At 39.2% G+C, this 57,671-nt stretch carries 43 protein-coding genes (2 of these 43 running past the window's edge); 22 read left to right on the top strand and 21 right to left on the bottom strand.

The window, feature by feature from the left end:
* On the bottom strand, window positions 1-377 hold part of the coding region annotated (locus JYB62_RS18510) for a class II aldolase (RefSeq protein WP_205646885.1) (this coding region is incomplete at its 3' end). The annotated region extends 768 nt beyond the left edge of the window; 377 of 1,145 annotated nt are visible.
* Window positions 378-871: 494 nt separating this feature from the next.
* Here JYB62_RS18510 and JYB62_RS18505 point away from each other — a divergent pair.
* The 15 genes from JYB62_RS18505 to JYB62_RS18435 all read left to right on the top strand — a co-directional run bounded on the left by JYB62_RS18505 (window position 872) and on the right by JYB62_RS18435 (window position 22,435).
* Complete coding sequence (locus tag JYB62_RS18505) at window positions 872-3,964, top strand: SusC/RagA family TonB-linked outer membrane protein (RefSeq protein WP_205646884.1); 3,093 nt, start codon at window positions 872-874, stop codon at window positions 3,962-3,964.
* Between the two features lie 40 nt (window positions 3,965-4,004).
* Window positions 4,005-5,516, top strand: a complete 1,512-nt coding sequence (locus JYB62_RS18500; RefSeq protein ID WP_205646883.1) for a RagB/SusD family nutrient uptake outer membrane protein — start codon at window positions 4,005-4,007, stop codon at window positions 5,514-5,516.
* 171 nt (window positions 5,517-5,687) lie between these two features.
* Window positions 5,688-8,363, top strand: coding sequence for a c-type cytochrome (locus JYB62_RS18495; RefSeq protein WP_205646882.1), 2,676 nt, complete (start codon window positions 5,688-5,690; stop codon window positions 8,361-8,363).
* A 2-nt stretch (window positions 8,364-8,365) separates the two neighbouring features.
* Window positions 8,366-9,148, top strand: coding sequence for a 3-keto-disaccharide hydrolase (locus JYB62_RS18490; protein ID WP_205646881.1), 783 nt, complete (start codon window positions 8,366-8,368; stop codon window positions 9,146-9,148).
* A 205-nt stretch (window positions 9,149-9,353) separates the two neighbouring features.
* Window positions 9,354-10,418, top strand: a complete 1,065-nt coding sequence (locus JYB62_RS18485; RefSeq protein WP_205646880.1) for an aldose 1-epimerase family protein — start codon at window positions 9,354-9,356, stop codon at window positions 10,416-10,418.
* 71 nt (window positions 10,419-10,489) lie between these two features.
* Window positions 10,490-11,701, top strand: a complete 1,212-nt coding sequence (locus JYB62_RS18480) for a cupin domain-containing protein (RefSeq protein WP_205646879.1) — start codon at window positions 10,490-10,492, stop codon at window positions 11,699-11,701.
* A 60-nt stretch (window positions 11,702-11,761) separates the two neighbouring features.
* The gene (locus JYB62_RS18475) at window positions 11,762-12,784 is read left to right on the top strand and encodes a sugar phosphate isomerase/epimerase family protein (protein ID WP_205646878.1); all 1,023 of its coding nucleotides are present in this window, start codon (window positions 11,762-11,764) and stop codon (window positions 12,782-12,784) included.
* 70 nt (window positions 12,785-12,854) lie between these two features.
* Window positions 12,855-14,018, top strand: coding sequence for a Gfo/Idh/MocA family protein (locus JYB62_RS18470; RefSeq protein ID WP_205646877.1), 1,164 nt, complete (start codon window positions 12,855-12,857; stop codon window positions 14,016-14,018).
* Between the two features lie 84 nt (window positions 14,019-14,102).
* Window positions 14,103-15,596 (top strand): arylsulfatase, encoded by a 1,494-nt coding sequence (locus JYB62_RS18465; protein ID WP_205646876.1) that lies wholly within the window; start codon window positions 14,103-14,105, stop codon window positions 15,594-15,596.
* 220 nt (window positions 15,597-15,816) lie between these two features.
* Entirely contained in the window at window positions 15,817-16,713 is an 897-nt protein-coding gene (locus JYB62_RS18460) for an EboA domain-containing protein (protein WP_205646875.1), read from the top strand.
* 50 nt (window positions 16,714-16,763) lie between these two features.
* On the top strand, window positions 16,764-17,675 hold the full coding sequence (locus JYB62_RS18455; protein WP_205646874.1) for a TatD family hydrolase: 912 nt from the start codon (window positions 16,764-16,766) through the stop codon (window positions 17,673-17,675).
* A gap of 3 nt (window positions 17,676-17,678) precedes the next feature.
* Window positions 17,679-18,587, top strand: a complete 909-nt coding sequence (eboC, locus tag JYB62_RS18450) for a UbiA-like protein EboC (protein WP_205646873.1) — start codon at window positions 17,679-17,681, stop codon at window positions 18,585-18,587.
* A gap of 74 nt (window positions 18,588-18,661) precedes the next feature.
* Window positions 18,662-19,813, top strand: coding sequence for a 3-dehydroquinate synthase (locus tag JYB62_RS18445; protein ID WP_205646872.1), 1,152 nt, complete (start codon window positions 18,662-18,664; stop codon window positions 19,811-19,813).
* A 34-nt stretch (window positions 19,814-19,847) separates the two neighbouring features.
* The gene (gene eboE, locus JYB62_RS18440) at window positions 19,848-21,065 is read left to right on the top strand and encodes a metabolite traffic protein EboE (protein ID WP_205646871.1); all 1,218 of its coding nucleotides are present in this window, start codon (window positions 19,848-19,850) and stop codon (window positions 21,063-21,065) included.
* A complete protein-coding gene (locus tag JYB62_RS18435; protein ID WP_205646870.1) occupies window positions 21,062-22,435 on the top strand; it encodes an alkaline phosphatase family protein in 1,374 nt (457 codons plus the stop codon). Before eboE ends, JYB62_RS18435 begins: the two co-directional genes overlap by 4 nt.
* Before the next feature lie 105 nt (window positions 22,436-22,540).
* On the opposite strand, the gene JYB62_RS18430 is transcribed toward JYB62_RS18435, so the two are convergent.
* The 7 genes from JYB62_RS18430 to JYB62_RS18400 form a co-directional block, all read right to left on the bottom strand.
* Window positions 22,541-25,987, bottom strand: a complete 3,447-nt coding sequence (locus tag JYB62_RS18430; protein WP_205646869.1) for a ThuA domain-containing protein — start codon at window positions 25,985-25,987, stop codon at window positions 22,541-22,543.
* Between the two features lie 138 nt (window positions 25,988-26,125).
* Window positions 26,126-27,274 carry a galactokinase gene (galK, locus tag JYB62_RS18425; RefSeq protein ID WP_205646868.1) on the bottom strand — a complete coding sequence of 383 codons (1,149 nt, stop codon included), beginning with the start codon at window positions 27,272-27,274 and terminating at the stop codon, window positions 26,126-26,128.
* Window positions 27,275-28,300: a LacI family DNA-binding transcriptional regulator gene (locus JYB62_RS18420; protein ID WP_205646867.1), complete on the bottom strand. Its 1,026-nt coding sequence runs from the start codon at window positions 28,298-28,300 to the stop codon at window positions 27,275-27,277.
* A gap of 70 nt (window positions 28,301-28,370) precedes the next feature.
* Window positions 28,371-29,351 (bottom strand): M28 family peptidase, encoded by a 981-nt coding sequence (locus JYB62_RS18415; protein WP_205646866.1) that lies wholly within the window; start codon window positions 29,349-29,351, stop codon window positions 28,371-28,373.
* Complete coding sequence (gene cysS / locus JYB62_RS18410; protein WP_205646865.1) at window positions 29,341-30,834, bottom strand: cysteine--tRNA ligase; 1,494 nt, start codon at window positions 30,832-30,834, stop codon at window positions 29,341-29,343. The genes JYB62_RS18415 and cysS overlap by 11 nt, the downstream gene beginning before the upstream one ends.
* 258 nt (window positions 30,835-31,092) lie before the next feature.
* A complete protein-coding gene (gene purH / locus JYB62_RS18405) occupies window positions 31,093-32,619 on the bottom strand; it encodes a bifunctional phosphoribosylaminoimidazolecarboxamide formyltransferase/IMP cyclohydrolase (protein WP_205646864.1) in 1,527 nt (508 codons plus the stop codon).
* Window positions 32,620-33,009: 390 nt separating this feature from the next.
* Window positions 33,010-34,233 carry a glycoside hydrolase family 18 protein gene (locus JYB62_RS18400; RefSeq protein WP_243431638.1) on the bottom strand — a complete coding sequence of 408 codons (1,224 nt, stop codon included), beginning with the start codon at window positions 34,231-34,233 and terminating at the stop codon, window positions 33,010-33,012.
* Between the two features lie 343 nt (window positions 34,234-34,576).
* On the opposite strand from JYB62_RS18400, the gene ppsA reads away from it, so the two are divergent.
* A complete protein-coding gene (ppsA, locus tag JYB62_RS18395) occupies window positions 34,577-36,976 on the top strand; it encodes a phosphoenolpyruvate synthase (protein ID WP_205646863.1) in 2,400 nt (799 codons plus the stop codon).
* Window positions 36,957-37,715, top strand: a complete 759-nt coding sequence (locus JYB62_RS18390; RefSeq protein ID WP_205646862.1) for a glucose 1-dehydrogenase — start codon at window positions 36,957-36,959, stop codon at window positions 37,713-37,715. Before ppsA ends, JYB62_RS18390 begins: the two co-directional genes overlap by 20 nt.
* An 18-nt stretch (window positions 37,716-37,733) precedes the next feature.
* On the opposite strand, the gene JYB62_RS18385 is transcribed toward JYB62_RS18390, so the two are convergent.
* From JYB62_RS18385 to JYB62_RS18345, 9 genes are all read right to left on the bottom strand, one after another.
* Window positions 37,734-38,465, bottom strand: a complete 732-nt coding sequence (locus JYB62_RS18385) for a hypothetical protein (protein WP_205646861.1) — start codon at window positions 38,463-38,465, stop codon at window positions 37,734-37,736.
* A gap of 305 nt (window positions 38,466-38,770) precedes the next feature.
* Window positions 38,771-39,328: a phosphoribosylglycinamide formyltransferase gene (gene purN, locus JYB62_RS18380; RefSeq protein WP_205646860.1), complete on the bottom strand. Its 558-nt coding sequence runs from the start codon at window positions 39,326-39,328 to the stop codon at window positions 38,771-38,773.
* 251 nt (window positions 39,329-39,579) lie between these two features.
* Entirely contained in the window at window positions 39,580-40,821 is a 1,242-nt protein-coding gene (locus JYB62_RS18375; RefSeq protein WP_205646859.1) for a glutamate-5-semialdehyde dehydrogenase, read from the bottom strand.
* A complete protein-coding gene (proB, locus tag JYB62_RS18370; RefSeq protein WP_205646858.1) occupies window positions 40,814-41,896 on the bottom strand; it encodes a glutamate 5-kinase in 1,083 nt (360 codons plus the stop codon). Before proB ends, JYB62_RS18375 begins: the two co-directional genes overlap by 8 nt.
* Window positions 41,897-42,066: 170 nt before the next feature.
* Window positions 42,067-42,939, bottom strand: a complete 873-nt coding sequence (locus JYB62_RS18365) for a geranylgeranylglycerol-phosphate geranylgeranyltransferase (RefSeq protein ID WP_243431636.1) — start codon at window positions 42,937-42,939, stop codon at window positions 42,067-42,069.
* A gap of 173 nt (window positions 42,940-43,112) precedes the next feature.
* Window positions 43,113-44,066 (bottom strand): carbon-nitrogen hydrolase family protein, encoded by a 954-nt coding sequence (locus tag JYB62_RS18360; RefSeq protein ID WP_205646857.1) that lies wholly within the window; start codon window positions 44,064-44,066, stop codon window positions 43,113-43,115.
* A gap of 118 nt (window positions 44,067-44,184) precedes the next feature.
* Window positions 44,185-45,045, bottom strand: coding sequence for an ROK family protein (locus JYB62_RS18355; protein ID WP_205646856.1), 861 nt, complete (start codon window positions 45,043-45,045; stop codon window positions 44,185-44,187).
* Between the two features lie 99 nt (window positions 45,046-45,144).
* Window positions 45,145-47,472, bottom strand: coding sequence for a PIG-L family deacetylase (locus tag JYB62_RS18350; protein WP_205646855.1), 2,328 nt, complete (start codon window positions 47,470-47,472; stop codon window positions 45,145-45,147).
* A 236-nt stretch (window positions 47,473-47,708) separates the two neighbouring features.
* Complete coding sequence (locus JYB62_RS18345; RefSeq protein WP_205646854.1) at window positions 47,709-49,163, bottom strand: DUF294 nucleotidyltransferase-like domain-containing protein; 1,455 nt, start codon at window positions 49,161-49,163, stop codon at window positions 47,709-47,711.
* A gap of 52 nt (window positions 49,164-49,215) precedes the next feature.
* On the opposite strand from JYB62_RS18345, the gene JYB62_RS18340 reads away from it, so the two are divergent.
* From JYB62_RS18340 to JYB62_RS18320, 5 genes are all read left to right on the top strand, one after another.
* Entirely contained in the window at window positions 49,216-49,695 is a 480-nt protein-coding gene (locus JYB62_RS18340; RefSeq protein WP_205646853.1) for a gluconokinase, read from the top strand.
* 86 nt (window positions 49,696-49,781) lie between these two features.
* Window positions 49,782-51,146 carry an amidohydrolase family protein gene (locus JYB62_RS18335; RefSeq protein WP_205646852.1) on the top strand — a complete coding sequence of 455 codons (1,365 nt, stop codon included), beginning with the start codon at window positions 49,782-49,784 and terminating at the stop codon, window positions 51,144-51,146.
* A 39-nt stretch (window positions 51,147-51,185) separates the two neighbouring features.
* Window positions 51,186-52,346, top strand: coding sequence for an aldose epimerase family protein (locus JYB62_RS18330; protein WP_205646851.1), 1,161 nt, complete (start codon window positions 51,186-51,188; stop codon window positions 52,344-52,346).
* 150 nt (window positions 52,347-52,496) lie between these two features.
* On the top strand, window positions 52,497-52,715 hold the full coding sequence (locus JYB62_RS18325; protein ID WP_205646850.1) for a hypothetical protein: 219 nt from the start codon (window positions 52,497-52,499) through the stop codon (window positions 52,713-52,715).
* Between the two features lie 433 nt (window positions 52,716-53,148).
* Entirely contained in the window at window positions 53,149-53,724 is a 576-nt protein-coding gene (locus JYB62_RS18320; protein ID WP_205646849.1) for a DUF4142 domain-containing protein, read from the top strand.
* A gap of 78 nt (window positions 53,725-53,802) precedes the next feature.
* On the opposite strand, the gene JYB62_RS18315 is transcribed toward JYB62_RS18320, so the two are convergent.
* The 4 genes from JYB62_RS18315 to JYB62_RS18300 form a co-directional block, all read right to left on the bottom strand.
* Window positions 53,803-55,365: a glycoside hydrolase family 3 protein gene (locus JYB62_RS18315; protein WP_205646848.1), complete on the bottom strand. Its 1,563-nt coding sequence runs from the start codon at window positions 55,363-55,365 to the stop codon at window positions 53,803-53,805.
* 88 nt (window positions 55,366-55,453) lie between these two features.
* A complete protein-coding gene (locus JYB62_RS18310) occupies window positions 55,454-56,719 on the bottom strand; it encodes an MFS transporter (protein WP_205646847.1) in 1,266 nt (421 codons plus the stop codon).
* A complete protein-coding gene (locus JYB62_RS18305; RefSeq protein WP_205646846.1) occupies window positions 56,706-57,194 on the bottom strand; it encodes a GNAT family N-acetyltransferase in 489 nt (162 codons plus the stop codon). Before JYB62_RS18305 ends, JYB62_RS18310 begins: the two co-directional genes overlap by 14 nt.
* 11 nt (window positions 57,195-57,205) lie before the next feature.
* On the bottom strand, window positions 57,206-57,671 hold the 3' portion of the coding sequence (locus JYB62_RS18300) for a glycoside hydrolase family 10 protein (RefSeq protein WP_243431635.1). It continues 977 nt past the right edge of the window; 466 of the gene's 1,443 nt are visible here — the last part of the coding sequence; its start codon lies off the right edge, out of view; its stop codon occupies window positions 57,206-57,208.

The following is a 57,671-nucleotide window of genomic DNA, read 5'->3' as shown; positions in this document are numbered from 1 at the left end:
GCTTTGGAGTCCAGGTCGTAGATACAGTGGTTGAAAAGCCCCACCATTTCATCTTCAAACTCAATACCCCTGTAGATACCCTGCAATGCTCGGAGTTTATCGACATAAAGGCCTGCCAGTCCGGCCTTGGTGAGGGTTCCGATATCCCCACCGGATCCTTTGACCCACATGATTTCCACGGACTCCTTGGTCAGCGGATCTTTTTCAAAAGTTTTGCAGCTGGTATTGCCCCCGCCGTAGTTGGTGATACGGAGGTCTGCACCCAGGATATTGGATCTATAGATTAATAGGTCAACTTCGTTTCCTTCCAAAGCAGCAACCTTTTTATCATCCCATAAAAAGCTGACATACTTAAATGATTTTTTTTTTGTTGCCATGTATTTTGGGTTTTGTCAATAATGTAACATGCAAAACAATTTAATATGGTATATATCGTATGCTGTCCTGTTCTATACTGTATTTAGAGGGGTAAAAAAATATTATATAAGGTATTTTTATTTTATAAAAGGCTTAAACCTGTCTTATTTGGGTTTAGAAGTGGGATAATGTGTTTAAAATTAATTTATAAACTATCTAAAAATTTAAGAAATAAAATTTATGTGCTGAAAAACAGGAGGTTGTAAAGTTTTTAATTCCTTAAATTGAAGATTGTTTATAATATTTTTATTGAATAGTTTGGTTTATTATTAAATACAAAATGTTAAAAATTAATTAATAATAAAATTGTTTTTATTTCATTTCTGTCCTGTGCTGTCCTGTCTTTATTTTATTGTAATAAATTATTTTAATCAGGATGCGACAGGATAGGTTTGGGTGTTAATAGAAGTTAATTAGTAGAAATTACCGCTTGTTAACATAAAACCCAATATCTATGAAAAACAATTATTTATTAATAAAGAAGCGATTTTTACTGCTTCTTTTTATTATTCTTTCAACCAGCATTTCAGCCTATTCGCAGGCTACAAATGTGACCGGTACCGTGAAAGATGAAACAGGTGAAGTCGTGCCTGGAGCTACCGTTATGATCAAAGGTACTCAAGTCGGAACAGTCACGGACTTAAATGGAAATTTTAGTATTTCGGCAGCTACTGGGAATGTTTTAGTAATCAGCTTTATTGGTTATACACCAGAAGAAGTAACTGTTCAGTCCGGACGGACAAACTATGATATCACTATAAATACCTCCATGTCTGACCTTTCAGAAGTGGTGGTAGTGGGTTATGGTAGTCAGATCAAGAAAGAGGTGACTGGAGCTATTCAAACTATCAGTGAAGATGAATTGAAAGATATGCCGGTTACAACTACGGCACAGAAGTTACAAGGTAAATTAGCAGGGGTCCAAATCAACCAGACAACTGGTAAGCCTGGCCAAGGGATGAACGTAAGGATCCGTGGTCAGCTTTCTGTGTCAGGTGGTAGCGATCCATTATATGTAGTGGATGGATTTCCAATTACAGGTGATATTAACACCCTTAACCCTGATGAAATCCAGGATATTACCATCTTGAAAGATGCGGCTTCAACCTCGTTATATGGATCTAGAGCAGCAAATGGGGTGGTATTGATAACTACTAAAAGAGGAAAAATAGGGCAAACCAATGTAAACCTAAATGTTTATACAGGTTTCCAGAAAGTCCCTGAAAATGGCAGGCTTGAAATGTTAAATGCTGAAGAGTTTGCTCAGTTCAAAAAGGAATACTACGAAGATGCAGGTCAACCTGTACCGGCTATTTTCCAAAACCCATCTAATTTCAGAGGTAAAACTAATGATTGGTACGGAGCCATGTTGGAAACTGCTCCAATTACTAATTACAATTTAACTATTACCTCTAATAAAGAACGAGTGAATACTGCAATTGTAGCAGGGGTGTTCGATCAAAAAGGAGTAGTAAGAAATACAGATTACGAAAGATATTCCTTAAGAATGAATACGGATTATACTGTTTCTGATAAGGTTTCCATAGGGTTGAATGTGGCTCCAAGCTATATCGTAGATAATACGCCTCAAACAGATGGTTCCAGAGGTACTGGTATTTTGTTTAATGCCTTGCATACTTGGCCAGTGATGGATATTTATGATGAGAATGGAGATTTGACCTTCTTCAATAGATTCCCTTCCGAAACAGGAAATATCTTTGCTTATCCTAACTGGTTACGTTCTGCGGATGAGATTACCAATCAGACAAAGAGGGTAAATATCTTGGCAAATACTTATGCAGAATGGAGGCCGATTAAAGGACTTTCCTTGAAGTCTACTTTCAATACTGAAATTAGAAATTCAAATTATTTCTTCTTTAATCCTTCCACTGCGACGAATAGAATCAACGTTTCTATTCCAACTGTTGCAGTTTCTATCAGGGATAATTTCCGTGATTTTTCATGGTTGAATGAAAACATTGCGACCTATGCTAATAACATTGGAGATCATAATTTTGAGATTTTGGCTGGTTTTTCTAACCAACAGTTCAGAAGAGACAGAACAAGAATACAAGCAGATACCTATGCCGATGATCGACTTCCTACGATTCAAGGTGCCATCAATATCAACAGAGGTGGAACAATTTCTGATGTGGACGAATGGACGTTGACCTCTATTTTCTCAAGATTGACCTATAATTTTAAAGGTAAGTACCTGTTTACTGCAGCAGTAAGAGGTGATGGTTCTTCAAGATTCGGGGCTGATAATCGTTGGGGTATATTCCCATCCACTTCGGTTGGTTGGGTGATTTCTGACGAAGAGTTTTTAAACACAAGTTCATCCGTCTCTTTTCTGAAATTGAGAGCAAGTTATGGGGTAACAGGTAATAATAATATTGGTAATTATACCCAGTATGCCTTGGTGAATAATACCATTAATGCTGCTTTTGGTAGTAATGTAGTCCCTGGTGCGGCCGTTACATCGCTAAGCAATACCAATTTGGGATGGGAAACTACTTCTCAATTAGATATTGGATTTGATTTAGGTTTATGGGATGACCGAGTGACTTTTGGATATGATTATTATACCAAGAATACTACAAATCTATTGTATGCAGTTCAGGTGCCTCAAGAATCTGGCTTCAGAAACTTCAACGATAATATTGGAGAAATTAAATTCTGGGGACATGAATTTACAGTGAACGCAGTTATTGCCCCAGGAACATTCAGATGGAGTGTTAATGCGAACTTATCCGTTAATAGAAATGAGGTGTTGGAATTAGCTGATGGAATTGACCGAGTTTATGGTTTTGCACATATCACCCAAGTGGGACAGCCATTTGGACAGTTTTATGGATTAAATAAACTAGGTAATTATGCCAACGCAGAGGACTTAGCAAATTCACCAGTAATCCCAGGAAGATCAACGGTTGGTAGTATTAAACTGGAAGATATCAATGGGGATGGTGTAATTACGTTTGGAGGTGATAACGATGATCGAACTATTATCGGTAATCCTTTCCCTGATTTTGTGTATGGTTTCACCAACAATTTCAAGTGGAAAAATTGGGATGCTAGCATCGTAGCTTCGGGTTCTCAGGGTAATCAGTTGTACATGAGACACCTTTATTCTACAGCCAATTTGGATGGGGTATTTAATATGGTTGCTAAAGTTGCAGATCGTTTCAGATCTCCAGAAAATCCAGGTGAAGGAATTTTTGGAACTACTGTCGGTGGTGGTAACGTAACAGGAATCGAGAGAGACTGGCCAAACAGTAATTTCGTTTGGGATGCTTCTTACTTTACCATTAGAAACATCACAGTAGGATATAACTTCACAAATCTACCTAAGTCAATAAAGGCGGCACGTGTTTATGCTTCCGGGCAAAATATGTGGGTTTTTACCAAGTATTGGGGAGGGTCTAACCCAGAGGTTAGTATGCAGAACAATGGTCAAGGAGATGGTGGAAACCTAAGTCCAGGAGTAGACTTAGCAGGTTACCCTGTTCCACGTACAATCACATTTGGTGTAAACATCACCTTTTGATTGATCTCATCTCATTAGTAAAAATCAAACTGTAGAAAAAATGAAAAAACATATATTAGGCTTTGCAGTAGCATGTATTTTATTGACCGGCTGCGAAGATTTTCTAACGGTAGTGCCTGAAACAGAATTGAGTTCGGCTACCTTTTTTAAGAATCAAACTGATTTTGAGCAGGCTATTAATGCAGCTTATGTACCGCTAAGAACCATCACTAATGATCGAGCTTGGCTTTTAGGGGAGATGCACTCTGATAACACGTATTATGCAAGAAACATATTGTTTGGAGCAACGGATAATCAGGAGGATATTGCGGATTTCTCTATCCCTGAATCAAATGGGACTTCGGCAAATACCCATGTATTGAACCAATGGAGACAGGATTATCTGATCATTGCAAGAACAAACCAAATTCTTGCCTTAATAGATGAGGTCGAATTTAACCAAGCTGCCAAGGACAATGTGAAGGGACAAGCGCTGTTTCTAAGAGCATATGCTTATTTTGAATTGGCTAGGTATTTTGGAAGTGTTCCATTACACCTAACTCCAGTAGCTACTAGAGAGGAAGCAGCTTTGGATCTTTCCCCAGAAGCAGCTGTTTATGCACAGATAGAGCAAGATTTACAAGCTGCAGTTCCATTGTTACCTAAGAAATCTGCGCAAGAGCCAGGAAGAGCAACAGAAGGTGCTGCTAGAACTTTGTTGGCCAATGTATATATCAACCAAAAGAAATGGTCTGAGGCAGAGCAAATCCTGACTCCTGTGGTAACAAGTGGTGAATACACTTTAATGGCTGATTATGAGATGGCATTCCCTGGGAATTCATCAAATAAAAACAATTCGGAATCTGTATTTGAAGTCCAATTTATGGAAGGAGCTGCAGGTTTGAACGGTAACTTTATTTACCAGTTTATGCCTAGACCTATTAGTGCGGCAGAATTGCAGCCGATCATGGGAACAAGCAATCCTCAGAATATCGATGGTGAGGGAAACAATATTCCAACTCCAGATATCATTGCTGCCTATGAAGAGGGTGATTTGAGAGAAGATGCATCTATTGGTTATGTATTTTTATCTGGAAGTTTTAGAGATGACAAAACATATCCTTATATCAAAAAGCACGCTAAGCAGCATTCACAACATAATAATACTGGAACCAACTGGGTAGTGTATCGCTATGCGGAGGTCTTATTGTTTATGGCTGAAATTCTCAACGAACAAGGTAAGCCAGGAGAAGCTAAAATTTACCTTGATCAAATAAGAGATAGAGCAGGGTTAGATCCAAGCACGGCTTCTGGCCAAGCTGAAATGCGAGAAGCTATCTTCAAAGAAAGAAGAGTGGAATTGGCTTTTGAAAATAAAAGATGGTTTGATATCCAGCGGACAGACAGAATTGAAGAGATTATTAGACCATATGGACAGCGAATAATAAATAATCCATTGGATTATTATTACCCACCAATTGAAGGAGCTGTACCTAGATCCAATGCCTTTACTAATTTGAGTAAATTCTACGCTTATCCAGCTGCAGAATCTGACTTGAGTCCTTATTTCTAAAAAAAAAATATAATATTGAAATATTGCCCGCATGAAGCAGTTTATTTTGCTTTGTGCGGGCTATAATTAAAATCTAGCCGCTCTTGTATTTATTCGTGCAAAATACTTAGGAATTGTGTTCATTGTTTAGTTCAGTAAACATCAGTAATCAAAAATATTCCCTTATATCCTATGAATCACAAAAAACATGTATTTCGCATTTTGATCTTTTCCCTGATTGTTTTTGGGACAATATCTTGTGCGAAAAAAGAAGAAAAAAAGCCCGTTCACCCAAAGGTCGCAAAATTAAAGCTACCAGCAGGGTTTGTAGCGGAACATATTTATAGCCCTGGAGAAAATGATCAAGGATCTTGGGTAGCAATGACCTTTGATGATAAAGGTAGAATGATTACGGCGGATCAATATGGTGCACTTTATCGGCTTGAAATCCCAGCAATAGGCTCAGACTCTCTTGCACCCAAAATTGAAAAATTGGTAGTTGGAGATCAAACGGATCAAAAACTGGGAATGGGGTATGCTCAAGGTTTGCTATACGCCTTTAACTCTGTCTATGTGATGGTAAATCACCGAGGTAATGATGAGTTCGAAAGGACTACTGGTATGTATAGAATTCAGGACCTAGATGGAGATGACCGCTATGAAACAGTTTCCTTAATTAAGCTTATGGAAGGATCACCAGGAGAGCATGGTCCTCATAGTATGATATTGTCCCCTGATGGAAAGTCCATCTATATTTCAGCAGGTAACCATGTGGATGTTCCTGAAATGGACTCTTACCGCTTACCCAAAGCTTGGGATAGAGATAATTTATTTCCTGAAATCAAAGACCCAAGAGGACATGCCAATGATAGAATGGCTCCAGGAGGATGGATTGCCAAAACAGATCCAGAAGGTAAATCCTGGGAGTTGGTTGCAGCCGGATTCAGAAATGAGTTTGATATAGCTTTCAACGAAAATGGTGATTTGTTTACCTATGATTCAGACATGGAATGGGATTTTGGAATGCCTTGGTATAGACCTACCAGAATCTGTTATGTTCCTAGTGGATCAGAGTTTGGGTGGAGAACCGGAAACCAAAAATGGTCTCCAAACTATCCGGATAATTTACCAGCTGCTTTGAATATTGGACAAGGATCTCCAACCAATGTCATGTTTGGTACCAATTCCAATTTCCCTGATAAATACAAAAAAGCATTATATACTTTTGATTGGAGTTTTGGTATCATCTATGCGACTACTTTGACTCCTGAAGGGGCTTCTTATGCTGCAACAGGGGAAGAATTTATTTCTGGATCTCCACTTCCGCTTACTGATGGAGAATTTGGTCCAGATGGTGCGATGTATTTTTTGACAGGTGGTAGAAGGTTAGAGTCCGATCTGTACAGAGTGTATTATAATGGAGATGAAGCTCCAGGATCTTCAACCAAGCAGACCTTAACTGAAGAGCACGAGATTAGAAGAAAACTTGAAACCTATCATGCTGGTGGTCCTAAAGCTGGAGCTGTAGATGAGGCATGGCCTTATTTAGCTCATGAAGATCGGTTCATTCAATATGCAGCAAGAATCGCAGTGGAACATCAACCCGTTTCAGAATGGCAATCCATGGTATTTGCAGAAGAAAATCCAACTATCGCTACTCAGGCGGCGATCGCTTTGGCGAGGCACGGAAATCCAAGTGTGGCCACTCCATTATTGGATAAACTAACCAGTATCAATTACTCAGATTTGTCGGAAACTGGGAAACAGAATTTGTTAAGAGCCATTGAGCTTACACTTTTTAGATTTGAAAATTCTTCCAAAGCTTCTTTTCCTAAGGTGATTGCTTATTTAGATCCGCACTATCCATCAGGAAATAATAATTTGGACCGGGAGCTTGCCAAGCTTTTGACGTATACTGGGGCAGAGGATGCTGTAAGTAAGACCTTGGCGGTTTTAGAGACTGCTAAGGATGATGAAAATTTTCAGAAGACATTAACTTCTTCTTCTGATTTGATCATGAGAAACCCTCAATATGGTATGGATATCGCAAATATGCTTGCCAATGTACCACCTGCTCAACAAACGTATTTGGCGGTAGTACTTGGAGGAGCAGAGAAAGGCTGGACTCCTGAATTACGCGACAAATATTTTACCTGGATCAGAAATGCCTTTAACTACAAAGGTGGTAGAAGCTATGTTGGTTTCATCGATCGAGCTAGAAAAATGGCACTTTCCCATGTCGCTTCTTCCGAAAAAGCGAAATATGATGAAATGTCTGGAGCTGCTTTATTGACTGGAAGTGGAAATGATATTGTTCAGTCTGATGTTCAACCAGAAGGTCCAGGTAGAAGATGGACTTTGGAGGAAGCAGAACCTTTGGTAGAAAATTTATCCGGAAGAGATTATGTAAGAGGGAAAGCCATGTATGCTGCTACTCTATGTCAATCTTGTCATACCATGCAGGGAGAAGGAGGAATTATTGGTCCTGATCTTACCCAGCTTGGTACTCGATTCTCTCCTAAGGATATATTGAACTCAACCATTAATCCTAGTGATGTGATTTCCGATCAATATGCAGCAACTGTATTAGTTCTGAATGATGGAAACTCTGTAGTAGGAAGGGTGACAAATGAAGACGAGAACAATTACTATGTTTCTCAAAATCCATTTGCTCCTGAAAGCATTCGAACTGTACCTAAATCCACTGTGGTAGAGACCAAACTTTCTGAGGTATCTATTATGCTTCCAGGTATGATCAATAGATTAAATGAAGAGGAGTTGAAGGATCTGATGGCTTATTTGATCTCTGGAGGTAATCCTGATCATGAGGTCTTTAAAGGGTCTGAAACCGCGTCAAATACTGATTAATCATGAAAAAGAAACATTATCTAGTGATGGGAATATTACCAGCAGTGGCCTTAGGGCTACTGTTGAGTATGATTCCTGCAGATAAATTAGAACCAATCTCTTCTGAGTCTCAAAGTGAGTTTAAGTCAATTTTTGATGGAAAAACCTTAAATGGATGGGATGGTGACCCGACTTACTGGAAGGTGGAAGATGGGGCCATTACGGGGGTAATTACTCCCGAAACCTTACTTAAGGCTAATACATTTTTGATTTGGAAAGATGGTCAGCCGGGAGACTTTGAGTTGAAAGCTAAATTTAAAATTTCTGAAACAGGTAATTCGGGCATCAATTACAGAAGTGATATGGTTCCTGATGTTCCTTATGCTTTAAAAGGTTATCAAGCCGATATTGATGGAAAGATTAATTACACTGGTCAGAATTATGAAGAGAGAAAAAGAACCACTTTAGCTTATCGTGGACAAAAGACTAAAATTACTCCTCAAGAAAATCCAACAGGAAATCTTAGAGATTATGTGGAAAGAAATGCATGGAAAGGATTAAATGTGATAGAGGAAATTGGGGATAGAGATGAGTTAAAGACCAAAATCAAAGCGAATGACTGGAATGATATTCATATTGTTGCGAAAGGCAATGTGTTGAAGCATTATGTCAATGGTGTGCTGATGAGTGAGGTACATGATGAGGATCCTGCCAATTTTTCTGCGAAAGGATACTTGGGAGTACAAGTTCATGTAGGGCCACCGATGAAAGTCCAGTACAAAGATTTGATGATAAAAATGAATTAATAGGGTTGGGAATAGATTAATTGTTAATGTTAAAAGCACCGATTGGAAATACAGCGTCCGATCGGTGCCTTTTTTTTAACTAAGTATTTGACCATTAATCAATCCCTTCTTGGTATACCTGAAGGATACGATTAACTTTTAAAACCTGACACTACAGGATGGAAAACAGGCCTTTGAAATGGAAATTATGGTGTTAAATAATCCTATGAACTCACCCGAAATAGCTCAAATAGATAACTGGAAGCGGAAAATTTCTAATTCTCAGCAACTTGGAGGAATTGAAACTTCTGTGTTGGACAATGGTTCTGGAAGGGGAGTGAGAATTGCATGGATTAATACAGGTTCAGGACTCCGGTATAAGGTTGTCCTAGATCGAGGGTTGGATATTTTAGACTGCTTTTTTAATGAGAGTAGTTTGGCCTGGATAAGTCATTCAGGACATGTTTCGCCACAACCCTTTTCCAATAAGGGAATTGATTGGCTTCGGACTTTTGGTGGAGGATTATTGACGACATGTGGATTGTCTAATGCAGGGCCTCCCAACTCAGATGAAACTGGTGAAAGAGGCTTACATGGAAACTTCAGTAACATTCCTGCTGAGTTGATTTCCATTAAACAACCAGATTTGTATAGAAATGATCTTTCTTTTGAGATAGTCGGAAAAATTACAGAAACCAGCACTTTTGGTCCCAGTTTGGAATTGACCAGGACTATCTCAGGTGAGTTGGGCTCAGCCGCGATACGGATCAGCGATACAGTGCTAAATAAAGGAAATACTCCGGCCCCACATATGGTATTATATCATATTAATTGTGGATGGCCTTTGATCGATGATGGAACGAGGATTGTTTGGCAAGGAGAAATAATCCCAAAAGCCAGCGACGAAAATAATACTGACTTTAATAAAAAGTATCAATTTACTAGATGTGCCCCACCTTTAAAGGAACATGATGGCTTTGGAGAAGATGTAGCTTTTATTAATCCTTCCAATGGAGAATCAGATCAGGTAGTATGCGGATATGCAAATGATGCCCTTCAATTGGGGTTGAAAATATCGTTTTCAAAAAAGCAATTGCCTTGGTTAATCCATTGGCAACATTGGGGAGAAAATGAATATGTTACAGCTTTGGAACCTGCTACCAATCCCCCTATAGGTCAAGCTGAAGCAAAGAAAAATCAAACATTGATTATGTTGCAGCCTGGAGAATATAAGTCTTATGATTTGATCTTGGAGGCAATTACAGGAAAGGATGTAAACGATTTTAAATAGGAGATTAAAATAGGGGTAGTACCCTATTTTTAACATATAATTACTCAATAACCCGTTAACCAATTATAAAAATGAGTTTAGCAAAGAAAGCGCTCGAACAAGGAGAAGGAATATTAAGATTGACTCCCACTTGGGTTCCCAGATCATTTTGTGTGCCTGGTAGAAGAATCAAATTGCACCCAGATGATTATTATGCCTTAGGTGGAGCCAGAGGGGGTATAGACGAGCGTTGGTTTTCGTCTACTACTCCAGCAGAGAATGGACCGTTGACAAGCAAAAATGAAGGGTTGAGTCATATTGCTTTTGAAGAAAATGGAAAAACAGAATTGTTTTTGCTTAAAGATGCCATCAATGAATTAGGAGGTCAGATCATAGGAGAAAGACTTTGGGATAAGTACAAGTCTTGGCCTATGTATTCCAAGTTTTTTGATAATATGGGGCCTTTACCGCACCATATACACCCGAGTGATGAGTTTGGGAAATTGACTGGACAAAATGGTAAGCCAGAAGCTTATTATTTTCCTCCCCAAGTCAATAACCATGGGGGTGATTTTCCTTATACATTTTTCGGTATTGCTCCAGGAACTTCCAAAGAGACCATTTTAGAATGTCTGAAGAACTTCAATAAAGGAGATAATAAAATCACGAATTACTCTCAGGCTTTTAAGTTAGAGCCGGGAACTGGATGGAATGTTCCTCCTGGAATGCTTCATGCACCTGGAAGTTTATGTACCTACGAACCTCAAAAAGCTTCGGATATTTTTGCGATGTACCAATCACTGGTAAATGAAGCCATTATACCCGATGAGTTGTTATGGAATGCCACTCCAAAAGATAGATGGGGCGATTATGACCTCTTAGTGGAGATGATCGATTGGGATTTGAATGTCAATCCTAATTTGATGGATAACCATTACATGGAGCCTATACCTGTGAAGGACCGTGCCACTATGAATGCCGAAGGCTACGATGATAAATGGATTTGTTACCGCTCTCATGATTATTCAGCAAAAGAATTAACCATTTTCCCCGGACAAACTGTGACCATTAAAGACTCAGCGGCTTATGGAATGATCATGATGCAAGGATATGGTAAGATGAATAATTGGGATATTGAGACTCCGGCATTGATTCGATTTGGGCAGTTGACCCATGATGAGTATTTTGTTTCAGAAAAGGCAGCTCAAGAAGGAGTGAAAATTACGAACCATTCCAAGACTGATCCGATCGTCATGCTAAAACATTTTGGACCAGATAATCCTGACCTTAAAGTAGTGGAGTAATCCTAACTTATAGGTCGAGTTTAATAAACAAGTGCAATAACATAAAACCCACTTTTAACTATGAATAATTTCCCGAAATTACATAATGCAACGTGGCCTGGATTAGTAGGAAAGGGCCCAGACTCCGAACCTGTAATTCCTTTTGATTCGCTTTTGGAGATGACAGCTGCTGCTGAAGTCAATGGGGTGAAATTTGACGGAGTAGATATTGGTTTACTTGAGCCACATATCAATTTAGATGCTCCTGATGAGGCAAAGAAAGTTGCAGATAAAGTATCAAAATATAATTTGAATATAGGTTCGATGGTGGCGCCGATTTGGGCTGGAGCAGCTATGGGGACAGAAGAACAGCGAAAAACATTTTTAGAAATGGTTCGCAAATCCTGCGAATTCGGAAAAGAGCTCAATGACTTGGGGGTCAGAAAGTATGGGGTGATCCGAATAGATTCAGCTTCTTCTGTGGAGGCTTGGGCTAAAGACCCTGCAGGAAATACTAAGCAAATTGCAGATACTTTTAGAGAAGCATGTGATATTGCTGCTGGGTTTGGTGAGAAGCTTGCTGCAGAAGGAGAGATTTGTTGGGGAGCCATGCACAGCTGGAAACATATGGTAGAATTGATGGAAATGGTGGATAGACCAAATATTGGTTTCCAGGCTGATATGTCCCATACCTTCCTTTACACGTTGGGGTATAATGCTCCAGAACATAGGATTTTACCAAAGGATGTAGATTTGAAAGATAGAGGTGCTATTGAGACAGCTCTGAAAACAGTGACCGATGCGTTAAGACCTTGGACAATTGATTTCCATGTGGCTCAAAATGATGGAAGTGTTTTCGGTTCTGGATCACATGATAAAACAGGACGCCACTGCCAAGCTACAGATCCAAATGGTTTGTTGGATATTACCCATGATGCAGGATATTGGTTGAGAGATGAAAATGGAAATTTAACGAAAGCCTTTAAGCATATCTGTTGGGATGGCTGTATGTTCCCGAATTCAGTAATGGAAAATCAACAGACATGGAATGATATTTTGGCGGCGATGATCAAAGTGAGAGAGGCTCACGGATGGTCAGAATAAATTATTAAGCCAATAATCAAGAGGTGTAGTTCACCCTCTTTTTCAATTTTCAATAATAGATTTAAAAACAATGAGCGAAAAAAAATATATACGAATAGGATTAATCGGAACAGGTTTGATGGGTCGAATCCATACCAACGGCTATAAACGATTGGCAGACTTCTTCCCAGAATATGAGCATAGACCAGTTTTGCAGGCTGCTTGTTCCAGAAGAAAGGAAAAGGTGGAAGCATTTGCAGAACAGTGGGGCTATAAGTCGGTAGAAACCGATTGGAGAAAATTATTGGAAAGAGACGATATCGATGCAGTGGATATTTGTACTCCTAATGATATGCATGCCGAAATCGCCATTGCAGCTGCTAAAGCAGGAAAAATGATTCTTTGTGAAAAGCCGTTGGCAAGAACAGTGGAAGAAGCAAAGAAAATGGTAGATGCTATAGAAGAAGCTGGAGTTCAAAATACGGTTTGGTATAATTACAGAAGAATTCCTGCAGTTACCCTAGCAAAGCAGATTGTTGCTTCAGGGAAGCTTGGAAAAATTTTCCATTACAGAGCAAACTTTCTTCAGGATTGGACTATCAGCCCTGATTTACCACAGGGAGGAGATGCATTATGGAGACTAGATGCAGAAGCTGCAGGTTCGGGTGTGACCGGTGATCTATTGGCACACTGTGTTGATACAGCTATGTGGATCAATGGTGGAATCAAAGATGTCTCTGCCATGACAGAAACCTTTATCAAAGAGCGGGTACATCAAGGTACAGGTGAGAAGAAAGAAGTAACCATTGATGATGCTTGTATTTTCCACTGCCATTTTGATAATGGATCTTTGGGACTTTTTGAAGCTACTCGATATGCAAGAGGTCACAAGGCGCTTTATACTTTTGAAATCAATGGAGAGCATGCTTCCATCAGATGGGATCTTCATGATCTGACAAGATTGGAGTATTTTGATCACGATGATGAAGGACAAGTAAGAGGATGGAGGTCAATTCACGTGACGGATGGAGATCATCCTTACATGGATAGATGGTGGATTCCAGGAACTTCCATTGGGTACGAGCATTCGTTTATTCATCAAGTAGCTGACTTCTTTAAAAGCTTAGATGAGGGTACAGAATGCCACCCTACTTTTAAAGATGCTTTTGAGACTCAAAAAGTATGTGAGGCAGTGATAAACTCTGCGAATGAGAAAGCATGGAAAGACACAGGTGTTGAATGGACTGAAAAATAATTTTCTTAAATTCGATTCAAATCTATTGGCTCAATCAAGTTATCCTTGGTTGAGCTTTTTTATAGAAAATTAAATAACCCGTACATGACAAAGAAACTCTTTTTCACCACCAAATTTGCTTTTTTTTTACCGATTGCTTCCCTACTTTTTTTCGGATGCGAGTCTCCAACGAATAAGGATGAAGCAGTAGCTAAAAAAAAGACCAATATCATTTTTATCCTTGCTGATGATTTAGGTTATGGAGACTTGGGGTTCTTGGGGCAACAATACATTGAAACCCCTAATATTGACCGGCTGGCAAAAGAAGGAATGTTCTTTACTGATTTTTATTCAGGTTCCACAGTTTGTGCTCCTTCGAGATCTTCTTTTTTGACTGGTTTGCATACAGGACATACCCCCATTAGAGGTAATTCAGAGGTGCAGCCTGAAGGTCAGTTTCCAATGCCCGATTCTGTAATGACGGTTGGTAAAGCCATGCAACAAGCAGGTTATGTCACTGGTGCTTTTGGAAAATGGGGCTTAGGATTTATAGGATCGACAGGAGAGCCAGTGAACCAAGGGTTTGATGAGTTTTTTGGGTACAATTGCCAACGATATGCGCACCGTTATTACCCTGCTTATTTATGGCATAATGATCAAAAAATTGATTTGCCAGGTAATGATTGGACTACTACTGGGGATTACGCACCGGATATTATTCAGGAGAAGACTCTGGAGTTTATAGATCAAAATGCGGAGAAACCGTTTTTTCTTTTTATGCCTATTGTAACTCCTCATGCAGAACTCGCTGCCCCTGATGACGAGTTAATGGCTAAATACAAAAAGATGTTTCCAAATGAAGAACCTTATGTAGGGGGTAAAGGTGCTGATTATGGTCCTGATATGCGTATTCCAGGGTACCAGTCTCAACCTTATCCTCATGCAACTTTTGCAGCAATGGTAGAAAGGATTGATCGTTATGTGGGTGAGGTCATAGATAAGTTGGAAGAGAATGGTCTTTCAGATAATACGCTAATTATTTTCAGTTCAGATAATGGTGCGCATCGAGAGGGAGGAGCGGATCCTGAGTTTTTTGATAGTAATGGACAATTCAGAGGTTTTAAGAGAGATTTATATGAAGGGGGAGTTCGGGCTCCAATGATTGCCTGGTGGCCGAACAAGATCAAAGCAGGAACTACCACTGGCCATGTGGCTGCATTTTGGGATTTGCTTCCCACTTTTGCTGAGGTAGCGGGGGCGAAGATATCTTCGGTAATCGATGGGATTTCATTCTATCCTACCTTGGTGGGAGAAGGAGAGCAGCAAGAACATGAGTATTTGTACTGGGAATTTCATGAGCAGGGAGGAAAACAAGCAGTTAGACAAGGCAACTGGAAAGCTGTGAAACTAGAAGTATTTAAAAGTGATCAGCCTATTTTGGAATTATATGATTTAAGTAAGGATCCTGGAGAAACTAATAACATCGCAAATGAGTTTCCCGAAAAAGCTCAGGAGTTACAAAGCTTGATGAGTTCATCCCATATCCAAAACCCTATATTTTCTTTTTACAGAAGTGAGAAGGAGTCTTCTGAGGAATGATGAATTATTTTGTAAAGGATCTAGTTTTTATATCGTTGAAAAGTATATAAAAGAGGAGGTGATGCAATTGAAAAATGTGGCTTTAAGAAATATGATTTTTCTCATTTTCCCTTGAAAAACAGCCCTTTTTTGACCGCTGGTGTTATTCCTTCCTCAAAAAATTAGAATATTGCCTTACCTTTAATGACCTCGATTAACCGTTCGAAATATACCATTCGATATGTCTATCTCAAATCAAGTAAACCCAATTGCCACGATCATACTTTCGGCTCTAAGTGACCAAGTTGCTGAGAAATCGATTGTTTGGTTAGCTCAAAAAAGAGAGAAAATTCTATTGTCCGAAAAGGAAATGGATTTTTTTATGGCCTTTAGTCAGGCTTCTAGATATTTTAAAAGTATTCCTTTTAAACTTAGCGTGGATCAGTTTCACGAATCCCAAGCTTTATGTGCGGGCCTAAGGATGGATTTATGGAGCCAACTTCAGGCGTCAAGAGTTTATTTACTACTTCAATATCCAGCAGCTGATTCAGCTTCTTGGAAGAGTACCCTTCAAAAGCTATTTGAAACAGGAGATATGCTTGAAATTGAGGCCTTGTACTCGGCATTGCCGATTATGCCTTTTGCAGAAGAAATGATTGGTAGAGCCAGGGAAGGTTTGAGGACCAATATCACTTCCGTGTTTGATGCAGTGGCATTAAATAATCCTTATCCATCTACCTACTTCGATGAGAGCGCCTGGAATCAAATGGTTGTGAAAGCCATTTTTATGCAACGCCCTCTGTTCAAAATCCAGCATGCAGAAGCACGAGCTAACCAAGAGCTGGCTGATATTATCATCGATTTTGCTCATGAAAGATGGTCTGCAGGGAGAAATGTAATTCCTGAATTGTGGAGGTTTGTAGGTCCTTTTATTAATTCAAAAAATATTGAGGACCTTAAGAAAGTGGTAGAAGAAGGCAGCGAATTAGAAAAAAGGGCGGCTTTATTGGCATGTAGTATGTCGGATTTTCCTGAGGCTAAAAGCCTTTTGGAAAAGAATGGCGAAATTGAAAACGAAATAGAATCAGGAAAGCTTAATTGGGATTGGATAGGCGAAGAAGCAATGGCTTTAGCTTAAATCTTTTAAGAAGCATAAAAAATTAGTAGAGAACCCCAAATTTACCAGACATGGAAATGTTTATTGATCCACATATACACGTTACGTCCAGAACAACTGATGACTACGAAGCAATGCGAAAAGCAGGCATTGTGGCGATCATAGAGCCTGCCTTTTGGTTAGGTCAACCCCGCACCGAAGCTGCTAGTTTTAAAGATTATTTCAGCAGTTTAGTTGGGTGGGAACGTTTCAGAGCCAAGCAATTTGGAATTGTACATTACTGTACGATTGGTTTAAATTCAAAAGAGGCCAATAACGAGCCTTTGGCAGAACAGGTGATGGAACTACTTCCACTATATGCAGGCAAGCAAGGGGTAGTAGCAATTGGAGAGATCGGTTATGATGATCAAACTGCAGCAGAAGATAAGTTTTATAGACTGCAATTAGAACTAGCCAAAGAAATGGATCTTCCAGTGATGATTCATACTCCACACCGTGACAAGAAAAAAGGAACCACAAAAAGCATGGATGTCAGTGAGGAACATGGTTTGGCTCCAAATATGGTGATTGTGGATCATAATAATGAAGAGACCGTAAAAGAAGTATTAGATCGTGGCTATTGGGCTGCATTTACCATTTACCCACACACCAAAATGGGAAGCGAGCGAATGGTGGACATTGTAAAACAATATGGGCCAGAACGGATTATTGTAGATTCTGCCGCTGACTGGGGAATATCAGATCCATTGGCAGTTCCAAAAACTGCTGCATTGATGCGTAAAATGGGAGTACCGGAAGAACACATTCGATTGACCTGTTATCAAAATGCTTTGACAGCATATTCCCAGAGTGGTCAAATGGATGAATTGGATTGGTTGAATGCTGAACCAATAGACCAGACCAAGAAAATGTCAGGAAATTCAGTGTTGAGAGGAGGCCAAGTTCCCCGAGTAGATGGGCCTGCCGATCGTGTGGAGAATTAATTCATGAATACATCGAAGGTATTTGCTCATTTGCAGCTTACCAGGCCAGCCAATGTGGTCACTGCCATAGCAGATATTTTGGCGGGTTTTGCTATTGCTGGAATGGGCGTTTATTTAACTTCTTTTTCTAATGAAAGTGGTCATTTAATAGAATTAGCTTGGTTGGTGTTGTCTACCATTGGACTTTATGCAGGAGGGGTAGCTTTTAACGACGTTTTTGATGCCGATCTAGATGCAGTAGAAAGACCAGAGCGCCCCATCCCTAGTGGAAGAGCCTCTATAAGAAGTGCTGCTACCATGGCATTTTTGCTTCTTGTGATAGGAGTACTAGCCGCTGCAATGGTCAGTATGACTTCAGCAATCATTGCATTTGCTGTTGCCTTGTGTGCCGTGTTATATGATTATTGGGGTAAGCATCAGCATTTTTTTGGTCCTATCAATATGGGGCTGTGCCGAGCAGGAAACTTGTTATTAGGTATCAGCGTGATTCCAGAACTAGTTTCTGAATATGCCTTTATAGGATTGATTCCATTGATATTTGTATCGGCTATCACCATGATCAGTAGAGGAGAAGTTCATGGGAAAAATAAAAAAGCCTTATTTGGGGGCTTATTTATGTATATCGCGATAGTAGCGGGTATCCTTCTGTTGGCTCATAGCTTTGGAGGGAAGCTTATGGAAGTGATTCCTTTCGTGGTTCTATTTGTTTTTATGGTGTTTCCACCCTTGGTAAAGGCCATTCAAAAACAGGATCCAAAATTGATTGGGAAAGCAGTCAAAGCCGCGGTGATTTCATTGATAATAGTAAATGCGTCACTGTCTGCAGCATTTGCAGGATGGTTATATGGTTTAATGGTATTAATCTTATTGCCAATTTCTCTTTGGCTGGCCAGAAAATTTGCAGTGACCTAAGCTAAAAAATATGCTTAAAGCAATAAATTGCAGGCCGAAAGAACCTTTTGCCCCTGTTTTAGATTGAGTAATTGATGAAAAGAATAATAGAACAATCATTTGCGGTACCTTATACCTATCCGGTGATTTTCTCTCAAAACATATTTGATGAGGGAGATGATACCTTGGCTGGTTTGCTAGACAATGGCAAAGGAGGGAAAGCCTATTTTGTGGTTGATAGTGGAGTAGCTAAAGCTCATCCTAGCTTAGTGGATCAAATCAAGGAATATGCCGATGCACATACTGCTCAGTTTAAATTATGTGCCGAACCACTGATTGTTCCAGGGGGTGAAGCTTCCAAAAATGACCTTCAGTACTATGAAAAAATAGTAGAGGCTACCCATTTATATGGTATTGACCGACATTCTTACATCGTTGCGATAGGGGGAGGGGCAGTATTGGATATGGTTGGTTTTGCTGCGGCCATCTCTCATAGAGGCATTAGGTTAATCCGAATCCCTACTACCGTCCTTTCACAGAATGACTCTGCAGTGGGGGTTAAAAATGGAATTAATTCATTTGGTAAAAAGAATTACTTGGGCACTTTTGCACCTCCTTTTGCCGTGTTAAACGATTTCAATTTCTTAGAAACATTGGATGAAAGAGATTGGAGATCCGGAATTTCCGAAGCGATCAAAGTAGCATTGATTAAGGATTTGGATTTTTTTGAATGGATAGAGGATCACGCAATTTCTCTAGCGAATAGAGAAATAGAACCCATGCAAGAATTGATTGTGAGATGTGCCCAAATGCATTTAGATCATATTGCGGGAAAAGATCCTTTTGAAATGGGTTCTTCCAGACCATTGGATTTTGGCCACTGGGCCGCCCATAAAATGGAGCACCTTTCGGGTTATGAAATCCGACATGGAGAGGCTGTAGCGATGGGGATCGCATTGGATTCTACCTATTCCTTCTTAAAGGGGATGATTACTGAAGAAGAACTTCAAAGGATTGTCTCGGTACTTTCAAGATTAGGGTTCCATCTATACAATGAAGTACTTTCTGGTGATATGTTGTTGAAGGGATTGGAAGAGTTTAGAGAGCATTTAGGTGGAGAATTAACCATTATGTTATTGTCCAAGCTTGGTCGAGGAGAAGAGGTTCATGAAATGGATCAAACGCTAATTATTGCGGCTGTGGAAAAATTGAAAGCCTTTCAAGCGGACCGGTTGATTACTAATTGATTTTGCATTTTATTTCAGAAAACTCTTAAAAATAATGATTGTAAAAGAAGGAACTCACCTGACTTATTGTACCAATATTCACCCTGGAGAAAGCTGGAAAGAAACCTTCGAAAATCTTAAAAAATACATCCCCAATATTAAGGAAGAACTTTCTTCCGCTCAACCTTTTGGGATTGGATTAAGGCTCTCCAATGAAGCTAGTTTGGTTTTACAAAGACAAGAAGAACTACATCAGTTTAAATCTTGGTTGGAAGAAAATGACTGCTATGTTTTTACCATGAATGGGTTTCCCTACGGTGGCTTTCATGGACAAGTGGTAAAAGACAAGGTCCATTATCCGGATTGGACTACCAAAGAAAGAAGAGATTATACCATTCGACTTTTTGAAATACTCGCAGAATTACTTCCTGATCAAATGGAGGGAGGTATTTCTACTTCTCCTTTGTCTTATCGATTTTGGTTTAATACCCAACATGATTTAGATCGAGCGATTACAAAGTCCACCACCCATTTGGTTCAGGTAGTAACTAAATTGATTGAGATTAAGCAGAAGACCGGAAAAGTCTTTCATTTGGATATTGAGCCAGAACCGGATGGTATTTTAGAAAATACAGCAGAAATGCTCGCCTATTTTCAAGATTGGTTGATCCCAATGGGGACCAGAGATTTGATGGACTCCCTTCAAATGAGCAAACAAGATGCGGAATCGGCAATTAGAGAGCATATTAGATTATGTTATGATGTTTGTCATTTTGCCTTGGTTTATGAAAAGCCTGCTGATGTTTTCAAGGCAATGGAAGCAGCGGGAATTAAGATTGGAAAGATTCAAGTCTCAGCAGCATTGAAAATCAATATCCCGGATTCAGAATCTGGAAGATCCTTGATCAAAGAAACGCTGTCGCCATTTGCTGAGTCCACTTATTTACATCAGGTAATTGGAAGAGATCATAACGGACATATCGAATCCCATAGAGATTTAGATCAAGCGTTGAATTTACTTTCCGAAACCACTCAAAATGAATGGAGGATTCACTTCCATGTCCCTGTTTTTTTATCGGATTATGGACAGGTATCATCTACTCAATCTGATATTTTGGAAGTACTGGAATTGGTTCAGGAAAAAGATGTTTCAAAGCATCTCGAGGTGGAAACCTATACATGGGATGTATTACCTGAGGGGATAAACATAGATATTCAAAGTTCTATCATTCGAGAACTTCTCTGGGTGACTGAAAATATCAAGAAGAAATGAAAAAAACGGTTGTCATAGATGTGGTGGCCTTGTCCAAAAGGTTGATAGGTGAACATACCCCATTCTTAAAAAAGTGGACTTCAGATAAACTTCAAGCTTCTATTGATCCAGTTCTTCCGGCAGTTACCACCTCTGCTCAAACTACCTACTTAACCGGGAAGTGGCCTACCGAACATGGGATTGTAGGTAATGGATGGTATTTCCAAGACGAGTGTGAGATCAAATTTTGGAGACAATCCAATAAGCTGGTTCAAGCAAAAAACATATGGGATATTGCTAAGGGGAAAGATCCTAATTTCACCGTTTCCAATATGTTTTGGTGGTATAATATGTATTCTACCGCTGATTACCAGGTAACTCCAAGGCCATTGTACCCCTCTGATGGTAGAAAAATACCTGACTGCCATTCTCACCCTATGGATTTAAGAGATAGGCTTCAAGAAGAGTTGGGGCAATTTCCTTTATTTTCTTTTTGGGGTCCTAACGCCAATATAGAGTCTACCCAATGGATTGCGAATGCTTCCAAGAAAGTAGATGAATGGAAAAATCCTACCCTCACCTTAATCTACCTTCCACATTTGGATTATGGGCTTCAGAAATATGGAATAGATTTCTCCAAGATCTCTAAAGATTTAAGGGAGATAGATGCAGTTTGTGAAGACTTGATTACTTACTATGAAAATCAAGGAGCTGAAGTGATTTTACTTTCTGAATATGGAATCACCTCGGTTTCGAATCCTGTCCACCTCAACCGGGTTTTTAGAAAAGCGGGACTTATCCAGGTCAAAAATGAATTGGGTTTGGAAACATTAGATGCTGGTACAAGCCGTGCATTTGCCGTGGTGGATCACCAATTGGCGCATATTCATGTCAAAGATAAGGCTGACCTTCCTTTAGTTAAAAAGCTCTTGGAGGAGACTCCAGGTGTAGATCTGATTTTAGATGAAGAAGGAAAGAAGAAGTATCATTTAGATCATGAGCGTTCCGGAGATTTGGTAGTTGTCGCGGATAAAGACTCTTGGTTCACTTATTACTTCTGGTTGGATGATTCAAAAGCACCTGATTATGCCAGATGTGTAGCGATTCATCAAAAACCAGGGTACGACCCAGTGGAATTATTTATAAATCCTGAATTCTCCCTACCTATGGTCAAAGTGGGATTGAAAGTTTTGAAGAAGAAATTGGGCTTCCGGTATTTGATGGATGTGATTCCTTTGGATGCTACTTTGGTAAAGGGTGCACATGGTAGAATTCCAGAGGATAGTTTAGATCACCCAGTGTTTTTTACAACGGATGAATCCTTAATTGAGGATAACCATATTTCTCCTGTAGATATTCAGGGCTTGATTATGAAAAAGATTTTTGAGTAAACAAAATTAGCTATTTCACACATCTGATATGTAAATAATACATTCAAAGAAAAGAAAAAGCCATCCCCATTTGGGGATGGCTTTTTAGTTGATTATAAGGTTGGTTTATTTGGCATTGAAGGTCATTCCTGATACTACAAAAGTACCGGATCCTCCATCATTTTTAGGTTTGGTAACTACAAATAGCTTATGAAGCTGTCCATCTGCATTTCCTGTAATTGGGATAGTAAATGGACCAAAGTTTGGAGCTCCTTCAGGCCCGCTGGATGGTTTTTGAACAAATGTAGAAGACCCAACCAATTCGCCAGTTGGAGAATCTAATCTAAGTTCGAAATCAAACTCATCTCCAAGGCTTCCCATCGTTACAGCGATTGCAGTTACGGAACCCACCCCTGTCAAATCAATTCCATCCATAGAGAACGAAGCCTCAGTTTTTGGGACCATTAATAGGTTATTTCCATCATAGCTCATACTGCTATACCCACCAGCATAATCTCCTGTATTCCCCATGTCTACAGTGTTGCTTTTTAGCAATCGTGTGGTAGAGCCTGTTAAAGGTTTTACATTTTCCCCTCCTTGATCTGTATAGGATGCATTGAGCATTAATACACCATTAGGGCTCGGGGTTTTTCCAGCTGTCGCATCAACTGTTCCCGATGCTGGTAAAGATGGAGTGGTTACTTGATCCAAAGAAAGAATATAGGCTACTAAGGCATTTAGGTCAGAATCCTTTAAATCCGGGTTTGCAGGCATTGCTGTTTCTCCCCAGACTCCTCCGCCACCATTTTTAATTTTGTTTTTTAGGTAATCTATATCCCTTTGGCCATATTTCTTGGCTACATCCACATAAGATGGTCCTACTGAAGCTTCAGCTTCTTTGTGACAGGTTTTACAAGTCAAAGTGGTAAATAAGGATTTACCCATCATGGCTTCAGTCATCACTTTGTGTCCCATATCAGACTCTGCCTGATCCAGACCTTCGATATAGTCAGCAGAAACATAAAGGGTACTCATATCTGTGGCTGATTCAGGGTTATCTGGATCTTCTACAGATACGCTGTATGATACTTTCTTTCCAGGGAAGTAGAAAGACTGATTTCCATCTATTGAAATGGTTACAATAGGAGCGATATTTCCAGAGTAAACACTTTCTATTCCACTGGTTCCAGTTAACCCATCAGGATCCTTAGCAGTAACTTTTACCTCATATTCGCCTATGGTATTGAATGTATGGGTAAGGGTAGGGACATCAGTTGTTTTGGTTTCGCCGTTTCCTAGATCCCAAGTATAAGTCAAAGGATCATTTTCAGGATCAGAAGAAGCAGCAGTGAATGTAACGGTCAGTGGATTGGTGCCGGAAGTTTTATCTGCAGAAATATCGGTAACTACAGGCGCTCTATTGCCACCATTGAAATCTATTCTAGAAAGTCCTGAATCTGGGTTCTTGGAGAACCATCCATTTCCATATTCCAAAATATAAATTCTGCCATCAGGTCCCATTTCCATGTCTATCAAGGCATTGAATTTAGTGCTTGGCATAAACGGTTCCATCTTATCGAAGTCGCCGTTTTCTTTCATGGTTACCACTTTGACCCACCCTCTAATCCAATCGTAGATAAAGACCTTTCCATCGAAATAATCCGGGAATTTAGTGTCTGCGGTATACATATCGGAATAATACACAGGACCTGCCATGGCATTTCTGCCTCCTGATCCCACTTGAGGAAATTCTTTGGATTCACCATATGGATACCAAATGAATGCCGGGGCAAGTTCTGGTAATTCAGTGATTCCGGTATTGTTTACAGAAGTGTTTTTCGGTCCATTAGGATCAAATGCTGGTCCTGACTCTCCGGTTTCATAATTATATTCATGATAAGGATAATTGTTGCCTACTGCAAACGGCCATCCGAAGTTCCCCGCTTTTCTGGCTTGGTTTACTTCATCATATCCTCGAGGTCCTCGGGTCGCCATGCTGTCTGCATTGGAATCTGGTCCCACTTCTCCCCAATACAAGAAACCATTTTTCTGGTCTACTGAAATTCTATAAGGGTTTCTATTCCCTTGCACATAGATTTCAGGTCTAGTGCCCTCAGTTCCTACTGGGTATAGGTTCCCCTCAGGAATGTCATAAGACCCGTCTTCATTCACTTTAATTCTAAGGATTTTCCCTCTTAAATCATTGGCATTTCCAGAAGATCTTCTAGCGTCATATTGTTCATATCCAGGCCTTTGGTCTAATGGAGCGAAACCATTGTTTCTATATTTTGAATCAGCCTGATTGAATGGAGTAGAATTATCACCCAATGATAGGAATAGATTTCCGTCTTTGTCAAAAGCAATGGAACCTCCAGTATGGCAGCAAATGTCTCTATCAGAATGAATATCCAAAATCACTACTTCGGAGCTCATGTCCCAAGTATTATTCTTGAAAGTAAATCTGGAAAGCCTGTTGATCTCCTCATCACCTGCAGGAGAGTAGTAAACGAATACGTGTCCATTTTCAGCATAATTCGGATCTTTTTGGATTCCCATCAACCCTTCTTCTGCATTGACTCCTTTAACCTCAGTTTTCCAATAAACATCCAGTTTAGCTACCTCTTTCAGTTCTTCTGTTTCATTGTCGAAGAAGAGTATTTCACCTCTTCTTTGTGCTACAAGAATATCCAAATTTGGCAGGATGGTCATCTCTGTAGGCTCGGTAAAGACTCCATAAGCCAAAGGAGTTTTAGTAAACCTGTTTTCTTCTGGTACTCTCTTACTTGTTGTTTTGGAATAATCCAATTCAAGATTGTCTCCAATCGCATACTTAATTCCTTCTAAAAGGTGTTTTAAGTATAATTCTTCAGTGTAAGACTCATTGGTATGTCCGCCTCCAGTGTAGAAAGCTCTTCCTCCATCATAATTATGATACCAGGCAATGGGATGCTCTCCCATATCAAATCCACCTTTGTAGGAGTTTTCGTCTAATTCTAAAAGTACATTCACCTCGGGGTTCATGTTTTTATAGCTATACCATTCGTCTGTTCTTGCCCAAGGACTTGGTAAAAATGAAGTAGCAGGGTTATTAGCATCTACTACGGTGATTTCTCCAGGTTGAACGTTAGGATTAGGATCGTTTATTCCTGGGTGATCAGTAAAATATCCACCTACCAATCGACCGTACCAGCCCCAACCATATTCGGTGTCTGCAGCAGCGTGTACACCCACATATCCTCCGCCTGCCTGAATATATCTTTCAAAGTCAGCTTCCTGGTAACTATTTAATACATCACCAGTTGTGCTCAAAAATATGACAGCGGAATATTGAGCTAAATTTTCTTCGTTGAATTTTTCTGACTGAGTAGTAGTGTCTACTTCAAAGCCATTTTCGGAACCAAGCTTTTGTATGGCTGCAATTCCATTGGGAATAGATTCGTGATAATAACCTGCTGTCTTGCTGAATACGAGCACTTTTGGAGAACCGGAGCGTTTGTTTTTACAACTCCATGTACCCAAACTTACAAGCACCGCTAAGACTAGAATGGTACGTAGGTTTTTTGGGAAATTCATAATATCAATTTTTCTGTAATTAGAGGATTTGCAATAAATCGGGATTAAATAACCGAAAATCAAATGACAAATCGGGCTGAATTACAAATTATTTCTTTTTGAAACAATAGAATTCTTACCATTGGCAGAGATTTTTAATTATTTAACTATTCTAGCTCCATCTGAAGGTTTTACCTCAATAAACTCGGGTTCAATGTTGAAAGCATCAAAGTAACTTTTAGCGATAGATTCCTTGAATTCAGGGATGTATTCATTTTCCAGTAAGTTGATAGTACAACCTCCAAAACCTCCTCCCATCATTCTGGAACCCAGTACATAACTTTTTTTCCAGGATTCTTCTGCCAAGAAATCAAGCTCTTTGCAGCTCACCTCATAATCTTTGCTTAGACTTTCATGAGATGCTTTCATTAATTTTCCAAACTTTACCAATTCTCCCCTTCTTAAACTTTCACCTGCCTGATGAACTCGGACGTCTTCCAAAATCACATGCTTTGCTTTTGAGAAAAGCTCGATAGATAAGATGGATTTTACCTTTGGAAGATCTGTTTCAGAAATATCTCTTAAGGTTTTAATGTCAGGAAATGTATGAGATAAAATTTCAACACTTTCCTCACAAGCAGATCTTCTTTTGTTATAAGCAGAATCGGCTAGTTTATGTTTTACTTTTGTATTGACTAATAGCAAACAATATGGCCCAAGTGAAATTGGGACTTCTTCATGTGAATTGCTTCTACAGTCCAGCAGCAAGGCGTGATCTGCTTTACCGAATGCAGATGCATACGGGTCCATGATTCCACAATTCAACCCTTCGAATAGCTGCTCTGACTTTTGAGCGTATAAGGCTAGAGATTTTTTGGGGATGTTGAAATCGAATAAACCGGAAATTGCAGTTCCAACTCCAACAGAAAGAGCTGCTGAAGAGGATAAACCCGAGCCAACTGGAATATTTCCTCCAAAAACCATATCAAATCCTGCAACTTCATATCCTGCTTGTTTGAATTGGGAGACCATACCCATGATATAATTCGCCCAATGACCTTTTTTTGGAGAAAAAGATTTGACGTCAAATACGAAATCTTCATTAAAATCAAGGGAATGTATTCTCGCAGATTTACTATTGTTTTTTTGAATGGCGAAATGGATTCCTTGGGCTACAGCAGCAGGGAAAACAAAGCCTTCTTGATAATCTGTATGTTCACCGATTAGGTTAATTCTACCAGGGGCAAAGGCAAGAAGAGGCTCTTGAGAGAAAATCTCAACAAAGGAGTTGGCTATAATTTCGCGCATTTATTTACTGATTTGCGTGGATTGCCTTGGGATAAGAGTGGTTTCCAATACGATTGAAATGGGGTCATCTGAGGCTATCCCATCCAATTGATCCAAAAGGTGACTTACAGCCAATTTACCCATTTCGTAACCTGGTTGAGAAACGGTGGTCAATGGGGGTTCAATTACTGCCGAAGTTGGGTTGTTTGTGAATCCTGCCAATGCGATGTCTTGGGGAATTTTTATTCCGTTGCTTTTCCAATGGATTAATACTTCCACTGCTACAGGATCAATCATGCAAAAGACTCCATCAGGTCTTTCCTCCATTTGTAGGATTTCTTCTGCTACAGCTATATTGCCTTCAGAGGTCAAGTCAGTAACTTTGATCAAACTTGGATCTTCTGCAACACCAAATTCGGTCAAGGCTTTCAAATATCCTTCTTTTCTTTTTTTACTAATGTATAAATCTTCAGGGCCAGAAATGTACATGACCCGTTTACATCCCATTTCCAATAAATGTTTGGTTACTTGATAAGCCCCTCCCACATCGTTAAATGTGACTTTGGAGACAGGAATATCTTCTTGTACTCTGTCAAAAAGCACAAATGGAATCTCTCGATTATAGAGTTCAAAAAGGTGTTCGTAATGGTTGGTTTCCCTGCTCAATGAGATCAAAAGGGCATCGACCTGGCTGGCTACTAAAGTTTTGATATTGGCAATTTCCAACTCAAGATGTTCATTGGACTGACAAATCATTACGTTGTATCCCCGTACATTTGCTTGATCTTGAATACCACTGATACAGGATGCAAAGAAGTGGGAAGTAATTTCAGGTACTATTACACCAAGAGTCTTAGTTCTGCTAATCCTTAAACTTTGGGCCAAAAGATTGGGTTGGTAATTCATCTCTTTCGCCATTTCCACAATCTTTCTCTTGGTCTCCGGATGTAATTCTGGAGAGTCTTTTAGCGCACGGGAAATGGTGGAAACAGAAACTCCCAATTTCTTGGCAATTTCCTTCATGGTGACCTGATGCCCTTTTTTCATGATTAAATTTAGGTTAGCATGAATGCAACTAGATGCATTTCAGACAAAGATTAATTTGAAAGATACCATTTTACTCTTGGTAAACCGTAAATAAAACGGTTTCTCCCACCGCTTGCAAGGTTCTGCGGTCAATCAATTCCATATTATCGCTATGGGTATGGTGATAATGTCCAAAGCCATAATCAGGAGAAAAGTCCAAAATATCGATCATAGGAATTCCTGCTTTGGTGTTGACAAAGACGTGATCATCCAAGATCTCAGCAGCATCTCTGTTAACAAAGAAATCCCCATGTCCTATTTTGGCGGCATTTTCCCAAACTTTTCTCAGGATTCCAGCTGCAAATTTTCTGCTATAGCCTTCTCTATAAAAATGTGCTCCTTTGGCACCTACCATGTCTAATAAAATACCATAATAAGCGGTATAATTTGGGATATGCTTGTTTCCAGACCAATACTGAGAACCTAAACACCACCAAAAATCTTGGGAAGGATTGCGGTAAGTGGTTTGATCCGGCTCTCCATCATCTTCACCATCAAAAAGGATAAAGTCAATTCCAACATCCGGTTTCAAATCTTGAGAATGGATGCTTCTGGCGATTTCCAGCAACACACCAACTCCACTCGCCCCATCATTTGCTCCATCAATAGGTTGATCCATATTCTGTGAATCCTTGTCTGCAATTCTTCTACTATCCCAATGTGCAGATAGCATAATTCTTTTGGTTGCAGCTGGATTATAGGAGGCAATGATATTACTAAGATTCCAAGTAAGATTGTCGTAAGTCTTTGCTTCAAAATCCTGAGTTTGAACGCTCATTCCATAACTTTCAAATTTTGAAATGATCCATTCTTTGGTTTCTCGGTGGCCAGAGGTCATTGGAACCCTAGGGCCAAAATCTACTTGCTTCTTGATAAATGCATAGGCAGAGTCCGATGAAAAGCCTGGGTAGGGTTTTACAAGGACCTCAGCTACGTTTTCGGTTTTCTTTTCCGGAGAACTACAGGACCAAGCTAAAATTAATAGGGCTATGAGCCACAATTTATTCTTCATATGCCCAGTCAATTTTATTTTTCATGTCCTTTACCACAAAACCTATTTCTTTTAATCCCGCTCTTATTTCATCTACTTTTGCATAATCACGGGCAGTTTTTGCTTCCGTATACAAGTTGAGAAGCAAAGAAATCATCTGTTGTTGGGTGTCAGATTTTTCTTCAAGCAATCCTAAAATATCTTCCACGAAGGTGATAAATATTTGAATCAATTGATTGAATACCTCCTCACCCAAAGCAGCCGGTTTCAACTGGCCAGTATACATGGAATTAATCTTCTTCAATAAATTGAATAAATGACCAATGGCCTGTGCTGTATTAAAGTCATCATCCATCGCTCTGTAAGCACTACTAATGCTGCTTTCAATTTGCCCCACCTGCTTTTCATCGATGGAGGTATCCTCTGCAAATTGGTATTCTAACATTTTCGCTATCCTCAAGCCATTGATTAGCTTTTTATAACCCTTCTGCGCCGCCTTTAGGGCTTCGTTAGAAAAGTCCAAGGTGGATCTATAATGTGCAGTCAGAATAAAATAGCGAATGGTCATTGGGCTGTAAGCCTGCTCTAATAAGTCATGGTCTCCGTTGAATAGTTCTTGAAGAGTGATGAAGTTTCCAAGAGATTTACCCATTTTTTGACCATTGATGGTGATCATGTTGTTATGCATCCAATAATTTACCGGATCCTTATGATTGCAGGCATTTCCTTGAGCGATCTCACATTCATGGTGAGGGAACATCAAGTCCATGCCACCGCCATGGATATCGAAAGTTGTTCCTAGGTATTTTGAACTCATGGCTGTACACTCCAAGTGCCAACCTGGAAAGCCCACTCCCCAAGGAGAATCCCATTTCATCAGATGTTCAGGAGCTGCATTTTTCCATAAAGCAAAATCTACAGGGTTTCTCTTTTCACTTTGCCCGTCCAGTTGACGGCTCCCACTCATTAATTCATCGATTACTCTTCCTGAAAGTCGTCCATAAGGAGTTTTTTCATTGTATTTCAAGGTGTCAAAATAGACGGAGCCATTGACTTCATAAGCTAATCCTTCCTTCAAAATTGCTTCCACTAAGGCAATTTGCTCTGGAATATGTCCTGTCGCTCTGGGTTCAATATTAGGTTTCCATGTATTCAATAAAGCCATGTCTCTGTGATAGGAATCCGTGTATTGCTGCGCAATTTCCATGGGCTCCAATTGCTCGAGTTTGGCTTTTTTTGCGATTTTATCCTCTCCTTCGTCTGCATCCCCTTGTAAGTGCCCTACGTCCGTGATGTTTCTGACATATCGTACCCGATACCCTAAATGAGTTAAATAGCGATTGACTGTATCAAAGGTGATCGCTGGACGTGCATGACCCAAATGTGCGTCTCCGTAGACGGTCGGTCCGCAGACATAGAGGCCTACAAATGGAGGGTTAATTGCTTGGAAGTTCTCTTTCTTGCGGGAAAGAGTGTTGTATAGCTTTAATTGATGCGATTTCATAAGTCTTCAAAAGTACGAATTTGAATCCGATAATTACTGGGTAACGTGATCCGTTTGATACGGTTCGGAATCGGGCTGCAAAATAGAATATTAGGATCGGAAATAAAGTATTTTTTAAAATAGATAAGTCCTGGATTTACTCAAATCATTTGAAATTTTTGAACTCGATTAAAGAATCATGTAAGAATAAAAAGACCTCCCGATTAATTCTAATCAGGAGGTCTAGATACTTATAATTATTTAATTAGTTGATGCTTTTTAGTGCTTAAAGTGCCTAACTCCTGTCATGACCATCGCCATTCCATGTTCGTTACAGTAATCAATACTCAACTGATCCTTAATGGACCCACCTGGCTGAACTACCGCTGTGATTCCAGCTTTTCCTGCAATCTCCACGCAATCTGGGAATGGGAAGAAAGCATCAGATGCCATGACAGCTCCTTTCAATTCAAAACCAAATTCATGCGCTTTGGTGATAGCTTGCTTTAATGCATCCACACGTGAGGTTTGTCCAACTCCTGAAGAAAACATTTGATTGTCGTTGCTCAAGATAATGGTGTTGGATTTGGTGTGTTTACAGATTTTAGCTGCAAATACCATTGCATCCATTTCCTTTTCAGTTGGAACTTCCTGCGTGACTACTTTAAAATCTTCCTTAGTTTCAGTAGCAAGATCTTTATCCTGTTCAATCACTCCGTTCAGAAGTGTTTTTATCATTTTTGTACCTGGAAGGTCGATTTTCTGACGAAGTAAAATTCTGTTTTTCTTTGAAATCAATACTTCCAATGCTTCCTCAGTAAATTCAGGAGCAATCAATACTTCGAAGAATAATGAATGCATTTCTTCAGCTGCTTCTTTGTCTACAGTTTGATTCGTAACCAAAACACCCCCAAAAGCTGAAATAGTATCTGCTTGGAAAGCTTTTTGGTAGGCTTCTTTCACAGTTGGTGCCAAAGCAACTCCGCAAGCATTGGTATGTTTTAAGATCGCAAAAGCAGTTTCTCCTTTAAATTCAGCAATCAAATTCACTGCTGCATCCACGTCCACCAAATTGTTATAAGAAAGTTCTTTTCCATTCAATTGGTCAAAAAGTGCCTCCATGTCTCCATAGAAATGAGCAGCTTGATGAGGGTTTTCCCCATAACGAAGCGCTTTTGCTTTGTTTTCAGATACTTTCAAAGCTGGGATGTTTTCAGCTCTGTTGAAGTAATTAAAGATATGTGTATCGTAATTGGAAGAAACTTGGAAAGCCTGGGCAGCAAAATAACGACGGTCTTCTAAGGTGGTTGCCCCATCTTGATCTGTTAATCTTTGCTCCAACTCTTGGTATTGATCTTTGGAGGCTATTATGGTTACATCCTTAAAGTTTTTGGCCGCTGCACGGATCAAGGAAATACCACCAATGTCAATCTTTTCAATGATGTCAGCCTCAGAAGCACCAGATGCTACAGTTTCTTCAAAAGGATATAAATCAACAATCACCAAATCTATGGCAGGAATATCGTATTCTGCGGCTTGGGAAAGATCTCCTTCATTATCTCTTCTATATAGAATACCACCAAAGATTTTTGGGTGAAGGGTTTTTACTCTTCCGCCGAAGATAGATGGATAGCTGGTCAATTCTTCAACAGGAACAACTGCTGCGCCTTGCTCTTCAATAAACTTTTGGGTGCCACCAGTGGAATAGATGGTTACACCGTGTTTTTTTAATAGGGCAATGATAGGTTCGAGATTGTCTTTATAGAAGACAGAGATGAGGGCAGATTGAATTTTCTTTGTTGCCATTTGGGAATGGATTTGTTTGATTTCTAAAGGATAACCTTGTCCGCCAAAGCGGAATGCAAAGGTAGGAAAAAAGACCTAAAGGAGGAGTAAATAAAATATAATTTGGAGCAAACTCGAAAAAGGAAAAAGGATGGAGTTTTTCTATTGAAAAAAAAATATTCAAGTTGGGGAGTAGCCGATATAGAGTATTCTAATACATCCTTTACGTGACTCTAATCCATGGTTTCTCATTTTTCTTAGCTTGCCAAATGAAATATATTTTTGAATAATGATTGCTCTATAGGTTAGAAAGATGACCATCATTTAAAAAATCTGTGTTAGCAACGAAAAAAAGGTGCAGTTTCCAACGTGTTGGAAGCTGCACCTTTTCGATTTTTAATCGGCGCAAATTTAATCGTTGGCAGATTTATAAATTGCATCTAGTAAGCTTCCTGCTTCTTTGGTGTCATTTCCAAGTTCCCAGAACATAATGCCACCCAGTCCCTTTTCCATGGTATATTCAGTTTTTAAGGCAACAGAAACCGTGTCGTCATAGGAAACAAACAAGCTATCCTCATCATTATACATGTATGGGGCTTTGGCTTTTTCATCCCAATAGCGTTTGAATTTTCCATCGGGTTCATATTTTTCCCTGATTTGATGATAAGCCATCCAACCTATTTGTAAGCCACCGCTCAACTGATAAAGCCCATTGTTTACTGGTGGAACACCTTTCCAAACTCTTCCATAAAATGCACTTCCAATAACAATCTGTTTAGGATTCACACCTTCTTCAATAAGGAAGTCCACTATTTTTTCAGCTGATCTAGGGTCAGGATCAAGCTTGTTGCCATTTTCATATAAACTGTCCAAGTGTGTCTGAAAAGGAGTTCCTTCAATATCTCCCTTTTTTACATCACCAAGAGGAGTATGGTGTCCCGTATAAATTGATACTCCTGAAACCTGATCATAAGTCATGACATTGGTGTAGTCTGCATATTTCATGACTTCATTTACTTCAATGAAGTCGAAATAGCGTTTCCACCCTGCGGATGCAAATGTTAAAATTTTCGGGGTTTCGAATTGATCCAGCATTTCCCTCAATCCTTTCATCAAGGCTGTGAAATTCTTTGTATCCTCTGGTCTAGCCATGGTTCCCGCACCTGATATTCCCGGGTATTCCCAGTCCATGTCCATTCCATCAAGATTGTATTTTGCAATAAATTCTGAGGCACTCTTGATGAATTTAGTTCGGCTTTCTTCAGTCAAGGCCATATCAGAGAATCCATCAGCTCCCCAGCCTCCGCATGCAATCATGACTTTCAGATTAGGATTGCGCGCTTTTTGTTTGACCAATGCTTCTAATTTAGGTCCTGCTGCTTCTTCATTTCTAAATTTCATTTCACCATCTATGACATTGGTAAATGAATAAATGATATGGGTCAGCTTTTCAACAGGAATTTTTTCAGGTTGATAATTACGTTCTGCGACATAATAGGCCATAATTACAGGATCAGAAGTAAGTGTCGCTGCGTTTTGTGATGTTTCCTGTTCATTTTCGGTGGGCGCTGAACAACTCAAGATAAGTGTCAAGAGAAAAATAAAAGAGAAGTAAGTGGTTTTCAATGTGGTCAAGTTTTATACTTAATTAATAATTTTTATTAAGTAGCAATTACTTAAATTAAATTCTTTTTTAATAATGAAGTGGGAAAAAGATGTCAGTATTGGCTAGAATTTATTGTTTCAGAAAGTTAATTGAGCATAGGTGCCTTATGCTGAGAGGGTTTGAAAGGACCTGTTTCTCTATCTAATTCATAAGACTAGATCCAGATAGGGGTTAAAAGAAATCTTGAATAGGAATCTAGCGTATTCATTTAATTAGCTGATTAATATCATGAATTGACCCCTTTTGCATCATGAACCCATGGCCTTAAAATGGGTAAATTGTATCATTCATTTGGTTTAGATAACGTGGATTATGAATGATTTAGTGATTTCTTTTGAAACAATAGGGATTGGAGATATTTCTAAAGTAGGAGGGAAAAATGCTTCTCTTGGTGAGATGTATCAAAAGCTTACTCCATTAGGAATTCGTATCCCCAATGGATTTGCAGTGACAGCGGTGGGATATAGACTTTTTTTAAAAGAAAATAAGCTCAATCAATCCATTCAGGAAAAGCTTTCCAAATTGGATCTAGATAATTTTTCCAATCTCCGTGAAGTTTCAGAGGAAATAAAGTCCTTGATTTTGCAAGGGAAGATTCCAGATAGTCTAGCTAAAGAAATTGTTCACTCTTACCAAAATATAGGAGGACCAAATCGTACAGATCCAGATGTAGCTGTGAGAAGTAGTGCGACTGCGGAAGATCTTCCTGGAGCTAGTTTTGCAGGATTACACGAGTCTTTTTTGAATATCAATGGGAAGCAGGAATTATTGAAAGCGGTCCGTTCCTGTTTTGCTTCTTTATATAATGGCAGGGCTATCAAGTATCGGCATGACAAAGGGTTTGATCATCTGGAAATTGCGCTCTCTGTGGGAGTTCAATTGATGGTCCGAGCCGATAAGGCCAGTAGTGGAGTTTGTTTTTCCATAGATCCTGAATCAGGCTTCACCCAGTCGGTTTTGATTACGGGTTGTTGGGGGTTAGGGGAAAATATCGTACAAGGAGCAGTCATTCCTGATGAGTTTTTGGTATTTAAGCCAAGTCTTGAAAAAGGTAAAAGAGCTATTCTTTCCAAGAAGGTAGGTTCAAAGACCAAAACCATGATTTATTCTGAGGATGGAGGAGTAGTCAATTTGGATACCAGTAAGGAAAAGCAAAAAGCTTTTGTATTGAATGATGAGGAAGTTGAAATATTAGGTCAATGGGCGATCAAGATTGAAAATCATTACGGGATGCCTATGGATATTGAATGGGCGAAGGATGGTTTTTCGGGTGACTTATTTATTGTACAAGCTAGACCGGAAACAGTGCATGCTGAAAAAGATCCTTATCTGCTGAAGGAATATTCTCTTGTAGAAAAAGGGGAATTGCTTTGTTCGGGATATGCAATTGGAGGAGGTATTACCTCGGGCAAAGTAAAAATCATTCTTTCGCCTACTGAGGCTGAGAAATTGGAGGAAGGTGACATTTTAGTCACTGAAATCACCAACCCAGATTGGGACCCTGTTATGAAAAAAGCAGGAGCAATCATAACAACAAAAGGGGGGAGGACCAGTCATGCCGCGATTGTGGCCAGAGAAGTGGGGGCTTTGGCAATTGTTGGAGCTGAAGGAGCTATGGAAACGCTTAGTAATGGTGATATGGTAACCTTGGATAATTCATCTGGGAAAATCGGGAAAGTGTATGAAGGAAAATTGAAATGGAAGACTACAGAACATGACTTTCATGGATTGACTCTCCCAAAAACAAAACCCATGTTTATTTTAGCTGATCCTGATAAAGCATTTAATCTTTCTTTTTTCCCAAACCAAGGAGTAGGCCTAATGCGAATGGAATTTGTAGTAAATAATAGCATTCGGATCCATCCAATGGCATTGGTGAATTTTGATCAATTGAAGGATAAAAAAGAGCAAGCACTGATTGAGGAATTGTGTGAAGGATACACTGATAAAAAAGAATATTTCATTGATAAACTATCCCAAGCTATTGGGACTATTTCCGCTGCATTTTATCCAAAAGATGTGATTTTAAGAATGAGCGATTTTAAGTCAAATGAATATGCCAATTTAATAGGGGGACACCAATTTGAATTTGATGAGGAGAACCCAATGATTGGATTTCGGGGAGCTTCCCGATATTACCATGAGCGCTACCGGGAGGGGTTTGCATTGGAATGTGCTGCGGTAAAAAGGGTGAGGGACAAGATGGGTTTAGAAAATTTAAAAGTGATGATCCCTTTTTGCAGAACTCCAGAGGAAGGGAGAAAAGTGGTCCAAATACTTCAAGAAGAGGGGATCAGGCAGGGAGAAAATGGATTGGAAGTTTATGTGATGGCGGAGATCCCTTCTAATGTGATTTTGGCACATGAATTTGCGGAGATTTTTGATGGATTTTCTATTGGATCCAATGATTTAACGCAACTCACTTTGGGAGTGGATAGGGATTCAGAGGTATTGAGTGAACTTTTTGAAGAGCAGAACCCAGCTGTCAAATGGATGATTTCAGAAGTAATTCGTGTGGCAAGAGCGGAAGGAAAAAAAATTGGATTATGTGGACAGGCTCCTAGCGACAATCCAGCTTTTGCACAATTTTTAATAGCTCAAGGAATAGATAGTATTTCTTTTAATCCCGATGCATTACTGAAAGGCATTGAGAATATGATTCAAGCAGAAACCCAAAATAAAACTCATAAAAATGAAAAAGTTGGAAAATAAAACGGCGGTTGTCACAGGAGCAGCTTCTGGAATGGGAAAAGCAATTGCTAGACTTTTTGCCTTAAATGGAGCAAAAGTAGTGGTGGTGGACTTAAATCCTGATGATGCTATGGATACTGCAGAAATGATCCGGATGGAAGGTGGTCATGCCATTGGATTAAAATGTGATGTATCCAATGAAAGTCAGGTCAAAAAAATGATTCATGCAGCCCAGTTGGAATTTGGTTCCATTGATATTCTTGTCAATAATGCAGGAATTATGGATGATTTTACCCCATTGGATAAGGTGACAAATGAACGCTGGGAGAAAGTAATGGGAGTCAATATCAACGGCCCTTTTTATGTTGCTAGGGAAGTAATCAATCCCATGCTAAAACAGGGAAAAGGGCTGATGATCCATATTTCCTCAATAGGTGGAACCCATGGGGCAAGAGCTGGTTTAGCTTATACAACTTCGAAGCATGCCCTTATTGGAATGAGCAGAAATATTGGGTTTATGTATGCAAAAAAAGGCATTAGAAGCAACGTCATAGCGCCCGGAGGAGTCAATACCAATATCATGCAGGATGCTTCACCCGATGAGGAAGGGGCCAAGCTTTGCAGTTCGGGAGCTGGCTCCATGCCAAGAATGGGAGAACCCGAGGAGATAGCTAAAATTGCCTTATTTCTAGCTACTGAGGATTCATCCTTTGTAAATGGAGAAGTCTTGACTGCAGATGGTGGATGGACTGCCTATTAAATGGACTGTCTATTTAGATTATCCTTTAATAATGGTAGTCAAGAATGATTGTATTGCTTCTGACCTACCTAGTGGTTCTAATAAGCAAATAATAAGGTTGATAGATACTGCCAAATAGGTAGCGGGATGCTTTAGTTTGTTAAACTTCCAGGCCGCAAGTAACAAAATACCTATAATGATTGCTTGTGTCAGATATATGGATGGCATTATTGGAATGTTTGGCCAATCATCAATCATAATTCCTATATGTAAATTTTGAATTCCACGTCCTAGCGCAGGCATCATGATTAAAAATACGGTAGAAGTTAGCCACCAAGCATGATCTTCCAAGGATTTTCGAGTGAGGATACTTTTTATGACAGCATAAATAAACGCCAGGATCATGATGATTTCAACAGATGCCACGCCAAAGAAAAACCAAGGTTCAAAAGGTCCAAACCTCTCTGGTTCTGCCATGGATAATTGAGTAGTTCTAATGTCTCTATACATCATGCTAAAGGCAGTAATCCCTACCCCACCTGCTAGGAACATTCCAATAATGCCATTGGTGCGGTGTTTTTCCAGCATGCCATGGGTTGCGTAGTAGGGTTGGATGATGAGGTAGATATACCAAATGGTTCCAGTGATGTAATGAATATGGACAGACCATGCGTTTTCAGTAAAATCTCCCCAATAGTCTCTGAAAATCCCCAACTGCATTAATACCAAAGGGATAATCATCCACTTATGCAAACTTTTATATTTTTCCATTCTCACAAAATATTTTGGTGACTAAACTGAATAGGAATTGAGACACGTTCTCCTCATAACTCACCAGAGGATCATTTTAAGTTTACTTGTAATGTGCAGATTCCTAATTGATTAAGCAGTTATTTGAAAAGGTGGTTAGTTTTCGGTATTGGGAAAAAGATTGCTTAATCAATAAATTTTGATTTTTTAAAATAAGTAGAAAATATAATTATTCAAACAATGAATTGTAATTAAAAGATTAATTATATACTTAATTTATTGGATGATTTTGGGTTTTTGAGCTTCGTTTTACTTGGGCTATTAATTCAAAGTAACCCTTCAATCACTTTTGGAAAATATTTATGTTCCAATTCATGTACTTTGGCAGCAATACTGTCGGGAGTGTCCAATTCATCAATAGCGGTGTGGGCCTGAAAAATTATTTTCCCTTCGTCATAATTTTCATTAACCAAATGTATGGTAATGCCGGTTTCTTTCTCTCCAGCTGCTTTTACAGCCTCATGAACATGAGCACCGTACATGCCTTTTCCTCCAAATTTTGGAAGTAATGCCGGGTGAATGTTAACCATGTGATTAGGGAATGCACGGGTAAGAGCATCTGGAATTTTTAGTAGGAATCCTGCCAAAATCACCCACTCAATTTGTTCTTCTTCCAGTTTTTTCAACAATACTCCCTCCTCCATTTCTTTTTTTGTAAAGGTGAAAGTGGGGACCTGAAACTTTTTTGCGCGCTCTAACACATATGCATCGGCCTTGTTGGATGCAACCAAAACTACTTTTGCTTTATCAGAGTTTTGAAAATGCTCCATGATTTTTTCGGCATTGCTACCACTTCCTGATGCTAATATGGCAAGACGTTTCAAGGGCTTTTGGTTTTAATCGAATACTGCGAAAATAATGGAATTCTCTCGGAAAGGAGCGAAGGGGCCAGGTGTTTTTTTAAAGAAATGGAATGATGATGAAAAATCTTCTGATGGCGATTAACTATAAATAAATATTGTATCTATTTAGTTTCCAGTCTGAATTTTCATACTTTTTAGTGCTTGATTCTTCGGTCTACTACAAACAAAATTGAAAGGTGACAGACTGTAAGCTGTTCATTGATAACTCCAAACTAATCCCTCACTTGTCCATTACCACGGATGACCCATTTATAGCTACAAAGTTCTTTTAAAGCCATTGGCCCTCTAGCATGTAGTTTTTGGGTGCTGATGCCAATCTCAGCTCCTAAGCCAAATTGAGCTCCATCTGTAAATGCAGTGGAGGTGTTTTCATAAACGGCTGCGGCATCTACTTCCAAAAGGAAACGATCGATGTTTTCTTGAGTATTCGATACGATGGCTTCCGAATGTTTGGAAGAATAAGTTGCGATATGGTCCAAGGCCTCATCTAAATTCGACACTGTTTTAATTGCTATTTTTAAACTGAGAAACTCCGTTCCAAAATGGGACTCTTCTGCTAAAGAAATGAGTTCATTTTTATTTAGTGCCTCCAAGGATTTTGGATCTGCAAATACTTGAACTCCTTTTTGAAGAAGAGGCGCTATCAAATCATTGAGATTTGGAAGAATAGACTCATGGACAATCAGGCAATCCAACGAATTACAAACACTTGGCCTTCTGGTTTTACTGTTTAGAATGATTGCCGCAGCTTTGTCTAAATCCGCTGATTCGTCGACATAAGTGTGAACAATTCCTGCCCCAGTTTCTATGACGGGTACTTTTGCATTTTCTCTAACAAAATTGATCAGACCCTGAGATCCTCTAGGTATAATGACGTCCACAAAGTCTATTGCTTCCAATAAGGCCTTGGTAGAAGCTCTTTCCGGCGGCAAAAGCTGAAATGCAGATACAGGCAAACCATGATTTTCAAGTACCTGATGAATAAGGCTCATAATTGCCCTGTTGGAATGATCCGCATCAGAACCTCCTTTTAATACTAAACCATTTCCAGATTTGAGGGCCAACGAAAAAACATCAAAGGTCACATTGGGTCTGGCCTCATAAATGATTCCTATCACACCAAGTGGAACTGTTATTTTCTGTAAGTCCAATCCATTTTCAAGGGTTTTGCTTTCCAACACCTGATGCAATGGACTAGGTAATGCGCTGACTTGTACCAGTTCACCTGCAATCCCTGCGATACGTTCTTCTGTCAACAACAGACGATCATACATGGGGTTTTCGGGGTCCATTCTTTGAAGATCTTTCTCGTTTTCTTCTAAAAGAAAAGGAGCATTTTCCACTGCTAGAACAGCTAAATTATGAAGTACAAAATTGACTTGATCATTCGTGATGCCAGTCAGTTTTCTTGCTCCCATTTTGACTTCTTCAAAGATGTGTTGGTACTCAGTCATAATCGAAAATATAGAGGTAATCGTAATGTATCAATGCTTTTTGATTTTTTTGGCCTATTCTTTCCAACGCTAATTTGCTGGAATATTCGGCTCTTCCCAGCCCTATTTTTCCCCCTTTTTCATCTTTGATCACTAAGATGTCACCTTTGGAAAATTCTCCTATTACTTGGGTGATCCCTATGGGCAGTAGGCTTCGAATCACTTCCGAATGGAGTGAGTTTTTGGCCCCTTCATTCACTATAAGTTCTCCTTTGTAATATTCAGTTCCATGTGCCAACCACTTTTTTACTCCTTGTTTAGCTCTCTTTGGTTCGAACCAAGTACAACGGAGTTTTTGGGAGGCAAATTCGTCTAACACCCCGTCTTTTTTGCCATTCGCAATGATTACCTGAATTCCCAAATTGGCAGATTTTTTTGCCATGGCGTATTTGGTGAGCATACCACCCCTCCCAAAAGAGGATTTGGTTGCGGAAATATACTTACTTACTTCCGGTAAGGTGGAAGAGACTTTTTCAATAAGTTTAGAGGATGGGTCTGAAGGGTTTCCTGTAAATATGCCGTCTACATTGGTTAACAGTAGCAGTGAATCGGCATTGATCATAGCTGCTGCTAAGCTTGCCAGTTCATCATTATCAGTAAACATCAATTCTGTGATGGTTACGGTGTCATTTTCGTTGATAATGGGGAGAATCCCTTGAGAGAGCAATGCCTGAATACAGTTTTTCATATTTAGAAAATGCTTCCTGTCCCGGAAATCCTCTTTTGTTACGAGGATCTGTGCCACCTCTTGACCATGTTTTTCGAACAGATTCTGGTATTGATTGATCAGTCTTACCTGACCAGTGGAAGACCAAATTTGTTTTTTAAAAACCGGGTTTAATTTTTTGGAAAGTGGGATGGCCTGTCTTCCAAACGCTACTGCACCGGAACTCACCAGTACTACCTTTTTGCCAGATTTGATGAGTCGATGAATTTGATTCACCAATTCCTCCATCCGTATCAAATCAGGAAGTCCGTTTTCCTGAGTTAATACATTAGAGCCTATTTTGATTACCAGAAGTTTGCTGTTCAGCATAATCTAAAAATTTGCCCGAAAATAGGGAAGTTGAAAGGGAATTGCTAAAAATTAATGAATGGAGATTTTTTGAATTGTAGTATTAGAAGGAAGTATTTGAATTAAAAACCATATAAAATGATTGGGATGAGTGCAATAAGCCGCAAAATAATCTAGAGCACTTTGACTGACTAAAGCAATCCCATACTTAAGGTTCCGACTAGCATCAGGACTTTTGCAAATGCACTGAGCTGGGTAAATTGGGATTTTCTGTCTGCATGATAAATGCGATACATAAATAAACCAAAGAACATTCCCATCACTCCAAAGTAATAGAATAAGTTTGGCGAGTTGATTTTAATGGCTACGACTAGGATGGAGATGACAAAAGACAAAGCAATGGCAAAAATCACTTTTTTGGTATTATGAAAGCCAATGACAATGGGTAAAGTCCTGCAGCCATGTTTTCGATCTCCTGGTCGATCTTCAATATCTTTAAGGATTTCCCTAATCAAGTTTAAAAAGAAGGCAAAAATCGCATAGGTTAAAATGAGCAATTCCGATTTTTGATAGTAGATGGCAATCATATAAATCGTGACTCCAGTCAAGAAAGCAACTGAAAGATTCCCAATAAAAGGTTCTCTTTTCAATCTGTTACTATAAAGCCAAAGTAGAAATGCTGCAAAGAAATTCACCAAGCCAATGGAAGGGGAGACTAAAAACCCTAATCCGATTCCTGTAAAGTTAAGAATGGTGTGTAGGAATATTACCACCCTTCTTTTAATACCTTTTCCCACAACCACTTCATTTGGGCGGTTGACATAGTCAATTTTCACATCATAATAATCATTGATCATGTACCCAGCAGCTGCAATAATAACCGTAGAAAATACCATTAAATATAAATGGTAATCCCTCAGTACCGGGAGACCTGAATGGGAAGTATTTACCAAAAAATAGGCCGTCATAATTTGGGCAAAAGCAACCATGAGCAGGTTGATAGGCCTGCTTATTCGAAATAAACCTCCGAATGAAATGGTCCGGTCCATGCTTATTGCATCCATACTCCAAAAATAGTTTAATTCAGTTCATTAACTCACTATTTACTAGAGGAATACTAAGAAAACGGTTCCGAAATTTTTAAGGTTTTTAAATTTCAGATTTATTGTCAGTTAAGTTTCTATGTATGAGGCTTTAAGCTCAGTCTTTTCTCAGACAAGGGTTGAGGATAAGGAGGCTATTCCTTCTTGTAATTGACTGAACTCTGTCTTTTCCTATTTACTTCTAATTGTAAAACATCAGGTCTGGAATAGTGTCCAACCGGATCAAAGTTTTGTCTTTCTTCCAATACTCGGTTAAAGTCCAATGTTTCAATCAAGAGGCCTTCTTGAAGGGGAACCGGTTCAAGTATCCATTTCCCATCTGGACCTGCAATACAAGAACCTCCGTCTGCCAAGATTTCTGGGGAATTTTCTAATATGGTTTCCAGGTGTGGGGTTTCTTTTGGAAAGTCTGTTGATCTCATCAAGCTGGATACTGAAATAACAAAAGATCTACTTTCCTGGGCGATCATTCTGGTAATATTTTCTGTATTTCTTACAGCCCCCGGCCAAACTGCAATGTGAAGGTTTTCTCCCAATCCGTAAAGTGCTGTTCTAGCTAAAGGCATCCAGTTTTCCCAGCAATTAAGTCCTCCCACTGTAAACTCTTTTAAAGAGTGTACCTGAAGACCATTGCCATCTCCTGGAGCCCAAGTCAATCTTTCTTCATAGGTGGGTTGAAGTTTTCGGTGTACCGATTTGATTTCACCGTATTGGTCGATATAAACCAAACTACAATAGATACTGTGTCCTCCGCGGTCGGTTGGTCTTTCGATAATTCCTAGATAGACAGCTATTCCATATGTTTTTGCAAGTTCTTGGATCTCAATAAGGTCTCCTGATTCTATCTGAACTGCATTTCGCAAGTAATGAGCATGAATTTCTTTTTGGGTTTGGTTATCCCAAGCTGATCCGTTGGTGATGGATAACCAAAATGGATATCCTGGAACAAGTCCCTCTCCAAAAATGACTAATTCACATTTATTCTCTGCAGCTTCTAGGATTGCTGACTTTACTTTTTCTAAGGTTTTATGTTTATCCAACCAAACAGGGGCAATTTGTGCCAAGGCTACTGTCAAAGAATTTTTCATGTGAAAGTGTTTGCATGAAATTAATAGAATAGCAATTTAAATACATTGAAATTGATCAAAACAAAAAAAGCGACCCATTTTTGGGCCGCATTTTTATCTATCTAAACCAACTTATTAACTAACTATTTACCACTTCAGGCTCTACATCTACTAGTGCAACAGCACCATGAATGGCTGTTTCGTCTAGTTCTGAAAGAAGAATCTGTAAATTTTCAAGTACAGTAGGGTACAAGAATGTGGATAATGTTTTATATAAAGAATCCTTAAACAAAGGATATGATTTTCTGATTGATCCGCCAAGTACGATGGCTTCAGGGGCTAATGCATATAATATATGCTTGATGAGCTCTCCTAAATGATGTCCATATTCTTCAAAGGCTTTGATGGCGTTCTTGTCTCCTGCCATGGCTAGCTTTGCAAGGGCTTTGGGTTTCTGGTGATAGAAATTATGAAAGAATTTGCCACTGCAATAAAATTCATAATTATTATCTAAGTAAGGAGCGCTGCACCATTCCCCAGCAGCAGAAGTGACTCCACTGTAAAGTTGTCCGTTGATCACGATACCTCCACCTACGCCTGTACCTAGTGTAATGCCAACCAGATTTTTAAACTTCTTTCCAACACCATACTTATGAACTCCCAGGGCAAAGCAATTTGCGTCATTATTTATGAAAACAGGTTTTCCGAATTTTTGGAAAACAAATTTTCTCAATTCTACATGCTGAAATGCCGGGATGTTTGCAAGACCGAGTACAATTCCTTCATCAACATTTACCAAACCAGGGATTCCTATGCCAATACCTTCAATATCATGATGTAAATAGGATTCGATAAACATGGCAATGGTTTCTAATATATGATCTTTATCTTGATCAGCAGGGGTTGGTATTGACCGAATATCTTCTAGATGTCCTTTGATCAATACACCACCTTTTATGCCTGTGCCTCCGATGTCCAATCCCAAAATGGCCTTTTCCATTCGATTTGGTTTACTGTTTTGGTTTAAGGTTTGATAAAAGGAATGTTATTGATGCATCAGTAACATTCCTTATGGCTTTAAGTTTAAAGGCAGGGCTAATTAAAGCATGCCTTCGATTGATTTTTCAAGCTCTCTTGCAGTTGCAAGGAATTCTTCTACGTTCATGTCTCTAAAGAAAATCAAACCATGACTAGATCTAACTTTAGCTCTTTCATGCTGATAGAAGTAATTTTTACCCAATAGCAACTGTATGTCATTCAGTTGGTTAACCCAGGTTCTTTTGGCGACTGTACTGAATTTCCCATTGTGAGAATAGCTTGGGAACGAAGCGTTTACTTGGCTTAAGTAACAGTTTGCAAAGGAATCTTCCATGACGGACATGTCTCCAAGTGAAACTGGTACGATTACATTAGCCTCATGAGGTTCAAATTTAAACCAAACGTTTCTGTAACCAATAATCCTCAAGTTACTGATATCTTTTTCTTCTCCCCATTGGCGAACAGCTTCTGCAGTCGCTTGTAATACTTTATAGTGGGTGTCAGGACCAGAACCTTCAGGATCGAGTGTTAAACTAATCTTTGTTGGATTGATTTTTCGGAACATTTCCACGATCGGTTCTACGTCTCGCTTTTTGTCCGGTTGTTCTGTGAAAATATCCCCAGTGTAGAATCCAAGTCTTAAGTGATGCACATTTTTAACTTGAACCCCAAAGTGGGCCCATACTAATTCCTCTTCAAACTCACGGATCATTCCTTTTAGCTTTTGAATCTTAGATGGGTTTTTCTCTCCATCATAGCTGTTTTTCAAAATGCTAATTACTTCATTGATGGTTTCTCTTAACTGCGTGGTGTTTTTTACTCCAAATACAATCACCAATGCTCTAACCACTCTGTGGCATAGACCTCGTACTCTTTCATCAGCTCTTTCTGATGCCACATTGGTTAAGAAATGATAGACATCTTTATCTGTTTTTAGACTATACCCAATTTCAAAGAAGTCTTCGAAATTAACCATCTGGATCCTATTTTCATCCAATAATTTTTTGGTTTGCTGTAAGGTGTCTATTACAAAGGTGTTGGTTACAGCAGTAAAACCTGAAGTCAATACTGAGAAATGGGCTTCATTAGTCGGCTCATGAAGCTGATTCGTGATATGTGGTAAGATCCCTAATGAGATATCGTCATGGTGAGGACCGGTATGAAGTAATACTTCGTCTGTCTCTTGTTCCAGACCTTTGGCTAACTTCGCCTCCGTACTTTTCATGACCTGGTTTACTGTATCTTCAGAAAGTTCAGGGATCATTCGAGTGTATTTGTCAGCTTTCAGGTCAGAAAGCTTCACTCGATGTCCGTATTTTCCAATTTTCTTACATAGGTCAATTACCGCTCTTTCAGTCTTCTCCCAAGTCCATTCTCCTTTTTCATAATAAGCATCTACGGAGTCAGTTAATTTGACGGCAGCTCCTTTGGTTAGATAGAACCTTCCGTTTTTAAGCTTTTGAAGAACTGTTCCAGGGAAAACGTTGTCCAATGGGGTTTCTAGTGAATCTTTTACAATTCCTGCTTTTGCTTCACCTGCAGCAATAATAATCGCCACTGCTTCTGGGTTGTACACAATGGTGTCCAAACCAATGGTGATAACCAGTCTGTTAGCAGATATTTCGATACCTCCCAAGTCGCCCGCAGCTACTGCCTGAGTTTCAAAGTTGGTTTCTGTCAATCTAGTGACAGAGAAAATATGGGAACCTCTGGTATTAAAAGCAATGTGTCCATCAGGACCAATTCCTCCTAGGAAGAAACCTATACCTCCTTTATCTCTGATTTTTTGCTCATAATCTCCACACCATTTATCGATTAAATAGATCGATTCTTGTTGAAGTTTTTCTAGATCATTTTCTGGATCTCTGAATCTAAGAGATAAATCTACTTTCAAGTCTGGGAATACCTCTTTATAGGTTAATCCTTTCGCCAAAGGAATCTCATCAGAGTTGATCAATATTGCGTTTTCTTTTGCTAAACCGAATCCCTCTATGTAAAATTTATTTACATAGTGATAGAAACTATTTTGTTGCTCAGAAGAGATTGGATAAAACTCATCAATTTGGACAAATGTCAAATCCTTTAAAACTGGCTTTTTGCAGTTTCCTAATCCATACTTCTCTCGAACATCTTTACCTTTTTTGTTATCCCAATTGTCCAATAAGAATTGAGTCCATTTGATAAAGAATTCTGGTGATTTACCAGTGGGTAAGCTGATAACTCCTTTTGGGTTTTCAGAAACCCATTCTAGAAAACGGCATGCAGTTAGCAAACCAAGTTTCGGGAAATTATCAACGGTTAAATAGGGAATAAGAGTGCTGATTTTCTCAATCCCGGATTCCTTTAGAAAACTTTTTTCTACTTCTGAAAGTGGGTACTTACTTAGCATGCTATTAGAACAGGTTAGGTATAGTTGGGAATAATAAAATTATATTCATTTAAATCCAAATAATATTCAGTTAAACGTAAGTGTGAATCGTGATAACTTTGATTTGACTTATTATTTAAAAATAAAATTTGGTGTGTAGTAGATTGGATTATTCAATCTCTTACTAAACAAATTTAAAAAAAGTTTTTGAATAAAAAGCACTTTAATAAAAATTTTATAAAAGTATTCGTGTTTCTCTACAAAGACCTAGTAAAAGCCAATTTGATTCTGGCTTGGAATTCTTCGATTACCTTAAAAATTTCCAAAAGAGTGACGGACTGAACTTTTGTGATTTGATCGATAATTAAAAAGTTTTTTGGTTTTTCCTTCTTTTCTAGGATCAAGTGAGATTGATTTTCTAATCGAAGTGCCATCAAATAATCAAATGCATGAATTAATTCTTGGGCCTCTTTATCTGAGAAAACTCCTTTATCTCTAAGGAGCTCAATCCTTCGATTGGTGTTTGTTTCAAAAACTCGATATTTTAAGGCATAGACTCTAGCCAAGTCTACTATAGGGCGCATGATCTGTTTTAAATTTACCTGCCTTTCTCCATCAATGGTTTCGGTTTTAATTTTTCTGAAAAAAGTAATGGGAGGTTCGTATTGGAGAGCATTGTACCCTAAGTTGATGTAAAATTTCTCAGGGGCTTGTTGAAGTTGGAAATCCATGTATTCTTTGAGGTTTTCCAGCAATGAATTTTCTCCATAGATCGCTCTGCAATCAAAAAAAGTAGCGTAATTCATCGCTGTTTCTTGGGAGGCATCCTGAATCCAACTTTCATAATTTCTTTTCCAATGGGAGAGGGAGTGTGTCCATTTAGGATTCATGGCCATCAGTTCTCCTTCACAGAAGACGATTCCGATTTCATTCAATGCCGTAGAAACCCGGGTAGCAAAATCCAAAAAATATGTCCTGACCTCTTCCCGGTGTTCGTTGGCTTTATCTTCATATATAATCGCATTATCCTGATCGGTCTTCAAAGTCAATTCTCCTCGACCTTCACTGCCCAAAACAAAGAACACGAATTTTGCTGGAGCAGGACCAATTTCCTTAAATACCCGCTCAATAACTCTCTGGGCAATGGTGTCTACTACCGTAGTGATGATTTGATTGACGATCCCTGCTTTCATTCCTCTGGACAAAAGGAGGTGAATAATTTCAGGCATTCGGTTCCATTTTTCTGCAAGTTCCGGAATTTGTCTTGCCTCTTTTACAGATTGGATAAACATGAAAGGACCTTGGGATTGTTCGGTCAGTATTTTTGTTCTACTGATCCAACCCACATAATTCCCCTTCTCTTCCACCAATAAATAGCGGGACTTGGTTCGGAACATCAACATCAAGGCTTCTACCAAATATTCCTTTGGGCTGATCGTTACCATATCAGACTCCATAATTTCTGAAACAGGAATGGTTGCGGACAGTTGCTTTGCAAGTAATTGGTCTCTTAATGTAATATCTGTAACATATCCTACGATCTGGTCTGGGGATGTTCCTATAAACAAGCAACTCACTTTTTCCTTGGCCATTTTGGCTGCACATTCAAAAACAGGAGTTTCTGGTGAGGCCAACCTTAAGTTTCGAAAGTGAAGATCACTTACTTTTTTTGAGTAAAAATGGTCAGTGACAACAGGAGCGGAAAAATCCATTTTGTAAAAATTTTGAAGGTTTGAAAATAATTAATTTTCCTAACTTGGGTTTATGCTAATTATCGTTACAGGAGTTTCAGGTACAGGTAAAACTACCATTGGAAAAGGCCTTTCAAATCATTTCAATTTACCATTTTTTGATGCAGATCACTTCCATCCTCTTGAGAATATAGAAAAAATGAGTAATGGCTTTCCTCTGGATGATGAGGACCGATTACCTTGGCTTCAAGCTTTGGCAAATCAATTAGAAGAATCTGAAAAATCTGGAGGAGCTGTTTTGGCTTGCTCTGCTTTGAAGCAATCCTACCGGGATATTTTACAGGTGAATGATCAGGTAAAATGGATACATCTGGAAGGGGATAGGGATTTGATTTGGGAACGGATGTTGGCCAGGAAAAACCATTACATGAAAGCAAGTATGCTAGATTCTCAGATTGCTACCTGGGAAGAACCAGATTTTGGGCTCAAATTGTCCATTGCCAATACCCCAGAAAAAATGATTGAAGAAGCAATCGCTTACATTCATGATTAGAAAAGCCGTTGGTCTCAATGGAATAAAAAGAGTTGCATACAATTTTTGAATACACGAACTTAATTGTGAATCCAATCTAACCTGCTATGAAACATCTTGCTTTATTTCTTGCAATCTGTCTTTTACCCCTTACGTACACCACCGCTCAAGTTCAGGTCATTCAAAATGTCCATGTGCTTAGGATGGAAGATGATTCCATCTTGGAAAATCAGGCGATTCTAGTAGAGAATGGGAAAATTGTGGATGTTATTCCTATGATTGAAGTGTCTAAACGTCCCATTGAAAAAGTAATTGAAGGAAATGGAGCATACGTATATCCAGGACTTGCAGAGTTTCATTCCCATATTCCAGTGGCTCAAAATGGAAATACGCAATTACAAGAGGAAGCTATGTGGCTTTATCTGGCAAATGGGGTATTAAGAGTTCGAGGAATGATCGGGCATGCTTCACACTTGCCTTTAAAGGCTAGGATTGAAGAAGGAACTTTACCAGGCCCTCGATTATTTCTTTCAGGCCCCTCATTTAGCGGAGGTTCTGTTTCATCTCCGGAACAAGCTGCACAAATGGTCAGAGATGAAAAAGCAGCAGGATATGATCATCTGAAACTCCATCCAGGATTAGAGATGGATGAATTTTTGGCCATCGCAAAAACTGCGAAGGAATTGGATATTCCATTTGGAGGGCATGTTTCCTTAGATGTTGGGCTTAAAGCCAGTTTGGAAAATGGATATAAATCCATTGAGCATATGGATGGGTATGTGGAAGCCTTATTGCCTGACTATTCTAAAGTTTTTGATTCTAAGAAGGCTGGTCCTTTTACCATGCTGTTGGTAGGAGAAGCTGATATGGGTAAACTTCCTGAACTTGTTCAATTGAGCTTGGACCATAAGGTTTGGATAGCACCTACTTTGACCTTATTTGATCGGTATTTTGGATCAAAGCCCGCGGAAGAATACAGAAATATTCCTGAAATGAAATACATGTCTGCCGCCCAAGTGCAGAACTGGATCAATGCAAAAATTCCCTATGAGGAAGCTGGAATTTTGACTAAGGAAAATGTGCAACCTTATCTGGATTTTCGAAACAAATTATTGATGATTTTGCATCAAGCTGGAGTTCCAATTTTAATGACTTCAGATTCCCCACAGGTTTTCAATGTCCCTGGATTTTCCATACATCATGAAATCGAGTTGATGTCAAAAGCAGGCATGTCAAATTATGAAATTCTAAAATCTGGCTCCGTCAATCCTGCATTGTATTTCGAGGAGGAAGGCCAATGGGGAGTGATCAAAAAAGGAGCCTCAGCAGATTTTGTGATGGTAAAGGGGAACCCATTGGAAGATTTAGAAACCTTGAAAATGCCCATCGGGGTGATGATGAAAGGAGCGTATTATGATAGAAACAGGTTAGATCAGGAGTTGGCCAAAATCGAGTCTAACCATCAACGATAAATTCAAATAGTTCCTATTTACCCAAACCCAACAAAATCCATGCATCGAATAATAAATAAATTCTACTGGCTGGTAGTATTTGTATTGATAATTGCCTGTCACAATAAACCCACAGACCAAACTGAAATGGAGGAGGCTAAAAATATAAACTTTGAAATGAAAGTGGAAAAAGTTGGGGAATGGGAAGGCAAGGGTGTTTTCAAGTACGATTTGGATAATGGATTCATGCAGGTTCAAATGACCAATTTTGGAGGAATTATCTCAAGGATACTTGTTCCTGATAAGGATGGGAATTTAGAAAATATAGTATTGGCATTGGATAGCATTCCGCAATATTTTACAGGAAATGGGCCTTATTTAGGTGCGGCAGTCGGACGTTATGCCAATAGAATCGGAGGGGCCTCATTTGATCTGGATGGAGTGACTTATGAGATCACCAAAAACCTTGGAGAAAATCATTTGCATGGCGGAAGAAAAGGTTTTGGGGTACAAGTATGGGATGCTGAATCCTATGATACCGATCAATCGATTGGTGTCAAGATGTATTATCTAAGCAAAGATGGAGAAGAAGGTTATCCCGGAAATCTAGATACTTGGTTGTACATGGAATTGACCGCTGATAATGAATTAAAAGTCAGGTTTGAGTCTACTACCGATCAAAAAACAGTCGTGAATTTGACCAATCATAGTTATTTCAATCTAGGAGGGATCACAAGGGACGTGAGGGATCATGAAATACAGATTTTTGCACAATCTTATACAGAGACAGATGATCAATTGATTCCTACAGGAAATTTACTGAATGTGGAAAATACTCCTTTGGATTTTCAAACCCCAAAAAATCTAGGGGACCAAATGGAATTGAATGGAGGTGGATATGATCATAATTTTGTGACCAAAAAAGAAAACTCTTCGGATTTGATAGGAATTGCAAAAGTAAAGCATCCGGAGACCGGTCGAGTGATGGAAGTATTTAGCACGGCACCTGGTGTTCAATTTTATACGGCCAATGGAATGCGGGATTTTAAGGGGGCTGATGGAAAAGTGTATCAACCATTTTGGGCATTTTGCCTAGAGCCACAAACTTGGCCTGACAGCCCTAATAAACCCAGCTTTCCTACTGCTTCCTTGGCTCCTGGGGAAAAGTATGTTCACGAAATTGTGTACCGGTTTGAAGTCAAAGAGCAAGCAAAAAATTAGTTGATGGTTTAGAGGTTTTTAGTAAGTTTAATGGGTAAAACAATACCCCATTTAAAAACAAGCGAACACTACTAGCATTTGTCATGGATGCTATTTTTTTACCTCTATCCGGATTAGCCCAAAAAAATCCAATTAAAAAAAGTTGCTGATTTGGAAATTGAGATCCTGGTACCTGTTGGTATTCGAGATTATGATCCTGTCAAAGATGTTTGTCTTGGCTATGTCGATAAAGGCTCCGATGGTGTGGGGTTGGCAATTTTTGATGCCCAGGGTAAAATTATTATCAGTAAAGTCAGAAGAGGAGAAGGATCCAATGATTATTCTTCCTCTGCTTTGACGATGGGACTCGGAGCAGATGGGAATATTTGAGGTCAGACTTATTTGCTGCTTCTGAAAAATGACCGGGAATTTAATTTGATCAAGAGAATTCTATATAAGCCAAAAGTTACCACAGTGGTTTACTCCGGGCCAAATGAACGGTTTATCCCTTTGTTAGAAAGAGGAGTGTTTCAAGGGAAAGTTGAAAAGAAATCGCCTTCAGTTATAATTCAAATTGCTTAGCCAAACAATAGAATTTTGGTCAAAGTAAGTGAAGGAGAAGAGGAACTGGATGATATTGCTTTTGAGATTTGGGAAATCATGGAGGGCTGAGTTGGAGAAATGGATGAATAGCGCAATTGTTTCTACATTATGAACAATTAATACCCATGACAAAAATTGATTATCGCCTGTAAATGGCAATTAGGGGTTAGGTATAGGTATTGTAAGTAGAATGGGTAACAAATAACCAACTATACTAACTATGAAAATCAATTTTCAAAAAACTACAGTGAACAGGCTAAGAGTGTCAGGAGCCGTATTGATGGCCGCATTTACTATTGGAGGATTGTCATCCTGCAATAATGAGGATGATGAACCAATTGTGGATACCGTCAGTCAGCAGGATATGAACTTTGCTATTTCAGCATCTCAGCAGGCTAATGCACAAATCAGTTTTGGGCAATTGGCCTTGGAAAATGGGGAAGATGATTCTGTATTGGAATATGCTCAACTGATTGCAGATTCGAATACAAATAGTAAAGCAGAGTTGGAAGCCTTAGCAGATGGCAAGAAAGTGGAAATTTCAGATGGAATTACTTCTGAAATGCAAGCAAGATATGACGAATTGGCTGCGCTCCAAGGAGAGGAATTTGATAAGGAGTTTATCAATTTTCAAATCGATTTATTAAATAACTCCATGTCCATGTATAAAAATCAAATTGATAATGGAGAGAATTTCACCATTTCAGGTTATGCCGAAAAAAACCTGGCAATAGTCAAAGATCATAAAGCGGAAGCCATTTTGGTAAAAGCTGAAATTGGTCTGGAAGGATTGTAAAATTAGCTTCCTTAACAATTAAAAAAGGTCCTCAGAAAGTTTTTGAGGACCTTTATTCTTCTTTACAATTAGATTTTGTTAAAGGTCTACACTGAGTCTTCCGATTGCTTTCCATTCTCCCATTAAATGCTTTACCGCGACTCGTTGGGTGGCATCGAAGGATTGGTAGGCTAGGATTACGCTTGAGTAGATAGATAGATCTCCAAATTGCCGTAATGCCAAGGGGTTTCCAAAGAGGTACAAAATACTCGGTTTTTCATGTGCCAATTGCTGAATTTCCTCCAGATCATTTTTATCCAGCCCAAAATGGTTCATTGGTTTAGCAGATGGAACAAAAACAGGGATAATCAAGAGCTCAGATTTTTTATCGGAGATTTCCGCAAGATTTCTGCCGAAAGCTTCATGTAATAAAGTTTCAAAAGTCGTAGTAGGACCAGATGGGAAGGAACGAAGCCCTAAATTACCTGATTCCCCCAAATCTCTGATTTTAATGGGGTTGATTTCTCCTTCTAGTTGACAAAGGAATTCTTTTGAAAGCTTCTCCATGAACTTGTCATGATTTTCCCAATTGAAATTGGGAACCTCAATGGTTTTTCGTTCCAACACTCCCAATTGCTGTTTCAGGTCCTGGATTTTTTGATAGGCACTTTCAATATCTTCTTTTTTGCCTCTTTCTAAAATAAATTGAATTCCTTCTTTGACATGATCAGAAAAGCATAAAATATCGTTTCCTGCCTGAAAAGCTTCCCATTCTAATTGACCTGGATTGGGGAAAAGATTGGCTACTGCCTTCATGTTTAATGCATCAGAGATTACCAATCCCTTAAATCCCATTTCGTTTTTCAGCAGATCAGTAATAATATCCCGACTGATGCTAGCTGAAATTTCAATATTTCCACTTAGTGCTGGAACTGCCAGATGTCCTACCATAATCATTTCCACATCATGGTCGATTCCATATTGAAAGGGGTATAATTCTTCGGCTACTAATTCCTGTTTCGTTTTATTTACCACAGGCAATCCTAAATGAGAATCCACATGGGTGTCACCGTGACCTGGAAAGTGTTTTAAGCAAGCCCCGATACCTGCTTTTTTCAATCCTTTGTAAGCAGCTAAGGCAAGTCGAGCTACGGAATTAGGGTCAGAACCAAAAGACCTATAGCCTATGACAGGGTTGGAAGGATTGGTGTTGACATCTGCGCAGGGAGCTAAATTAAGATGAATACCTGCGCTTTTTAGATCAAGCCCCATTTTGTAATGGACCTCTTCTACTTGCTTTTCCCCCTCTTGACTAATTCCGCCCAAGGAGATGGCAAATGGGTATGCAGGCGTCTGTTCGATCCGCATTGCCAAACCAAATTCACCATCAATGGATATGATTAAAGGGATGTTGGAAGCCTCCTGATATCGGTTGATGAGCTCTACCAATTTTTCTAAAGTACCTGAAACGTTTAAAACTTCCTGTCTTTTCTCAAAGTTGGCAGCAGCTGAAATACGACTATGAAAAAAGGTCAATCCACCTATTTCTTCCTTTCGGATCAGATTCTCCAAGGCTTGGTGATTTTCTTCCGTATCATGAATAAATGCCGCAGGGAAGAAAATCTGGGCTATTTTTTGCCTATTGGTTAGCGTGGGGTTCATTCGTCAATTTCAGGTTTATGTGCTTTTTTTACTCGATAGCCGCTTATTTCAAATCTACCGGTTTTAGTTGAAAGTTTGGGAGAAAGTTTTATTCCGTTTTCTTCCCAAACTCTTTAGGGTATTTTACGGATTTTGCCATGATTATGGCCGGAATCATCGCAATTCCAACCCAAATAAAGAATCCTGTGTATCCTAACCATTCCTGAATATATCCTGAAACCATACCAGGAAACATCATTCCCATTGCCATAAATCCAGTGGCTAAAGCGTAATGAGAAGTTTTAAAAAGCCCCTCCGCCAAATAAATCAAAAAGATCATATAAGCCGCAAAGCCAAATCCATATCCAAATTGTTCTATGACGACGACTGTTCCAGCAAATACGATGTTTTCTGGTTGAAAGTGGGCCAAAGCGATGTAAAGTAAATTGGGAAGGTTTAGAGACAGTGCCATAGGGATCATCCATTTTCCCAATCCATTTTTCGAAATAGCAATACCTCCTAAGATCCCTCCTAATAATAATGCAATCACCCCGATGGTTCCATAAAGAAAACCTACCTCGGAAGTGCTTAATCCCAATCCACCTGTTTGTCGACCTTCCAATAAAAATGGGGAGGCCATTTTTACCAATTGAGATTCTCCCAACCGATACAGCAAGACAAAGGCTAATGAAATTCCAATATTCTTTTTTGTAAAAAACGTACTGAAAACCATGGCAAAACTCGCTTCTTTTTTAATCTTATCCTTGGATTCCTCTTCTACTCTTGGAGTAGTTAAAAAATTAACGGCGGTAAGTAGCAACATTAATCCCCCGACTATAATCATGGTGTAGGACCAAGCCTTACTATTATCCCCCAAACTTGTCTCCAGATACCCAGCAATAATGACGATCAAGCCTTGTCCGGTGATCATACCTATTCTATAGAATGTCCCTCTCAGTCCCACAAAGAAGCTTTGTTGATCGGGTTTAAGGGCAATCAAATACATCCCATCTGAAGCGATATCATTAGTGGCGGATGCGAATGCCCCCATCCAGAAAAAAGCAAGAGAGATGAAGAAAAACGAAGTACCAGATGTATTGAGCCCTACCCCGATGAACACCAAGGCCAATACCAATTGCATGTATAAAAACCATTTTCTTTTGGTACCTATTAAATCAATGATAGGGCTCCAAATGGGCTTGATTACCCAAGGTAAATACAATAGACTGGTGTACAACCCGATGTCACTATTGGAAACCCCAAGCTTTTTATACATAATCACGGAGACTACAATGATCACAATGTAGGGTATCCCTTCGGTCATATAAAGGGAAGGAATCCAAAGCCATGGGTTTTTGGGTTTATTTTGTGTCATTATTGCGAATCAAATTTTCATATACACTGATTTCTGAACCATCTATTACTTTGGCTCCCACCGTTTTTTGGTAAAAATCTTCAGGCCCTACTCCTCCAATTATTCCATAGATGTACCCCATTTCCCGAAGAGACTCTAAAGATTTGATCAAAAGTATTTTGCCTATTCCTTTTCCTCTTTCTGATTCTTTGGTACCTGTTGGGCCAAAAAAGTTTTTTGCTGTAGCCTCATAACAGGCAAAGCCCAGGATTTCATTTTCTCTTTGGGCTAGATAACAACTCACTGGTTGCCTGGAAAATGAAACCTCTACTTCTGACTTCCAATAGGCTTTAAAATGATCTAAAACCCAAGAAGTGACAAAATGCTTTTCCGGAGCGATGGCTCTACGAAAGACAATGTTTTCCTTTTTGGCAAGTTGTTTTTCTAAATCGGAACAATCCGGTAATCCAATCAATCTGACAAGCATATCTTTCATCGCAGAATTTTTTAAGGTACCTGGTAGACTTGCGTTTGAACTATTCTACCGTAATGATCTATCCACCTTATGGCAAGATACTTTGTATTTAAACTGGAAACTTCTAATGCTCTTGCTCTCATTCCTCCTACCCAAACAGGGTGTATTTCTGAATCAGCAAGCTGGACTAACTCATTTGCTCCTTGTACTAAGGCATAGCGTATCGCAGGGTCCAAAGGCTTCTCCAGATGGATTTTTGTCAACAATTGATCTGCTGTAATGTCCAATACCAAAGGGATGTCAATAATGGCTGGAGTTTTGGGTTGGAAAGCTGGCGGTAATGTGGTTTCTTGATAGAGCTCATTTTTTAGAGTTTGAGCCACGTCCTGATTTTTGATCAAAAGTGATTTGGCTGAGAAGAAGGCATTTCCCTGTACATTGGGAATGGTTCTAGTATAAGAAATTTGATCAGGAATCTCTCTAGGGTTGTCCCAAGCT

The organism is Algoriphagus lutimaris (genome assembly GCF_017051705.1).
Lineage (GTDB): Bacteria > Bacteroidota > Bacteroidia > Cytophagales > Cyclobacteriaceae > Algoriphagus > Algoriphagus lutimaris.
The sequence above is the reverse complement of the archived record's forward strand: the minus strand, read 5'-3'. Positions and strand labels throughout refer to the sequence as shown.

Coding starts and splice junctions, on each gene's coding strand:
- JYB62_RS18355 (WP_205646856.1), bottom strand. CDS start 45,045: ATGGAAAAGGCCATTTTGGGATTGGACATCGGAGGCACAGGCATAAAA.
- eboC (WP_205646873.1), top strand. CDS start 17,679: ATGAATACATCGAAGGTATTTGCTCATTTGCAGCTTACCAGGCCAGCC.
- JYB62_RS18505 (WP_205646884.1), top strand. CDS start 872: ATGAAAAACAATTATTTATTAATAAAGAAGCGATTTTTACTGCTTCTT.
- JYB62_RS18495 (WP_205646882.1), top strand. CDS start 5,688: ATGAATCACAAAAAACATGTATTTCGCATTTTGATCTTTTCCCTGATT.
- JYB62_RS18310 (WP_205646847.1), bottom strand. CDS start 56,719: ATGACACAAAATAAACCCAAAAACCCATGGCTTTGGATTCCTTCCCTT.
- JYB62_RS18445 (WP_205646872.1), top strand. CDS start 18,662: ATGAAAAGAATAATAGAACAATCATTTGCGGTACCTTATACCTATCCG.
- JYB62_RS18305 (WP_205646846.1), bottom strand. CDS start 57,194: ATGAAAGATATGCTTGTCAGATTGATTGGATTACCGGATTGTTCCGAT.
- JYB62_RS18365 (WP_243431636.1), bottom strand. CDS start 42,939: ATGGATGCAATAAGCATGGACCGGACCATTTCATTCGGAGGTTTATTT.
- JYB62_RS18470 (WP_205646877.1), top strand. CDS start 12,855: ATGAGCGAAAAAAAATATATACGAATAGGATTAATCGGAACAGGTTTG.
- JYB62_RS18340 (WP_205646853.1), top strand. CDS start 49,216: ATGCTAATTATCGTTACAGGAGTTTCAGGTACAGGTAAAACTACCATT.
- JYB62_RS18335 (WP_205646852.1), top strand. CDS start 49,782: ATGAAACATCTTGCTTTATTTCTTGCAATCTGTCTTTTACCCCTTACG.
- JYB62_RS18330 (WP_205646851.1), top strand. CDS start 51,186: ATGCATCGAATAATAAATAAATTCTACTGGCTGGTAGTATTTGTATTG.
- JYB62_RS18455 (WP_205646874.1), top strand. CDS start 16,764: ATGGAAATGTTTATTGATCCACATATACACGTTACGTCCAGAACAACT.
- JYB62_RS18345 (WP_205646854.1), bottom strand. CDS start 49,163: ATGGATTTTTCCGCTCCTGTTGTCACTGACCATTTTTACTCAAAAAAA.
- JYB62_RS18350 (WP_205646855.1), bottom strand. CDS start 47,472: ATGCTAAGTAAGTACCCACTTTCAGAAGTAGAAAAAAGTTTTCTAAAG.
- JYB62_RS18430 (WP_205646869.1), bottom strand. CDS start 25,987: ATGAATTTCCCAAAAAACCTACGTACCATTCTAGTCTTAGCGGTGCTT.
- JYB62_RS18500 (WP_205646883.1), top strand. CDS start 4,005: ATGAAAAAACATATATTAGGCTTTGCAGTAGCATGTATTTTATTGACC.
- JYB62_RS18415 (WP_205646866.1), bottom strand. CDS start 29,351: ATGAAGAATAAATTGTGGCTCATAGCCCTATTAATTTTAGCTTGGTCC.
- purH (WP_205646864.1), bottom strand. CDS start 32,619: ATGGCAACAAAGAAAATTCAATCTGCCCTCATCTCTGTCTTCTATAAA.
- galK (WP_205646868.1), bottom strand. CDS start 27,274: ATGCGCGAAATTATAGCCAACTCCTTTGTTGAGATTTTCTCTCAAGAG.
- proB (WP_205646858.1), bottom strand. CDS start 41,896: ATGCTGAACAGCAAACTTCTGGTAATCAAAATAGGCTCTAATGTATTA.
- JYB62_RS18315 (WP_205646848.1), bottom strand. CDS start 55,365: ATGAACCCCACGCTAACCAATAGGCAAAAAATAGCCCAGATTTTCTTC.
- JYB62_RS18420 (WP_205646867.1), bottom strand. CDS start 28,300: ATGAAAAAAGGGCATCAGGTCACCATGAAGGAAATTGCCAAGAAATTG.
- cysS (WP_205646865.1), bottom strand. CDS start 30,834: ATGAAATCGCATCAATTAAAGCTATACAACACTCTTTCCCGCAAGAAA.
- JYB62_RS18435 (WP_205646870.1), top strand. CDS start 21,062: ATGAAAAAAACGGTTGTCATAGATGTGGTGGCCTTGTCCAAAAGGTTG.
- JYB62_RS18465 (WP_205646876.1), top strand. CDS start 14,103: ATGACAAAGAAACTCTTTTTCACCACCAAATTTGCTTTTTTTTTACCG.
- JYB62_RS18480 (WP_205646879.1), top strand. CDS start 10,490: ATGAGTTTAGCAAAGAAAGCGCTCGAACAAGGAGAAGGAATATTAAGA.
- ppsA (WP_205646863.1), top strand. CDS start 34,577: ATGAATGATTTAGTGATTTCTTTTGAAACAATAGGGATTGGAGATATT.
- JYB62_RS18375 (WP_205646859.1), bottom strand. CDS start 40,821: ATGACTGAGTACCAACACATCTTTGAAGAAGTCAAAATGGGAGCAAGA.
- JYB62_RS18320 (WP_205646849.1), top strand. CDS start 53,149: ATGAAAATCAATTTTCAAAAAACTACAGTGAACAGGCTAAGAGTGTCA.
- eboE (WP_205646871.1), top strand. CDS start 19,848: ATGATTGTAAAAGAAGGAACTCACCTGACTTATTGTACCAATATTCAC.
- JYB62_RS18485 (WP_205646880.1), top strand. CDS start 9,354: ATGAACTCACCCGAAATAGCTCAAATAGATAACTGGAAGCGGAAAATT.
- JYB62_RS18360 (WP_205646857.1), bottom strand. CDS start 44,066: ATGAAAAATTCTTTGACAGTAGCCTTGGCACAAATTGCCCCTGTTTGG.
- JYB62_RS18390 (WP_205646862.1), top strand. CDS start 36,957: ATGAAAAAGTTGGAAAATAAAACGGCGGTTGTCACAGGAGCAGCTTCT.
- JYB62_RS18490 (WP_205646881.1), top strand. CDS start 8,366: ATGAAAAAGAAACATTATCTAGTGATGGGAATATTACCAGCAGTGGCC.
- JYB62_RS18460 (WP_205646875.1), top strand. CDS start 15,817: ATGTCTATCTCAAATCAAGTAAACCCAATTGCCACGATCATACTTTCG.
- JYB62_RS18385 (WP_205646861.1), bottom strand. CDS start 38,465: ATGGAAAAATATAAAAGTTTGCATAAGTGGATGATTATCCCTTTGGTA.
- JYB62_RS18475 (WP_205646878.1), top strand. CDS start 11,762: ATGAATAATTTCCCGAAATTACATAATGCAACGTGGCCTGGATTAGTA.